The following is a 57,671-nucleotide window of genomic DNA, read 5'->3' as shown; positions in this document are numbered from 1 at the left end:
GCTAGCTTAGTAGTTATACTAACCTGGATTTGTGTAAGTTTGTTGCATTTAGTACCAGAATTGCAGTGGCTTATTGTGGGATTAACGGTTGTGCTGGCTGTGCAAATGTTCCGAATGCTGTTGGCAAAACCAGCCAATTTAGTAATTGAAGATGATACTTATGTACCGCTAGTCTCAATTGTAGTTCCTGCTAAAAACGAAAGTGCAGTCTTATCCGATTTAGTTCACAGTTTATTTGATGTAGACTATCCTCGCGATCGCCTAGATATTTGGATCGTTGATGACGGTAGTACCGATGACACGCCAGATATTTTAAGTAATTTACAAACTAAATTTCCCGATTTACAAGTTTATAGCCGCCAATCAACTAATGGGAAATCAGCGGCGCTGAATGCAGTTTTTCCCGGTACTAAAGGCGAGATGCTGTTAATTTGCGATGCTGATGCACAATTACCTATAAATATTCTCCGGCAAACAGTACCTTTATTCCAAAACAAAGGTATTGGTGCTGTACAAGTGAGAAAATCAATATTTAACGTACACACTAATTTTTTAACTCGCTGCCAACAAATGGAAATGATTTGTGATAGTTTCCTGCAAACCCATCGCATTGCTGTCGGCGGAATGTCTGAGTTGCGGGGAAATGGTATGTTATTACGGCGAGAATTAATAGAAAAGTGTCAGGGTTGGAATGAAGACACTGTTACCGATGATTTAGATTTTTGCTTTAAACTTTATTTGGTAAATAGTGAAATTGAGTTTGTGACTTCTTTAGCTATTCAAGAAGAAGGAGTCACAACCTGGAAACAACTTTGGCATCAACATTGTCGTTGGGCGGAAGGTGGCTATCAGCGTTTCTTAGATTATTTTCCCCAAATCTTAACTCTGGGCTGGAAAAAAGAAATCGACTTATTATTATTTTTCCTTTTACAATTTCTCTTACCAATTGCCTTAATCCCAGATTTACTGTGGACGCTATTTTATAGCGATCGCTCCGTTCTCTGGCCGCTGCAAACAATACTGGGTATTATTTTAACATCAGCTTTTATAGTCGGACTTTACCAATATCAAAATTTACGCGGACTGTCTTTGCTGTGGGCAACTATTCAAGGTTCCCTCTACATGGTGCATTGGGTGCCGATGATGATGGTAGTTACTTTAAGAATGTGCGTGCAAAAACAGCGATCGCGTTGGATTAAAACTAAACATCGGGGTAAAAATATTTACAAAGAGCAAAATATTTGATTAAAAAGGAGATTCAGAGCCTTTTGGAATAATAACAACTAAATTTTTAATTTGGTTGGAAGTTTAAACCCTTGTTCCCTCAGATTACAAGCTCTAGAACTTCCTTCTGCCTGCTGCCTCCTGCCCTCTGCCTTTCTTCAATAATATTTAACTTTTTGCCAATTTTTGGCTGTTTTGGCACTAAAGCCAACGTTGTTGTTTGGCATACATAATACTACCAATGACAATTAAAACCATGATGACAATTACCAAAGGATAAGCCCAAGGTTGATCCAATTCCGGCATATATTTAAAGTTCATACCATAGAATCCAGAAATGAAAGTGAGTGGTAAAAATACTGTCGAAAGGATTGTCAGGCGATTAACTCTTTCGCTGGTTTTACTAGCAGTATTATCCCGTTCAATTTCGAGTAATTCTGACATCCAGATTCTCAAAGCTTGGTATTCTTGTAATAACTTATCGACTTGATGGGATAATTCTTGATTAAAAAGTTCCTTGACTGGCAAACTTAACCATTGGAAGTCTTCGTAATCCATCATCGCTAACAGTGACTTGATGCTTTGAAAATTACGCCGTCCACAGCGAGTAGATTGTCTCATGGTGGCGATTTCTTTGTAAGTTGATTCATCACCAGAATTATCTAAAACTGCATCTTCTAAATCATCAAGTTTTCTAGCAATATAGTCAAATACAGTATAATAATTATTGAGAATATCTTTATAGATAAGATACAACAAATAGTCAATTCCATACTGTTGTATATCTATGATTCGCTTTTGAATATTGTTGCTTAAAATAGTTAAAATTCTAATTTCGGTAGTTTCAAAGGTAATAATAAAATTATTGCCCACTAAAATACTGCCACGTACTATCTCAAACTCGCGATTTTTTATTTGATTAGTCATAATTTCATAGCTATCAAATAAACAATCTTCAATCTCTTCATCAATGCCTATGGGAAAATGGTTAAAAACCATATCAACGCGAGAGGGATTGAGTCCGAAGTGGTTGATAATTTTGGCAATAGCAGTGCGATCGCGGAAACGGATACAACGCAACCAGATATTGTGAGAGTTGCTAATCATTTCCAGAATAGCATTAACATCCTTACTGGTAAATACTTCCAGATGATTCTGGGAAAAAGTGAAGAGAATGAGCATATCGCAATCCAAACTGAGCCGTGAGATCACACGGTTATTGGCAATCATACCTTGAGAATTGTTGCATCTATACCTTGTAATTATGATTAATTAAATTCTCTCACTTCTGGGGATAGTTTTATCAATATAATCAATATTTTTTGAATAATTACTAACCTAAAAATTGCTCTCGCAAGCATCTATTTATTTGTATTTCCAGTATTTTATTTAAAAAAAATCCTCAAGAGATAAATTTTTTACCTTAGATTTAATTTAAATTTAACCTGCTGTTAATTTTTTATTTAGGATTAGGTGTAAATTGGCAACCTATTAGGGGTTTGGTATGACGTGCAGATTACGGTATTCCATTGATCGATACAAGCGATCGCGGTACTTCTTTACAAGATAACGGCTTTAATTTTTTTCTGCGCTATCAACCAATACGGTTCAGTTAAGGATAATTGTAGGTTGGGTTGAACGCAGTGAAACCCAACAAGCGACCGGAAATGTTGGGTTTCGTTCCTCAACCCAACCTACGCCATTTTAAGATTTTTGACGCTAACTGAACCGTATTGCGCTATCAACCGTTTTAGTTTTACACCAATTTGCAAAAAGAATGTAACAAATGGGTAGCTCACATCTTGCACCAACGCTTGGGGCATAGGGCATTGGTAATTTCTTTGCCATGCCCCATTCCCGATGCCCAAAAACTCCATCCCCTTGGGGGTGGAGTTTTTCATGTTTTCTGGTGTACGCAGTTCATGACGGCTACTGAGCAATCCTATTTCAGGTGTAAAAAATATCGATTTTGGCTGTCAACGGTTAACAGTCAACCCTGCTTATAATATTTTACCAATCCAAAAGCGGATTGCGATCGCATCTACCCTGAGGTAGTTTTCTTTAACTATCTTGATGAATAAAGATTTCCCCTTCACTTCTGCGGAAATTACATCCTAGTTTAGATGACTGGCAATATATCTTTTAAATTCTTCAAACCCCAAGCAGAATGTATAACTTAACCTTTATTAAACCTAAATTTAATTATAATTAAAACAAAACCTGTTGTAGCCACGTAGATTTACATATTCAAAATTCAAATATTTACTCTAACTGATTGCAGTGAACTAATGCATGGTATTGTAAATGAAAATACTCTCTTCAACTCATTTTAATTTAGTAAAAATATTATGAGTAAGGTAAAAAAAGCTAGTCAAACTATTAATTTAAATAATTCTCAGTATTATTTAAATCGAGAATTAAGCTGGTTAGAATTTAACCGACGAGTTTTACATGAAGCCTTAGATATTCGCAATCCATTGCTAGAACGACTGAAATTTACGGCTATATTTAGTTCTAATCTAGATGAATTTTTTATGGTGCGTGTTGCACTTCTCAAAGAACAAATTCAAGCACAGGTAAGCCAGCCAACTATTGATGGACTAACCGTAAAAGAACAATTAGAAGCAATTTATCAACGCCTACATCCAATGGTGATTGAACAACATCACAACTTTGAGCAGGTACTACGTCCAGAAATGGCTGCTCATGGCATTCAGCTTTTAAATTACATTGATACTAGCCAAGAACAGCGTAGTTACCTCAAAGAAATATTTCAAAAAAAGATTTTTCCCGTTCTTACGCCCCTAGCTGTAGATCCCAGCCATCCCTTTCCCTTGATGGCAAATCTCAGTCTCAATTTAGCAGTGGTAGTTAAAGCGCCAAACACAGGGGAAGAAAAGTTTGCCAGAGTTAAAGTCCCGAATATTCTCCCTCGGTTTATTTGCCTCCCGCAGGAATTACAACTAAAAAATGGCAAGTCTCAATACTGGACAGGTGTGGCTATAGAGCAGATTATTGCTCACAATTTAGAATTTTTATTTCCAGGGATGATTATTAAGGAATATCATCTATTTCGCATAACTCGTGATGCTGATTTAGAATTAGCAGAAGAAGAATCGGATGATTTATTATTAGCAATTCAACAGGAATTACGTAAGCGTCACATTGATGGCTCTATAGTCCGATTAGAAATTCAACCATCAATGCCTCAAGCAGTAAGACAGATGCTAACGGCAGAAATGGAATTGTCTGAAAGTGATATTTATGAAATTAACGGCTTACTAAATTTAAAAGATTTAATGTCGTTAATGAAATTGCCTTTACCTCATTTAAAAGATCCAAATTGGAAACCAATTATTCCACCTCGGCTGCGCCATTTGCATCAAAAAAATAAAATTGCTAATTTAGACGGACAAGAAAGCAGCATTTTTGCAGTGATTCAACACAAGGATTTGCTCGTACATCATCCCTATGAATCCTTTAGTTGCTCTGTCGAAACGTTTATTACCCAAGCTGCTCGCGATCCTCATGTCTTAGCAATTAAGATGACCCTTTATCGCACCTCTGGAGATTCTGATATTATCAATTCTCTGATTACTGCTGCTGAAAGTGGTAAACAAGTTGCGGTGATTGTTGAACTTAAAGCTCGCTTTGATGAGGAAAATAATATTACTTGGGCGACTCAGTTAGAAAAATCTGGCGTGCATGTAATTTATGGGCTGGTAGGACTGAAAACACACACAAAAATTGTCTTAGTAGTGCGCCAGGAAGGAGAAGAAATCCGGCGATATATGCATATTGGCACGGGAAATTATAATGCTAAAACAGCAAATTTATATACTGATGTTGGGCTATTAAGTTGTCGCGAAGATTTAGGCGCAGATTTAACCGATTTATTTAATTATCTAACAGGGTATTCTTGTCAAGAGTCTTACCGCAAATTGCTGGTATCTCCCGTTAATATGCGCGATCGCATTATTGCCTTAATCCACAGAGAAATCGAACATTGTAAAAATGGCAATAAAGGTCATATTATCGCCAAAATGAATTCTTTGGTTGATGCCGAGATTATTGCGACACTATACGCAGCTTCTCAAGCTGGGGTGAAAATTGACTTGATTATCCGGGGTATTTGTTGCTTGCGTCCGGGAATTCCAGAAGTGAGTGAAAATATTCGCGTTATTAGTATTATCGGTCGTTTCTTAGAACATTCACGGATATTTTACTTTGCTAATAATGAAGAAAATGAAGTATATATCGGCAGTGCTGATTGGATGCCGCGTAATTTAGATCGCCGAGTGGAAGCAGTGACACCAGTGGAAGATGTTGAGATTATCCAAACCTTGCAAAATATCTTAGCTATTATGTGGGCAGATAATCGACAAGCATGGGAGCTACAATCAGATGGTTCTTATATTCAACGTCGTCCTGAGCAAGATGGAGTAGAGCGTAGTTCTCAAAATATTCTCATGGAAAAGACGCAACAATTATCAAGTAATAAATTTTTCACCGCATTATAAACCAATACAGTTTAGTTAGGCTGCGATGCGATACGTCGTAGGGGCACGGCACCGATAAGATTACTGTATACACCAAAAGATTGTGGATGCCGTGCCCCTACTTTGAAAATTATGTTTCTCAAAATAGATGTGGTTTAAATAGAACTTTTTGGTCAGTATATTTAGGGTAGACAATGCCCCCAAAAAATCGGATGTGGTGTCATTGCCCACCCTACTAAATCCTAGATGAGATTTTGGATTAGAGATTCAAAATCTAAAATCTAAAATTCGGTGACGAAATCCCTCGCTGTAATTACATTTGTGGGCACGCCAATTAAGGTTGCCAGTAGCTCATTTGTTTCTGTGACGCGAATGAGGGTATTTTTGGCACTGCTTTGAATTGTCAGTTGACCGAATGTGAGGTCACTTGACAAAGCAATCAAATCTGTACCGTTTTTGAAGTCCCGAATTATATCTGCGCCTGCGCCTGTTGCTAAAATAAAGCGATCGCTTCCTTTACCCCCAACCAGGGTATCATTTCCTTGACCGCCATCTAGCCAATCATCCCCATTACCGCCGTTAAGGATGTCGTTACTTACCTGGCCAAACAACATATCACTGCCGTTACCACCGTTGAGGGTGTCACTGCCATTACCACCACTGAGGGTATCGTTGCCATTGCGACCGTTGAGTTCATCTCTTCCAGAAGTGCCAGTCAGCGCATCTTGACCGTTGTTACCATTAAACACGCTACGGACACTTTTTAATTGCGCGCCGATGAGAACGGGATCGTGATCTGAGGAACGATAAGGTGTTGGCTGATAGAGTCCAGGAGGGTTAAATTCCTGGTTATAATCGAGAATTCTCGGTTCATCAGCATTGATATGCCACTCGGTTGCTCCGGTTATCTGATTACTGAGGCTGGCAGTACTCAAAGCATGATCCAGTCGTCCAGATTGCCCATCAAAGATATAAGAGTAGGGGTTTTGAATATATCTACCCAGTTCATCGACCAACCCACCATTGCGTAACACATCAATGGGATCTTCTTCACCATAAGCATTGAGATCCCCAAGCACTAAAACATCGCTGTCTCCTGTGGAGATTTTCAACTCGTTAACAAAACCCAGCAAAGCTTGCGCCTGTTGCACCCGTGTTAAATTAAAAGCACCTTGCCCGTCACCTTGGTCTGCATCTAACCCTGTACCTGTTCCACCCTTGGATTTGAAATGATTAATTACAGGGGTAAAGGTTTCGCCGTTGGAGTTGAGTACAAAGGTTTGGGCTACTGGTTGGCGATTGTAAATTGGGTCGGAATCGCTGAGGGAATTACCAACTGGGGTTACTGTTCCTGGCTTGTAAATAAAGGCAACTTTAATTTCGTCAGTTCCTACCCCTGTGGCGGGATCGCGAATGTAATCATAGACATTTGCACCTAAAAATGTATTCAGCCGAGTGACCAATTCCGCGATCGCAGATTCTGAATTATCGCCATCATTCTCGACTTCAATTAAACCTACCACATCAGCATCAAGCGCCGCGATCGCGCTGACAATTTTTGCACTTTGGCGCTCAAACTCTACCAAGTTTGTGGCTCCCCGTGAAGTGGGAAAGCCGCCGCCCATGCCATCGCCATTGAAGTAGTTCAGCACGTTAAAGCTGGCAACCTTGACGTTACCGCCCACGGCTGCGGGTGCAGCTGTCCGGGGATTAGCATCGACAAAATTAGGTGTGACAGTAGGTTGCAGCCGATAGCTACTAAACCCGAAACCCAGCACACCTGTAAGAGATGTCACTGTACTGCCTACGCGCAACGTGCCGTCTTGATTTAAAAAGGGAACTGTTGGGGGATTTTGGGTGCTGCTACCATCATCGAGGAGAATTTCCCGCAGATTGTTGGCATTTTGCTGTTGTGTAACTGCGGCAATGTTGTTTTCGTCGTTTTCGGTTTCCGAAGTTGGAATATCGGTAGGATCGAGGAAATTTGTGGGGTTAAATAATCTTCCTGCGGCAGATAGCAACACCTCACCAAACCGCCCTAGGTTAAAGTTTTCGGTTACTGTTAAGGTTTGGGGGAAGGTAACTAACATTCCCTCATAGCGTTCTAAGTCAGTCGTTGCAGTTACAGGTAAATCAATTATTACAGGTGCGATCGCATCTGAACCAACTACAGTCAGTCCGCTAATGTTAGCAATTTGAGTTTGATTAAAATTTTCTCCTACCGTTCCCGTCAACCGCACGGTTTGACCCACACTCACATCTATGCTGTTAGGCGCAAAAACAAAGATACCGTCAGATGTTGCAGCATCGCCATCACCAACAGCTTCCTGGACATAAAAGCCATTCAGCCCACTGCTACCTTGAAAGTCGCCTACCACAACGGCTTCGATTGTCACAGTTTGACCGACTAGCGAACTGGCTGCACCACTACCTTGAATTTCGTAAATCTTTCTCAGGGCAATATCATTATCAGTTATATTCACATTGAGGTTGGGAATCGGCGTGAGCGTGTCAGAGTAGGCGGCATCTAGACTGCTGACAATTGTATGGGTAATTACTCCTGTGTGGGGAGATGCTTCTACCTCTAAATCATTAACTGCTTTGACGGTAATTGTTTGGGGATTAGTATCTGTCAAACTGAGGCTAACAGAGTTAGAGAAATTTGTGCCATCTGTACTGATTTGCGTTTCCCCATCGGCAGCGATCGCAATATTTACAGCACCGCTGGGAGTAGTCTTAAGCGCAATCGTATAAGTATCAGTTGTTTCACCCTGTTCATTTACCTCAGTGCTATTACTAGATTGAGTAATCATTACTCCTGGGCTAGTTCCGGGATTAGCGGCGTAGCTTCCCAAGCCGTCAACAGTATCAGTAGCAAAGCCTTCCCATTCCAAACTTGGATCGAAAGCATCGCTAGGATTGGTATCGCCAGTAGTAATATTAGTTTTCCGCCTTAGGGTGTTGTCTGCGGTACTAGTCAAATTAGTTCCCCACTCCGCACCCGGATCAAAACCAATTTGACCAATTGAATCAATAATCGCCCCATTTGCGCCGCCTTGACGCAACACGATCGCATCATCGCCATTAAACCAGCCAGCACCGTTGGTTTGGTCTGCTTGTGCCAAAATTGTTGCATTAGCACTGCTTTGAGCTAACACAAATACATCACCAGGGGCAATTGTACCTGTTAAATTAATGGTTAATCCTGCGTTAAGGTTGCCATTAAAGTAGAACTGAACCACATAATTTCCAGCAGCTAAATCGATTACCGCACCTGTGCCGTTAAAAATTTCTAGGGCTTTATTGTTGCTGCTACCTTCAATATATTCTGAGAAAAATAATGCCATTGAAATCTCCGTAAAATCTGCAAATTTAGCTCAACTCAATGCCCATTAATATGGGCATCATTGGGGAATTCAAGATAGACACGCCTGCGATCGCTCACACAAACAGAACATGAAAATCTCTTTTCCCAATTAATATTTCGGTTCATTAAATTAATTATCAAAGCCTGTTTAATTAAGGCTTAAGAAGTTAATAAATTTGGATAAAAAAATGAGCGATCGCCTTAATTAAATAGCGATCGCTCTAAATTTTCAGATTGTGGTGCAATATTTACCTTTGATGAATCCAAGCTTGGAGATAATCGCGCAGAGATGTTCCTTGAGTTTTTTCCACTACTTGTTGGGCTTTATCTTGTTGTCCTAAAGCAAAATATAGCTTGACTAAGTGAGTATATTGGTGAGCGCGATCGCTTTCATCGGGTACTTGGATATACTCATTGATGTAAAGTATCCGGCTTTCGGGATCGGCAATTTTTTGCGCTACTTCAAAGGCGCGATTGAGTAATTCTATTGCATCTTCGTGGCGTTGCAGTTGTGCATAGGTTTTAGCGATCGCTATGAGTTTCGGTGCTTGTCTATCTGGTAATGATTCTAACTCTACCATTTGCAAGGCGACATAAAAACCATAGGATGCAACCGCTTGTTGAAAAATGGTATCATAGCTCGATTGCTGCAAGTGCGCCACTGGATTGGCTTGGGCTATGGTGAGAGCAGCTGTATATTGTCGCTGTTTAATTAAATATTCGGTGATTGAATATAGCAGATTTCCGCGAGTATCATCATCTACATGCTGTACTGCTTGAAGAACTTGCTGAAGGTAAAATTGTGTTTGTTGTTCATCCCCGAAACGCAGATATGCTTGAGCGATCGCAGCTAATGCTAGAGCTTTCTGTGCTAAGGGTTCTATAGCTTGAGTAAAAGTAATTGCAGCTGTAATTAAACTAGTAAATTCTTCTGGCGTCGGTGCAATTGCTGCAAGTTCCGCCCTTGTTAATACATGATATGGATTAGAAATAAAAATAGAATTGTCAATTTGTGTTAATACTTCATGAGCGCGATGCCATTGATTGGCGCTACTATAAGCAATGGCAATTTCTTGCAGTAGAGAATTGCGTTCTTCAGGAAAGAATTCACCGGGAATCTGTTGCGCTAATTCTAAGGCTGCGTCAAGATGTTGCTGGCGTAATGGTGCTTGGACAATTTGATAATACCAAGCGGGTTTGGAGATAAAATCTGTGTTATTTTGCACCACATTTAAAATTGTCATCGCCAAATTATATGCTTGTGCATCTACAGCAGCTTGCAATATATTATTGACGTAACCCACAGAATTAACCGCAGTTTCCGATTGAATTAAACCTATAAGCTGTTCGAGAATTTGTTGTACTTGCTGAGATTGGTTGGCTTTGGCATAAGCAACTAAAATCATACCTAATGCTAAAGCTTTTGGTTCATCTTGGGTAAGACGTTGGGCGGCATTTAAAGCAATAGTGAGTTGACCTGATTTTTGGTAAGTTTGAATTAAAGTTGATTGTATAGCTTCTGCAAGCTCATTTTTTGCTACCCGTTTCAAAGCTTCGGCAAACAAGCGATTTCCCCGGCGCACTTGATGATGAATCGCCCAATAAACAGCCATTTCTACTAAAGCATAAGCTTGGTATTCTGCTCCTTGAATTTTATGGGTAACAGATTGAGCTAAATGCAAATCTCCTCGTTTTACTGCATCGCGCACGACTTCTTGACGCACTGCATTTAGATAATAGTCATTGCTAATCTGTTCGCTTAATTTCAAAGCCCGTTGTGGTTCACCAAGTTCCACGTATAGCAATGCTATCGAGAATAGATAATTCCACTGCGCATCAGGATAATCAGTAGGAAGTTTCCCAACCGCTGACAAAGCTTGAATCAGTGCATGTTTGGTTTGGGATTTATTTTGGAATTGCAACCAAATGCGGGCGATTTGCATAAATTCATTAGCGCGATTTGCTGCTTCTGGAATCTGCTGCGCTGCTTGGCTGGCTTGTTGCATTGCGATCGCGGCGAGATTGGTACGTCCCAGAGTTTGGTATGCTTCAGCTACTTGTGCTAAATTTTGAGCGATTGCTAAACTTGAGTCTTTACCTAAATTCAGAACAAACTGCTGCACCTTCCCCAGCCACTCAATCCACTTATCTTGTTCTGGGCGCGGGAGTTGAGTTAAGGGTTGAAATACAGACTGCTCATTTTGAATGAGAGAGAAAAGTAAATAATTGCGTTGTTCGGGATTGGTGAGAAGTACAATATTGTGGAGAATGCGATTGTATGTTTCCAGCAATGGCGCATACTGCTGGGTTTCAATTAATCGCTGCACTTCGTTGCTAGCTTCAATAATTTTGTCGTGCAGAACATTTTGGTAAACTTCCGGGGAGATTTGAACGGTAGATATCATAGTGTGAGGTATTTGTCTCGTTGCTAGAGAATTACTACAACTAGCGCCCACACCTTTCCTTAAAGCTGCTTGTGTTGGCAGTATTGTTTGTAGTGATAGATACTATTGGCTATGGATTATCTGTAATGTGCGATCGCGCTTTTTATCAATTCAGATAATGTTGGTTAATGTTGGCGACACATCCATATATTCTGAATGGCACGGGCATTGCCCACCTGTGTCAACTTAACGTGAAACCCGCTTGGTTGCAAGGTTTCGCCCTCACCCCCAGCCCCTCTCCCTTAGGGAGAGGGGAGCAAGAGATTCAATTCCCCTTCTCCCTGAGGGAGAAGGGGTTAGGGGATGAGGGCGCGAGGGTTTTTCTACAACACGCGCCGTATATAGCTTTTAGCTTAAGTTGACACCAATGATCTGTGAACTCGCCCCTACTGAAGTAGACTCAAGATTTTGAGGATATTTAGTCATCTTGAGATGACTTTGACTATTAGCAAGGAACTTCAGTTCCTTGCGGTAAGCGGGTTTCACATTAAGTTGACGTTTGATATAGCTGTAGTCACATAAGTTAGAATATCTTCAAAGCGTGAATATTAACAATAGCAAGAGTTTTACCTTCTGCCATCTGCCTTCTGCTATAACTGCGCAACCGAACATAATATTATGCGGAAACATCCAAGATGATGCCATCTTTTGCACGCATATAAAGTACTGGTGTCGCAAAGTCGCGTTGATTTAATCCGACTTCTTGAGAGATAGCGTTGCGGGTTGTTTGAATAGCAGTGTCTACAGGATAGCCGAGAGCAAGGGTGCGGTAAAATTCATCAGCAAAAATCTTGGCGGTGGTGTCACGGATAGAATATTGCATCGCCACTACCGCAGGTATTCCCCGTTGTACGAGATTGGGTGCGATTCCGGTAAAGATTTGCTGCTCTGACACTTCTGCGCCTTGACAGCAATTGAGTACAGCTAACCCCAAGCTGCGGTAGCCTAAGAAGAAGTTGGCGAAACTTTCTTCATCCATCAATTTAGCTTGCTTATTGTCATCTTCTAGGGCAATGTAGCCTTTGTTGTCTTTAAAAACACTATGCCCGATGAAGTGGAATATATTATAGGGTTTTTCGCGCAGCTTTTGATTAATGTTGCGGGTGGTAGCTTCTTTGATAATATCTAATTCTATTTGACCTGCTTTTATGTGTTTTTCCAAAGCTGAGTTAATGAGTGTTGCTTCGCCAGTTGCGTCTAATGTAGCTAAGTCAGTAGGAGATGAAATGACGAGTAGCACTTTTAGGGGTAATTTAGCGGTTTTGATATCGCGTTTTTGCAGGGGAACATCAATATAGCGAGAAAGCACTGTTTGGATGTTGTTTCCTAAAAAGGTATTGCTTTCTGCGTCATAAAGGAATTCCCAGGGGAGTGCGGCTAATTGCGGAGATTGAAATATTAAGCGCAAACGAACGCTTTCTTTATTTGCTTCTGCCCCTGCTATTGTGGCATGGAAGCGAGCGTTAATTTGGTTGGGAAAAAGCGCTTGGTAAAGTTGGTTTCCTAATCTTTTGAGTAATTTATCGTTTGTTTTGTTCAACTCTATCAGTTCTAAGGCTAGTTCAATTTCGTTCATGTCTAAGCGTAATTCAGATGAAACATCACCTTGTTCTGAAGAGGCGCGAATTTGGTGATTTTTATCAACTAATATTTGAAAATCTTGGTATTGCATTGTTTTTGATTCTGTTTGAGTAGCATTTTCAATTGATGCAGAATGAAAAATTTCATGGTTATAAAATTTGTAACGCTCTTGAATATTGGAAATAATATTCTTTGCATTGTCTACCCCAGTTAATCGTAACTTCCACATTTCAGAAAGCATTTCAGAGCTACCGATTTCTCCTAATGCTCTTGCGGCACTGCTACGCACATTAGCATCTTGATCATTCAAAGCATGAATCAATGCAGCTAACGCCTGGCTATCTTTGATTTCTCCTAATGCTGATGCGGCATTTCTACGCACCGAATCATCTTGATCATTCAAAGCATGAATCAATGCAGCTAACGCCTGGCTATCTTTGATTTCTCCTAATGCTGATGCGGCATTTCTACGCACCGAATCATCTTGATCATTCAAAGCATGAATCAATGCAGCTAACGCCTGGCTATCTTTGATTTCTCCTAATGCTGATGCGGCATTTCTACGCACCGAATCATCTTGATCATTCAAAACATGAATCAATGCAGCTACCGCCTGGCTATCTTTGATTTTTCCTAATGCTGATGCGGCACTGCTACGCACATTAGCATCTTGATCATTCAAAGCATGAATCAATGCAGCTACCGCCTGGCTATCTTTGATTTTTCCTAATGCTGATGCGGCATTTCTACGCACCGAATCATCTTGATCATTCAAAGCATGAATCAATGCAGCTACCGCCTGGCTATCTTTAATTTCTCCTAATGCATATGCGGCATTTCTACGCACCGAATCATCTTGATCATTCAAAGCATGAATCAATGCAGTTAACGCCTGGCTATCTTTGATTTCTCCTAATGCTTGTGCGGCAGTTCTACGCACATCAGAATCTTGATGATTCAAAGCAGCAATCAATGCAGCTACCGCCTGGCTATCTTTGATTTTTCTTAATGCTTGTTCGGCAGTTATACGCACCCAATCATCAAGATGATTCAAAGCATGAATCAATGCAGCTACCGCCTGGCTATCTTTGATTTCTCCTAATGCTTGTGCGGCAGTTCTACGCACATCAGAATCTGGATCGTGCAAAGCATGAATCAATGCAGCTACCGCCTGGCTATCTTTGATTTTTCCTAATGCATATGCGGCAGAACTACGCACATCAGAATCTGGATCGTGCAAAGCATGAATCAATGCAGCTACCGCCTGGCTATCTTTGATTTCTCCTAATGCATATGCAGCATATCTACGCACATCAGAATCTTGATGATTTAAAGCATGAATCAATGGTGCTACTGCTTGGCTATCTTTGATTTTTCTTAATGCATATGTGGCAGTGCTACGCACCACAGAATCTTTATGTTGTAGTCGATTAGTTAAAAATGCAATTCCATGCCTAGAGCGTGTACTCTCTAAAAACTCTATCTTGAGCGATTCAGAAACTTCTAACTCTAGAATTAAATCAACAGTTTTTTTCTGAAACTCTGGCTTTACCTCTCCTGCTAACCTTGCCCCTAACTCCAAATCCACCTCTAGCGCTAACTTCACCACACCTACTGCTGACGCTTCTTTCTCCACTAAAGCCAACATCAACGCTAAAGGTTCTGTCCACTTTAAATAATTGAGATAATCCCGTTGCAACTTTTCATTACTAATATGGGGAAGCTTCTGAAGTAGGCATTCCGCAGCGTAGTATTCCTGAAGCAGCTGGTGGCGAAACTCTATTTTTTCATTGCTACTAATTTGAATTAAATGATGCTTGAGTAAATCTTTCAGCAATTTTTGGGCTTGAGTAGGCGGATTATTAACTTTCCCTTCCAGAAACTTCGTCAAAATTTCTTCCGCCTCAAGCCTATCAATGATGACTCGCAATTCTGTTGGCGATTCTCCTTGCATCATGGTGAAAGCCAATGCTTCCAATGACTGCTTCCACCAGCCGCGCAACTCTTCATCTACTGGAACATCATCTTTAATTTTGTCGCCATAAAATTGCGTAAACTGTCGAAACACCAAACCTAAATTCGGCGGTATATCGTTTGTTAGTTTAAATAACTCACACAGCATCCACAGCAGCAAAGGCGTTTCCCCAAAGGAACGCAATCTTTCACCTAAGCGCTGTAGCATTTCCTCACCTGTTTCCGGCAAATAGGCGCGGATAAACTGCTGCATCTGTTCTGCCGTTAGGGGTTGCATTTCCAGCTTTTGCTCAATTCCCAAATCGCCACCTACCCCCAAATCTCGCGTAGTGAAAATCATTGGCGTTTTGGGGTGATTTTCCCGAAAAGTTTTTAACTCTCGCCTTGCTTCTTCATTGGGTAACTCGTTTACCCCATCCACAAGCAGCAAAAATTGCCGGTTACGCAACAAGGTTTTTATTTCTACATCTATATATAATCCATGCCGATGCAAAAAATTTTGTATCAAATCCAGCACGGAAGTTGTGTATTGCCGCAACTCCACTAGCACGGGTATGCACCCCAAATCGCCTAGGGATTTTGCTTTTTCTGCTTCTTCCAACAATAGCCGCGCTAAGGCTGTTGATTTGCCTGAACCTGGTTTGCCTACAAGTAATACATGATTATCTGCATATTTACGTAACCCTTCCTGCACTGGTAAGCGTTCTGTTTTCTCCTGGGTGTCACCTCGGTTGTCTTGCTTTGGCGACACTGTTGCTACCATCAAGCCCTCAAACGGTGAGTTTTGTCTACGCCCTTCTACATCTGTAATGGTGTACTTTTCCCACCAATGTTGGTAAGTATGGCAGACTGATTCTAGATAATGTTGAAAATCAGCGTTCATGCAGGAAGTTGACCGAGCAAGGGCTAAAATTGTTGCTTAAGCTGTATGAATAATTAGTATAAGCTCAAATTCTAGGTTTACTTATTAATACAACGGGGCATTGGGCATTGGGCATGGGAAGAGAGATTTTATACAGCAGATTGCTAGTTGGTGAGGTAGAAGCGATCGCTAATTGTAGGGGCAATGGCACTGTTCACCTGTGTCAATTTAACGTGAAACCCGCTTGGCGACAATGTTCTGCCCTCACCCCCAGCCCCTCTCCCTCAGGGAGAGGGGTGCAAGAGATTTAATTCCCCTTCTCCTGGGGGAGAAGGGGTTAGGGGATGAGGGCGAGGGTTTTTGTACTACACGCGCCGTGTATAGCTTTTAGCTTGAGTTGACACCAATGAGCCAGAGATTACCCATAAACAAGAGAATTTTGAGTGCATCGCCTTACATTGTTAATGCATCGGCTGGCATTGTTAATGCATCGTTTGGCATTGTTAATGCATCGCTTGGCATTGTTAATGCATCGCTTGGCATTGTTAATGCATCGCTTGGCATTGTTAATGCATCGGCTGGCATTGTTAATGCATCGGCTGGCCTTGTTAATGCATCGGCTGGTATTGTTAATGCATGGCAGAAAAAAGCAGTTTACCGTTAATTTAGCCTTGGTTTATCCAAAAACATCGCCTTACTGCTATTTTTTGAGGCGTTAATGGGCATATTAAATACATACCATTACTACGTGTTTTCTATGGCTATCCAAAACACAAGACGCCGTTTAAGGCCTCAAGTTCTTAGTCAAGATCTAAACTCTTTGCGTGGATTGCAAACTGTTACTACCTATGATACAGTCCGTGCTGATGCTTCCATTGCAAATATCCAGAACGCTTATCAGGCAATGTTGGCGCAGCAACAAGCGGAAACTGAAAGATTAGCTCTATACCGTGCGGCTTCGGATGCTGCGAGATTAGCAGAATGGGAATTCCATAATGCAATATTAGCAATGAAAGAAGCTGTACGGGGGCAATATGGTTCAGATAGCGATCAAGCGCAAGCTGTAGGGTTGAAGAAAAAATCTGCTCGCAAACGTCCTAGCCGCAAAAAGTCGGTTTTGGTTACGAGTTGATAATACAACCCTTTTAATATTTTAGGTAAATGAGTACGCGCTTTGGGGCATGGCAGTGCCAGTGCCCCTACAATCAACGATAATTTGTATCTCACCAACTTGTAATCTGCTGTAATGTAGGGTGTGTTGTCGCGCAGCGCAACGCACCGAAGTATGATCAATAATTAAAGGTGCGTTAGCCTACGGCATAACACACCCTACAAATTATTACTTGTAATTGTTCTGATTTAATATCTTTGACAAAGAATTAAGCCAAACCATTGCTGAGGATCTGTCCAAGTTTTTAATGTCTTCATTCCTTGGACTTTTAGCTGCTGTTGCATATTTGCTAAATCAAATTTGCGAGAAATCTCTGTCAGGATGCTTTCGCCTGCTGCAAAACCAACATTTAAATTCAGGGTATCTAAGGTAACACTATGACTTTCTTGACAATGGAGATACATTTCAATTTGAGTATCTACCACATTGTAAATTGCTTGATGCTTAAATAAATTAAGGTCAAAATTACCTTGAAACCGCCAATTTAAATGAGATAGCATATTTAAATTAAAAGCTGCTGTTACTCCTTGACTGTCGTTATAAGCAGCTTCTAAAATGTCTTTGGGTTTTTGTAAATCAATCCCCAGTAAAAAGTAATCTCCTGGTTTTAAAGCCAGGGCAATTTGGCTCAAAAATTTCTCAGCTTCTTGTGGTGTAAAGTTTCCTAGAGAACTTCCGAGGAAAAAAATCATCCGCGATCGCAAGGAATTAGCTGCAAGATGAGCTAAAGCTTGTTCATAAGTTCCCAGCAATCCCTGAATGAAAAACTCAGGATATTTTGCTTGTAATTCCAGAACGCTGGTTTTAAGAATTCCACCGCTAATATCAATGGGGAGATATCGCCAATCATCTGCTATTTTTTGATAAGCATCCAACAACAGGCGCGTTTTTGTAGAACTCCCACTACCCAATTCTACTAGTTCACAATTGCCGATAATTTGGGCAATTTCGCCAGCATATTGGCTCAAAATTGCCGCTTCTGTGCGGGTAGGATAATATTCTGGTAACTGACAAATTTGCTCAAATAATTGAGAACCGCGATCGTCATAAAAATATTTCGGCGGTAAACTTTTGGGAGTCTTGCTTAATCCTTGGATGATATCTTCACCATCATTATTTAAATCCTGATAGTGATTATCCAGAATCAGTAACGGATCTATTACCATGTTCTCATCTCTGCTATTTTCTATGTGGTGCTATAAAATTTTGGGATGACTGGATTAAACAATGCTGAAAGCAAGATATGTAAATCCCATGAAAAAACTGAGAAATCTCAAGGGGAAAAATCTTGAGCAATTCTAAAACCAGCGTGTTGATAGAAGTAAGGGCGGAACCAGTTACGATAGGTTGGTAAGGCCATTGAACCATTCGTAGCCCAAGAACCACCAAGCAGGATTTGATGTTTGTGATCAAAAAATGGTGCTGCTTGATCTAAATAAAGAGAATGGGGTTGAAATCCTGGTAGGGGGTTGAAGGTATCGCCTAGCCATTCCCAAACATTTCCGCGTAAATCATCAAGACCAGTATGATTGTTAGTCGGTGCAAACATTCCTACTGGACTAGGGGAGATGTATTTTAAGTTAAGATTGTGTTCGGTTGAATTGCTGACACCGGAAACATCGCCTTGAGAATAAATTAAAGCTTGATTCCATTCCGCTTCACTCATCAAGCGAATATTTTCACCTTTCCAACGACAAAATGCGATCGCTTCGTAGTAGTTAACTTCTACAGGCCAATCTAGGGGTAAGTCGATTTCCTCAAATATAGTACGATAGCGATAGCCATCTGTGCTAGATATCCAGAATTTAGGATGTTGGACGTTGTAGAGTTGCTGCCAATTCCTAGATTCACTATCCCAATAGTCTGAATTTTCATACCCCCCATCTTGGACAAACTGGAGAAATTCGCTGTTAGTGATGAGATACTTACTAGCTAAAAATGCTTTCACTTCCACAGTGCGATCGCCATATTCGCTATCCCAACCGAAAGTTACATCATCTTGTGGTTTTCCTAACTTAACCACACCACCAGCAATCAAGCGCATTTCATTCTCTGGAATTTCGCCATTGCTGGGTGCGTAATCCCATTCTGAAGGACGTTTGAGACAATTAACCGGTAATTGACGCAACAACATCGAAGAAGTTTCAAAGTGAATTCGGCTATGTTCTATCCCCATTAACAACGCCCAAAAAGGATGCTGTTGATGAATTGGTAGATCTAATGGCGTATTGACAATTACATTGGCGATCGCTTCTTTAGCCTGTTCTCGATATTGCCAAACTTTTGCAACCTCAGGCCAGCTCATCTTTTGCATAACTGCATTTAATTCTGCTGGTGTTTCTGGATCGACTCCTACTTCAAATAAAGTTTCATAATGTGAATTAATCCGCTTCTTGATTAAGCCAACGCAGATTAATTTATTGATATAAAAAACAGGCGAGTGACCAAGATAAAAAATCAGACAATTTCTTAAAGGATCGGGATTGAGGTAAAAACTGTCTTCGCTAACCAAAGACTTCATTAATTTTTCCTCAAGTTCCCAAGCATTTTCAAAATACTTGAGCAGACTTTGGGAACTGCAATCATTGAGTGTTGGTACTCGATTGGATATCTGCTTCTTTATCGTAGGAACTCTACTCATGGTGTTTGGATAGAAAATTCACGGCTGAAATTGTACCAATTACAATGTTTTTCGGAAAAAACAGTGTTTTTGAGTAAATTTTTCTGATGTGGTTATGATCGGGCAATTTGTTACATTTGTAAACTATCTTTAAGCAGAAGAAATAGGGAAAGACAAATGATTTTTACCTAAGGGACTTCCAACTAAAAAAATATGCGATCGCTCTGTAGACAGGAGGCTCATTAGTGTCAACTTAACGCGAAAGCCGACTACCGCAAGGAACTGAAGTTCCTTGCTAATAGTCAAAGTCATCTCAAGATGACTAAATATTCTCAAAATCTTGAGTCTACTTCAGTAGGGGCGGGTTCACAGATCATTGGTGTCAACTTTAAGCTAAAAGCTATATACAGCGAGTGTTGTGCAAAAACCCTCGCCCTCATCCCCTAACCCCTTCTCCCTCAGGGAGAAGGGGAATTGAATCTCTTGCTCCCCTCTCCTGGTGGGAGAGGGGCTGGGGGTGAGGGCAAAACCTTGGCACAAAGCGAGTTTCACGTTAAGTTGACACCAATGGGCTAGGAAGCTTATACCAATATCGCTACAAATGTAGCGACTGTCGCATTCTTTTTTTAAATTGGTATTACTCTTGCGGTCAATCAATTAAAAAATTGTATTGACAGTTGATACCATGTTTGCTAAAATTCTACTCGATACAGAACAGCTATGCTAAACATGCTTATACCGAAACAATAAACCGCTTGCAGTTAAGCAAGCGGTTTTTATACTTTCGTAGCAACTCAATCTAATTAAACAAGCTTCAAGTCGGGATACTCAGCCAACAAATCATCAGAAGTGAGAGTATCACCTTCAGCTTGCGGAGTCCACAGGACTTCTAACGCTAGAATTTGCTCGCTAGGAATACCACCAATTTGACGCAAAGCTTGACGCAAATCATCACTACTGTTGATTTGTGGAATTGCATACTTGCCTAAAGTCGCTACCAGCAAGGTAACGATAATGTATTCACCAGGGCCAGAAGTAATGAGATCGGTAGGATTTTCTGGATTTACAGTACCAGGTAAAGCTTCTTTCGCCAGGGCGGCTTTAAGTTGGTTGTTAACGTTAGATAGGGTTTCTTCGCTAAATTTGCTGCGTTCCGCTAAAGAGAGACGGTTAAATTGAGCTTCGGCGGAATTTAATTTAGCTTGCTGTGTACCACCACCGACATATACCCAGTACTCTGGATGGCGCAGCAAAGCTAGACTGGTTTCTTGCAAAATTTCTGCTCTTCCCTGTGGTGAATTGGTGTCAGCAGTTTCCGCAATGCGATCGAGTTCGGGTTGTAAATCGCGTGCTTGAGCTAATAAACCCACTTGTAAACGAGTTACAGACACAGCGGGGTTGCTGCTATAGCCTGTTTCGCTCACAGTTTCACCGCCAGTAACACGGCGGAAGCTTTGGAATAAGAAATTAGCGATCGCAATAAAAATCAAGATGCTAAACAACCCGCCAAATCCGCCACCAATTCCCCAAAAAGGAATTAGAAAAGGAAATCCAAAACCACCGCCCCCAGGATAATATCCACCACCAGGAGGTGCGTAAGTGCGAGGTGTGTAAGTGCGGCTAGAAGGTACTCTAAAGGAACCGCCACCGATGCGTCCGCCGCTACGAGCAGCTAATGCTCCATCAGCGTGACCAAGTGCCAAAGTTAACACCAGGCTGAGGACAAAGAAAGTTTTTAACAGCGGTTTGATGGCTAGTTTTAGTTTTTTATGCATAATACAGTTGCTTGAAAAACGGTATTGGTGATGATTTCTCCCAACGCTGTGCTTGAGAGTTATGCTTGGTCACTAACGCCAGCCCGTAGCAAGCAAGCGAATTTTTGATTAGCAGTAGCTCTGTGTGACTACTATCGGAGTCGGCTACATATTCAATGTACCGCTTCTGATTTGGTCTAGACAGCACGCTTAGGGGGGATTTCTTGAGTAGATAACCGTACCTGAAATCTTTTAGCGATCGCCAGAATTTTGGGATCAATTAATGATTCAGTTGACGGTTGACTGTTGACGGTTGTACGGGCGGGTTCACAGATATCCTCGTGGATCAACAATGATCTAAATAAATCCGCCCCTACAGACGGTTAACCAATGCCCAATACCCAATGCCCAATACCCCATTTTGGCATTTTGGCATTATTTTAAGTTTTTTCAGGATAGGCTATTGATAGAAACCCAATTTAGCAATGACCACAGTCGTCTATGAACAATTGATTTAGCTGGCAGTACTAGATTTTCATGCTTGTTAATCAGGTAGACAAATTTTATGTGGTGAGAAATTGCCCAAAAACATAAATTAACAATATTTAAAACAAAATTTTGCCAAATACTGTTTTCAAATCTGGCTGAAATTTTTATACTCCAATCGCTAAGACAAGGATTGTGAATTATGGTGCTAAAGCCTATGTATTACAAAATGATATTTTTCGGTATAAATCTTATTGATAAGCCTGAGATAAATACGGATACTTAAACTTAAGGATAAAAACAATCTGTAAATTCCAGGATTCTACAGGCTAGTTGTTGGCGCGGATGACAAAACAGTAGAAAATTATATACAGTTTTGATCGCTCCCCAATGGAAATTACAGCAAGAAATTTTTGGTCAAAATTCAGTGTAAGTATCTCTCTGTGGCGGATGCCCAGGCTACTGGTGACTACCCAGAGGGGTAGCCTGCTAGGCAATTACGCCCAATAGCGAAGTTACTGCTTTTCTCGGAAAAATTGTGGAGAGTAACATATGGTTAAATTCCAGAAATTATCAAAAAAGGCAGAGGGTAGAAGGCACAGAGAAGTCCAAGCGGAGGCTTCCTCTGATCGGAACTTCAAAGAGGTAGAAGGGAATACTGTTTCCTGACGGCAGTTGCTTTATCAATTTTTTTCTATTCTTACTTCACTAACAATTCCAGAACAGCAGAAAATTGGCGTTTCTTGCTTCACCAAAATTAATCCTATAAAGAATTAATAATTCTTAGCACTATAGTTAGAAAATATATTATGGAACATATTTCGCAACTTGGGGCAAATGTTAGAGATAAAACTGCGTTGCCTGACATTTTAGTAATATCTCGTAGTTTCCTACCAAAAGAGGCTGTAATTAGCGAATATATTTATAGTCGCTGCATTCAAGACCCAGAACGGGTAATTGTTCTAGCTGCTAGTTGCTCAGGCGATCGCGTATTTGACCAAGCACAAAAATTTCCGGTATATCGTTGGCCAAGTCCAAAAAATTGGAGTTTTTTACATCCTTTCTTCAACCTCATCTATTCATTTGTATTAGCGATAAAGCTATATTTTCGCTATCATTACCGCTACATTGAATGGGGTCACGGCTACGAATTTCCATCAGTTTTACTTTTAAGCTATTTCCTACCTATTCGCTTTTTTATCTATCTTCACGGTAATGATATTCTGTGTGGGTTACGTAATCCTTTATGGCGATCGCTATTTAAATTGACACTGAAACGGGCTGAAGGTATTGTTTGCAACAGCTCTTTTACCAAGGATTACTTAAATAATCGATTGCGATTAAAGACTCCTACCCACGTTATTAACCCCAGCATCAGACCAGAAAAATTTAGTCAACTCACTAATCCAGATAACTTGAGTGAGTTAGGCGCAGATGTGCGGCAAATGTATAACATCCCAGAGACAGCAATAGTTATTCTGTCGGTGGGACAGCTTGTCAAGCATAAAAGCTTTAACCGCGTGATTGATAACTTACCCCTACTGTTAACTATTGGGGTGGATGTACATTATATAATCTGCGGTCAAGGCCCTTGTGAATCGGAACTGAAATCTCTCGCCCAGCGCTTACGAGTAGACCAAAGAGTACATTTTGCACCAAATGTGAGCGATCGCGAATTAGTCGGTTATTATGCTGCCTGCGACATATTTGCTATGCTGAATTTATTGGATGCTCCAGCTAGGAATATAGAAGGTTTTGGCATTGTTTACCTAGAGGCGAGTTACTTTGGCAAACCTGTAATCGCCTCCCGTTTAGGTAGCGTTATCGATGCAATTCAGCATGAAGAAAATGGTATCCTTGTTAACCCGAAATCTGGCTATGAAGTTTTTCAGGCCTTCACTCGTTTGTGTCAAGACCGAGCGCTACGGGAAAAACTCGGTCGAAAAGGTAAAGAACTAGCCCAACGTAAAACCTTTCACCGTTCGTTATATCGGTTGGAATGATTGACTTTTTACCCCCCACCGACAATGGTGACAACTTCTAAGCGATCGCCTTGTTGTACTTTTGTTTGAGTCCAAAACTGGCGATGTAAAATCTCACCGTTATACTCTACTGCTACTAAACGCGGATTAAAGCCTAGTTGTTGCAGGAGTTCGGGTAACGGCGTTTGGGATGAACATCTGTGATTCTCCCCATTTACTTGCAGTGTAATTTCATTAGACATCAGCTTTCACAAGTTGATTAAATAGCAATTAAGAAAGTTGAGAAAATTCTGAGTAGCAAAGGCTACTACTCAGAAATTTTGAATTTTGAATTTTGAATTTTTCACCGCTCTGGCTGGATACGATGCAATTGGGAAAGCAAATATTGTGTTACTAAAGTTGGTTGTTCTGCTTGCATGAGCGATCGCACTACAGCTACCCGTTCTGCACCTGCATCAATTACGTCATTGATATTATTTGCGTCTATTCCCCCAATTGCAAACCAAGGAATAGAACAATTTTTGGCAGCATAACTGACATATTCTAAGCCCGCAGCTGGTTTACCTGCTTTTGTTGGTGTTTCATACACTGGCCCCACACCAATATAATCAGCACCTTCAGCTATTGCCCCTTGCATTTCTTCAAAATTTGTGGTAGAACGACCTATGATCCTTTGAGAACCGAGTAATTGTCTGGCAGTATCAATGGGCATATCTTGCTGTCCTAGATGCACCCCATCTGCATCTACGGCCAAAGCCAAATCTACACGGTCATTGATAATAAATAGCGCACCGTAGAGATGACATAGCTGTCGGAGTTTTTTAGCTTGTTCGAGACGAATAGTATCATCAGCAGTTTTGTCACGGTATTGTAACAAAGTCAAGCCACCTTTGAGAGCAGCTTCCACTGTTGTCAATAAATTTTCTGCCGGTGAGGTAACCAAATACAGACGCGATCGCCACAGCAGTTGATGGCGTTGATGACCTAATAAATTACTTTCTAGGGTATACATTTGATACCGCATCTGCTTAAAGGTTTTACCCATTTGCGAATGATGCAGCTTACCGTATTCCTCCAGCACCCGCATTGCTTCTTGCACGCGACAAAAGTTAGCTTGCAATAAAGCTTTGATACTAGTACGTTGTTCCTCTTGGGGATGGCTTAACTCGGTTCCCGTGTCACCTGGGGTATCGCGCGCCGCCCGGAGTTCCGCCGTATGCCAATGGGCAATCTCTTGCCGCAGACGCTTGCATTCACCAGTAAACTGAGAATTGTTTAACCCAAAGCGACACCATTCTTCAATAATTCGCAAACCCTCACGAGCGCGATCTAAATTAGCATCTAAAATGCGGTAAACAACTTGCTGCGTCTGCTGTGTTTGGCTGTATGGCTCGACCATTTCAACAACCCCATTTCTGCTGTCATCAAAAGATGGAAAATCAACTATTCTAGTAACTGTCATTTATTAAATTGGTATTTTTACTAGAAATTTACTATGCACTCAAAAACATAAGAGTAGCAAGGATTCTATCAAATTAGCAGATATACGTGTCCGTTCAGATAAAAGTAGTTTAAGATTACAGCCCATTGAACGAAGGCAGTCTCGTTGACAATTTTTTTCATTGACAAAGCACAGATGAAGCGGAGACTCTCATCTTGCACCAAAGTATTTATACTGAGTTAATTAATTTTCAATAAACATTCTAATTTGTCAATAAAACGAAAAACTACGTTTATTACCCTGCGTAGACAGACTTCGTTTGTATAGCTCCACCTTTATAGGGTGTAGGTGCAAGATATCTTTCTCGTCAAAATAGTTAAGTTGTCAATGAAACTGGTACAATCACCATATTCTCGATAGGAATATGTAGTTTTCCTCTTGCTTTTGATCGGGAATACCTGCGATTATCTTATATATCATCGCGTATACGGTATTTCTATAGAATAACCGTAGATATTAATTATAGAGGAGGATCGGTAATGAATCTGTGGACACGCCAGCTAAAGCGATCGCAACTAAAAATTGGGCGAATCATCACCCGGTTGCGGTTAAATTCCCTCAAAGGCTTTGTATCCATGTTTTTGGTAGGGACATTCCTGAGTGTAGCCCTTGCTGCTTGTGCTGGTGGAAATGGTGGTAATTCTGCCAGTGAAAACCCAGCAGCTAGCCCTGTTGCTGCTAAAAAACAAAATCTTGAGGTAACTTTGGTTTCCTTTGCTGTTACCAAAGCAGCTCACGAAGCTATTATTCCTAAATTTGTCGAAAAATGGAAGCAAGAACATAATCAAACTGTTAGCTTCAAACAAAGCTATGGGGGTTCTGGTTCGCAAACTCGTGCAGTGATTGATGGCTTACCAGCAGACATTGTTCATTTAGCGCTGGCTGGAGATACAGAGAAAATTCAAAAAGCCGGACTAATTGAGCCGGGATGGGAAAAAGAAGCGCCCAATAATGCCATTGTCTCTAAATCGGTAGCTGCATTAGTAACTCGTCCAGATAATCCTAAAGGTATTAAAACTTGGGCTGATTTAGCAAAAGATGATGTCAAACTAATTACCGCAGATCCAAAAACTTCAGGGGTAGCGCGTTGGAATTTCTTGGCTCTGTGGAATTCTGTGATTAAAACTGGTGGTGATGACGCTAAAGCACTTGATTATGTGACGAAAGTTTATAATAATGTGCCCATTCTAGCTAGAGATGCTCGTGAAGCTACTGATGCTTTCTTTAAACAAGGTCAAGGTGATGTCTTAATAAATTACGAAAACGAAATTATTTTAGCATCACAAAAGGGTGAGAAAGTCACCGCCATAATTCCTGATGTGAATATTTCTATTGATAATCCCATCGCTGTAGTTGATAAAAACGTTGATAAAAACGGTACTCGTGAAGTTGCAGAAGCTTTTGTGAAATATCTGTATACTCCCGAAGCACAACAAGAGTTTGCCAAATTAGGATTCCGTCCTGTAGATGAGACAGTAGCCAAGACTAAAGAAATTGCCGATAAATTCCCTAAAGTGAAAACCTTAGGTACAGTCCAAGACTTTGGCGGTTGGGGAGAAATTGATAAGAAATTTTTCGCTGATGGTGGGATTTTCGATAAGATTCAAGCCGCGAAGAAATAGATAATTAGTCAATGGTCAATGGTCAATGGTTGACTGTTGACTGTTGACTGTTGACTGTTGACCGTTGACTTTTGACTTTTGACTCTTGACTATGACTTTATCTCCTTCTGTAGAAGCTGACAGTAAAACTCCCGTTTGGAAGGGATTGCTGGAAAAATTGCGTCGGATTCCCTGGACTTGGCGCATTACTTTGGTATATCTCACCGTAATGTTATTCATCCCCATCACGGCGATGTTTCTCAAAGCGAGTACGGAACCGCCAGCGAAATTTTGGGCGATCGCTACTAGTGAGATTGCTTTAGCAACATATAATGTCACATTCGTTACTTCACTATCTGCTGCTTTGCTCAATGGGGTATTTGGTACGCTGATTGCTTGGGTATTGGTACGCTACGATTTCCCCTTCAAGCGGATTATTGATGCCACAGTAGATTTACCATTTGCTTTACCTACATCGGTAGCAGGTTTAACGCTGGCAACAGTGTACAGTAATAATGGCTGGATTGGTTCACTATTAGCACCCTTGGGAATTAAGGTATCTTTCACTCGTTTGGGTGTTTGGGTAGCGATGATTTTCATTTCCCTTCCGTTTGTCGTGCGGACAGTGCAACCGGTACTGCAAGAAATGGAACAGGAAACAGAAGAAGCAGCTTGGTCTTTAGGCGCTTCTCAATGGCAGACTTTTTGGAAAGTGATTTTACCGCCTTTATTCCCGACAATTCTCACTGGTGTAGCTTTGGGTTTTTCTCGTGCAGTTGGGGAATATGGCTCTACCGTCATTATCTCGTCTAATACACCTTTCCAAGATTTAATTGCACCTGTATTAATTTTTCAACGCCTAGAACAATATGACTACTCTGGTGCAACTGTAATTGGCGTAGTGTTATTAGCAATTTCCTTAGTACTACTTCTAGCAATTAATTTCTTACAAGCCTGGTCAAGAAGATATGACAGTAAATGAGCCAAAGTTTCACTCATCTAAGTCAGAGAAACCTACAATCAAGCCGAAACAGACTAATAGTTGGGTACCAGCACTGTTAATTGGGATTGCGATCGCTTATTTAGCTTTGGTTCAATATATTCCAGCAATCAATGTATTTGTCCAAGCTTTCGCTAAAGGGGTAGGCCCCTTCTTCGCCAACCTAGCCAAACCAGCGTTTCTCCATGCAGCTTGGCTGACATTATTACTAGCACTGATATCTGTCCCCATCAATGCAGTTTTTGGACTTTGTGCAGCTTGGGCGATCGCGCGTCATAATTTCCCAGGTAAAGCTATAGTCTTAAGTATTATTGACCTCCCCTTCTCCATCTCCCCAGTAGTCGCAGGATTAATGATTGTCCTCCTCTATGGGCGAAATGGCTGGTTTGGGCCTTGGCTACAAGCAAATGATATCCAGATTATTTTCGCCTTTCCGGGAATGGTACTGGCTACAGCCTTCATTAGTATGCCCTTTGTCGCCAGAGAAGTAATACCCGTCTTAGAAGAATTTGGCAAGGATCAAGAAGAAGCCGCCAGAACACTCGGCGCAAATGAATGGCAAACCTTTTGGCGCGTCACCCTACCCAGTATTCGCTGGGGTTTACTCTACGGCTTAATTTTAACCAACGCCAGAGCAATGGGTGAATTTGGTGCAGTTTCCGTTGTATCTGGCAATATTGCCGATAAAACCCAGAGTTTACCACTGTTTGTGGAAGATGCTTACAAACAGTATGAAACTGAAGCTGCCTTTTCTGCTGCTGTATTGTTAGCGCTGCTAGCAGTCGTCACCTTGGTATTGAAAGAAATTTTAGAACGCAAAACCCGCATTAAAGATGTGGAGTGAGTTGGTTGGAATTGGGGTTGAAGAAAGAGAAGGGAAGGAGGACAAAAAAGCAGAGGAACCAGCGCCTCGGCTGTGCGAAAGTTGAATCTCGACTTCCCTCGATTACCGCGTAGTCGAAACTCGGCGACTAAAAGCAGGGGAGCCAGTGCATTGCGCGGGTTCCCCGCTTACTGCTCACTATTCACCCAATGCCCAATGCCCAATGCCCCATGCCCAAGAATTAATTCATGACATAAAAACAAAGAATTTCTGTAACTTCGCCTTTTGTAATTGTAAAATTTAAACCTGCGGGGCTGGGGGTTTCTATTGGGTAACTTAAACGAGTAATATCTCCTTCTGGGGAAGCATCTATGTTTCCATAGGTTTTAATTACTTGTGATTGTTTGTCGCCTACTTTAACGCCATCTATAGTGGCATATTTAGCACTGGTGGCTTTGATTTGGTAAACAGTAAATTGATTTTCTGGGGAATTTTCAGCTAAATCGACTGAAATACCTGGATATTCTAGAGTACGTACTTTACCAATCGCAGGCATAAATTCATTTTTTACTTTTACAGGGTTACCTAAAATTTTTATTACTTCTACTTCAGACATATCAAGTTTTATGCCACCTATTCCCAAGCGTTCGATAGTTATTGCTGGTGGCTGATTATTATTTGGAGAAGTCTGAGAATTGCCAGAATTATTAGCATCTACAGCATCTACATTATTTGTTGCTGTTGACTGATTATTATTTGGGGAAATTTGAGAATTGGCAGGATTGTTAGCATCTACATTGTTAGAAGTGACAGGAGATTGGGTACAGCCGCTTAAGGGGATAATCAAAGTAGCGATCGCTAAGGAAATGGCTTTTAACATAATTCAAAATATCCGGTAAATATAAGTTTTGTCATGATTAACCTATAACGTTTTACTCATTTTAGAGACTGGAACAATTATCCCTTTACTTAAGTAATGGGATGCTCTGGCGATCAGACTAAAACCAAGTCGTGAATAAAATCCTTCAGCATAAAGGCTCGCGGTCGTCATCACTCGATCGATACCTTGTTCCATTGCTTGCTCGCAAAAATGCTGGACTAAAATTCGCCCGATTCCTCTTCCTTGGTATTTGGGATGCACATATAAAGCTATCAGTTCATCAGCAATATAACTAGCAAAGCCCGTAACTACATCATCAACAACTGCAACCCGGAAATTGTCTGCTTGAATAATCTTAAAGAGATTAGCATCATCAGGGCGATCGCGGTAGTTGCGCCAAGCTAACAGTTCTTTTTGCGAATAGTAAGTTGCTGGTAGGGCTTTAATTGCAGCAATATGAATTGCACTCAGATCCCTTGCATCTGTTGGTTGTGCAGGTCTAAGATATATTTCGTTAGCCTTCATATTTTTATGGCTGGCATCGAGATTATATGCCTTTTTGACTGGATTTTAACAAAGGTATCAAGTTGTTTATAAGTTATTTAACTGGCGATCGCAATATGTAAAAAAGCTCACTTGTGCAAGACCAGAACGTCGGCTTGTTCCAGAAGCCAGGGTTCTGCACTCCGGTATTTTTACTGGCAATATTTTTTATTTACTCTGGACTCAATACTCAAATTTGGTTAGTAAATACACTTACCTTATGGAGAATTAGCTGTTAATTGTGGCGATCGCAATTTTTGTTAAAGTAATTGCATGTATGTTAACTGCACAATTCGCCGACAAAAATGGGCGCTCTTCAGCAATGATTACTACCCCGATTAATCCCTGTGGTGTAATAAGTTAACTATCCTCAAAATAGGTTTATAGCCAGGAGTAATTACCCCGACTTTATTTACTATCATGTTTATTAGGGCAATCGCCACAACATTGATGGCATCGCCACGATTTCCCTTTTTATTGCTAGGTACAAGTTACAAAAAATCTCCTGCGTAGATACAAGATTGCTGTCTGGGATTAGCATTGCTAAACTGCACAATCCTGGGTTAATAATTACGAATTATAAATTACGAATTATAAACGTTCAATTATTGCTGAAGTATTAAATTTAACACCCTTAATTGATAGTTATTTATTCAGTATTGTAACAACAATTAACATCTTAACCTGGCACGATTGGACTTGAGATGTGTATAAAAAGGTTGACATTTTCTAGTGATTTAAAGAATCATCTTAGGGAAACCGGATAGTCATTGTCGAGGAAACTATGCACACAGTAATACTCGTTTTGTTTGAGGTGCTGATTGTTATTGGACTGTCACGGTTAGTAGGACTGGCATTTAAGTCAGTTAAGCAACCGCTGGTAATTGGTGAGATTGTCGCCGGGATTATGCTTGGCCCTTCTCTATTTGGTCTAATTGCACCATCAGTAGCAGCTAACGTATTTCCACCTGAGACAATTCCTTTTTTAAATGTTTTGTCACAAGTGGGACTGATATTTTTCATGTTTCTCATTGGGTTAGAACTTAATCCCAAATACCTCAGCGGTCAGTTAGAAACAGCAATTTTGACTTCTCATGTGAGTATTTTAGTACCATTTTCTTTAGGCACCATACTATCAGTATTGCTTTATCCTCTGGTTTCCAATGCGAGTGTTTCCTTTACCGCCTTTGCCTTATTTTTGGGTGCGGCGATGTCAATTACAGCTTTTCCTGTATTAGCTAGGATTATTACCGAGAACAATTTGCAAGGTACCCGCTTAGGCACATTAGCCTTAACTTGCGCCGCTGTGGATGATGTGACGGCTTGGTGCTTGTTAGCAGTAGCGATCGCCGTCGCCAGAGAAGGTAGCATTGTAAGTGCATTCCCCACAATTATTGAAAGCATACTCTACATCGCTTTCATGGTCACAGTTGGGCGTTGGTTTTTGCAACGTCTCGCTACCTACTACCAGCGCACAGGACGCTTAAGCCAATTGGTAGTAGCCTTAATTTATATGGCTGTTGTTGCATCGGCTTTGATTACCGAGTTAATTGGCATTCACTTAATTTTTGGAGCCTTTTTACTCGGTGCAGCTATGCCCAAAAATGCAGATTTAGTCAGGGAATTAGCGGAAAAAACCGAAGATTTTGTCTTAGTATTTTTGCTCCCGGTGTTCTTTGCTTTTAGCGGCTTGCGGACGCAAATCGGCTTACTCAATCGTCCAGAATTGTGGTTAATGTGTGCATTAGTTTTAGGAGTAGCGATCGCAGGCAAGTATATTGGTACTTATGTTGCGGCGCGTGTTAGTGGAATTAATCAGCGAGAAGCCTCGGCTTTGGGCTGGTTAATGAATACTCGCGGCTTGACTGAGTTAATCGTACTCAACATTGGTTTAGATTTAGGCGTCATTTCCCCCGTACTCTTTACCATGTTGGTGATTATGGCATTAGTCACCACATTTATGACCTCACCATTACTGGAATGGACATATCCGAAACAGCTGATCCGCTTAGATCGCTTAGAACCAGAATTAACAGCAAATCAAGGGGAAACTACTGTTGTTAATAACGATTACCGCATTTTAGTGCCAGTAGCTAATCCTAGCACCCAAAAAGGCTTAGTGCAGTTAGCGGTGGCGATTGCTCTCAACCATCATCAAGCGGCTGTCGTTCATCCCCTCAGTCTCATTGAATTTGAAGAAGACTATGCCTTTGAGAATACACCTGTTGAGGCTAACCGTTTAATTGAACAACGCCAGCAGCAGCTAGAAGATTTAATCAATACACTAGAACCGCCAACAATTCGTTCTTCTGTCCAACCAATCGTTCGCTTATCGAGTAACGTTGCCAGAGAAACCGCAGAAATTGCTAGAATTGAGCAACCTAACTTGATTTTAGTAGGTTGGCACCGTCCTGCTTTTAGTAATAATCGCCTAGGTGGTAGAGTTGGTCAAATTCTCACCTCAGCACCCGTAGATGTAGCAGTTTTTATTGACCGAGGTGGAGAGCGGTTAGAAAGCTTGTTAGTGCCCTACTCGGCAAATATTCATGATGATTTAGCCCTGATACTAGCCTTGAGATTATTGATCAATCGTGACACTTGTATGTTACAAATTTTACAGTTAGTGTCAGAAAATCAAACCAACGATGAATTAAGTTATGAACTGCACATGATGATGGAGCGCTTACCCAATAGTGTACGCGATCGCATTGAAATCAAACCGATAAAAGCCCAAGAGCCAATTCAAGCCGTGATCACAGCTTCCGAAGTCGTAGATTTGACAATTGCTGGTACTAGCCGCGCTTGGGGTATCGAACGCCAAACCCTAGGAAGATATACAGATCAGCTAGCAATTCAATGTCGTTCTTCTTTGCTGATTACCCGGCGCTATAGTCAAGTCACCTCTCATTTATCATCGATGCTATCGGAAGTCAGCACTCAAGAATCGATTGCTAGGAGTTGAAATCATGAATCATTTCAATTTAAAATCCTTAACCTTTTATGGAGTTGCGATCGGTTCAGTTCTCCTATTATTTAAAACTGTCAGCGTCTATGGAGAAACTAATTTAAAAGCACCCCCAGCCATGAGCGATCGCTATCGGCTGGTTTTAGCAGAAGATATACCAAACTGCATGAAACCAGAAGCATTAATCCTCAACATTCAGCAATCAGGTATTTACTTAAATGCCTCTTTTTACCCAGCATATCTTGATGCTGAATCCGCCAATATGCAGACAAGCAATAATTCTCTTTCTGGAATCTTCAGCAATCCACAGTTGAGTTTATCTGGCAAACTTGACAGAGCCATTCTCTGCAATCCTACTGCTCAAGAAAATACACGCATTCATTCAGCTAAAATGCAAATGCAATTGAGCAATCAAGGCAATTTAATTGGGCAATTATTCTTGAGTGGTAGCACGAGGAACTTTAAATTTACTGCTGTACCAATTCAAAAGCGAGTAAAATCTCAGCCCAAAAAAGGTCATTAAAGTACAAAAATGCCAGATAGCTCAAGAGATCAAAGATAAAAATTATGGAAAAAAGTTTAAAGACTAAACAATTTTGCCAACTTTGCACGCAGCTATTTGGTATTAGCTGGTTTGGCGTATATACAGTAGTTTCTCTGCAAGCTGGTAGCGCGATCGCTTTACCATTAACAAAGCAGCTACCAGCCCCTTATTCTCCAAATTTACCACCGCCAATTGGTGGCAGAAATCTTAACACACCCTTAGCCACACTTGATAATTGGCGCTTTTCTCCAGAGGCTCTACAATTAGAGTTTTCTCTTTCATCAAGTACCACACCTAATTATTTTTATCTCGCCCAACCTCCCCGAATTGTTGTAGATTTACCTAATACTAAATTGGGCTATGTTCCGACACAACAAAATTATTCGGGAGCTATCCAAAGAGTCCGTGTTTCTCAATTAAACGCAGCTGTAACCAGAATTGTTTTAGATTTAGCACCAGGAACTTATGTAGATCCAAATCAGGTAAAATTGCAACCTGCATCTTTGAAAAATCCCACCCGTTGGGTGTTGCGAGGTTTCAATTCTGGTTACAGAAATCCTGTACAACCGAGAAACTATCCTCAACAACCTAATGCTTTACCGCCAATTCCATCTAACTATCCTCAACAGCCTAATAACCTACCTGTAATTCCCTATAACTATCCCCAACAAACTATTAGTCAACCAACAACTAATAATCAACAAGTACCCTTTTTGACATTACCGCCACCATCTAACGCTTTACCAGCAATACCTACTAACCAACAGCAACCACTTGTTGTGGTTCCACCGCTTACATCCCATAACCAATCTCAATTACCAAATCCTACACTTCCACCACCAATTGTGGTAAATCAACCTAGTAATTTTGGTAACCCTACACCAATTACTCAACCTAATTTTCCCGTTCCCACATTACCTCAATCTCCACCTAATTTTACCGAAGCACCAGTGATTGAATTTGGTCAACCTATTCCGAAAATGCGAAATTAAATGAGAAAAGACTGATGTTATTGGCTGACGTAGAAAATTTTAATTATCAGCGATCCCCTTGTTAACTGTTGATTGTTGACGGAGAAGAAGGATTTTCTCATGATTAACTGACTAACAAAAAACATCTACATCATTAATTTAGTATTTTCTCTTCCCTGAGACGGGCGTAATACTCAATAATATTTTTGAATAAATAACTACTGAGGTAATTACTCATGTCTCGTTCTGCACCCTATCAGCCTTTGTTGTTAAAGATTATTCACGCTGTGAGTGGAATTTTAGCGATCGCTGCCATCATCACAGGTTTTTTAGTTTACAATACCTTCGATGGCAGGTTTGGGAAAATACCCATCCCGCGTATTGGGCCAATTATAGATATTCACGGGACATTTGCAGTATTTTTCTTTTTTGTTTTCCCTGTCTTAGCAATTTATAGCTTTCATGCAGGTAATAAACGGTTATTACAAAAAGATTCCTTACAAAACTTAACTCAACTTGGCAGACCGATTTGGTGGGTGAGTTTGCAAAGAATTGCTAATACATTAATGCTAATTGCGGCGCTTTTAGCTGTATTTTCTGGCAGAATGATGCAAGAAGAATGGTTGCCTACAGGAGATTTAAATCAAGGTTGGTACTACCTACATCTTATTGCTTGGGCAATCCTAGTTTGCTGTTTAGCAATTCATATCTTGATGTCTACAAAAGTAGGTGGTGCGCCTTTATTATTATCTATATTTTCGCCAAATGTTCGTTCGGAAGATAGCCCCACACAATGGAATAGACGGTTACGTAATTGGTTGAGTAATTTCTCAGCTAATTTTGCCGGAGAATTTAATAATCTGCGGCAGAATAATTTCCCTCTCAGCATTATTGAAATCATTGTGCTCATTGGCATTTTTGCAGCGCTGATTTTACCTTTGTTGTTCTCTGGTGGTGATTAAATCAACAAATTTTGCTGCGCTCATGACTGCGTCTAAAATTAGCTAAAAAGCGGAGTGGCTTCAACTCCGCTCAGTTTCATACAGGATAATATTCCCTATGGAAAATATCTGCAAATTCGACTGCAAATTTGCATGTTGAATGAGCGAATTTTAAATTAGAATCTATCCGTTTCTTGTGATGGCGCAACTGCTCCTGGTTGAGACATAAAGAAGTTTTGCGCAGCTTCATTTTGATAAATACATCTAATATCAGGTTTATCGGTATCTAAGTTACCTGTGAAGCCAAAAGTATTCAGACGATTTTTACATTCTCTTACCTGATCTGATGTTACTAGCTTACGCTGTTCTAAGAGCGCCCAGTTATTTTGACGGAGAACGCATCCAGGGCGCATACTAGGTTGAGCAACGTAGACATTAAATGGGTTAAGAGTGACAAAAAGTCTCGCATCCATTACCATTGCGCTGGCTCCGTATTGCACGCAAATCTCAGGGTTTGGTGCTTTGGTATCGATAAATTCACGAGAAGCCACATTAGATGGGGATAAAGTGGTTGTCGAGCTAAAAGCAATACCAATTCCAATTCCTAACACAAACACACCCCCCAAAATTGCTATGGTGGTGAAGTTAAATATTGAAGATTGGAATGAAGATGATCGAGAACTATTAGCCGATGATCTATTAGTGGTTGTACGTCTCATTGTCGCTGGTTTACCTTCACGCCTCAGATAGCAGAGAGTTGTTTAGAGTGATCTCTCTCTTTAAGTATGCCGATTATTGGCAAGAATTGCCTGCAACTGCTCAAGTAAATTATCAAGAAAGGCAGAGGGCAGCTTTACTGGAGGCCTTCGGGAATACTGTTTCCTGACGGCAGTTGACACCAGGTGCTTCAAGTCTGGCGACCGACCGCACGCCCCCCTCTGAGAGCGACCAAAGGGAGCAAGGGTTTTAAACCCCGGCGGTTAACGGCGCTTGTAATTGGAAGGAGATTTTAACTTCTCTCAATTACTCCTTCTGCCTGGTCACTGCGCCTGTCGAAGTGCTGCCTTCTGCCTCCTGCCTTCTTCAACCCCGCTTAACTTCGTTCCCTGCTTAAGCAAAAATGTCTTGCTCAAGTCGTATTAGAAACTCATTAGCAATGTTCTGCAACATTGCCAGTGTTAAATCAATATATGCGGTATCACAAAACAACCCAAAGCGGGCGATCGTGATGCCATTGATCGTCATCAGGGAGAAAGCCCCACTCACCCAATCATCGGGAGAGGAAGCCGTAAGTATGAGGTTTCCCTCGTGACATTGAATGCTGACTCCACAATCTTCATCAAAAATAACCTGGGGTGTCCAACCTGCCCTGCACAGGGCGGAAAAGACGTAACAGGTTTGGCTGCTTGCTGATGATTTTAAGTAGTTGTGAAGTTCCTGGGTTCCGATGTGCATTTCTTGTGCCTCAGTAGCATTACTAGTGCATGATGTATACTCAGAATTTATTTGCGTAGATAGGGAGCTTCAATTAATTGACAGTAAATTCTTTTTTACTGTCAATAAGGAACGGATCTCAAAATTTCATAAGTTATACAAATCTTGCTATGCAAGAATTTCAGCCAATTTTACACAAGTAAACGAGAATCAGGAGATCGCGGCTCCTTAAATAGTTTGTTTTCTCCCACTAAAAAAAGCTTAGTATTTTTGGAAACATGATACTAAGCTAGATTTTGTCTAGATATATTTATACCCGAATATATGATTTTATGTCTATCTAATTAAATTAATATTTAATTATGCGCAGCTATCTATACCTTTATAAGTACTTATGCTCAGCTTTTACTACCAGTGTGAGCAAAATAAAACCACCTTGGTGGGCGGTCAATCAATTTTAGATTTTGGATTTACGATAGTGCAGCGTCATTTTCAGATCGTCCCACCCCTTGAAGGATTAGGCAAGCGCCGACTTTCTGTCAATATTTTATTTAACCAAAGCGATCGCAGTTACTTCTGGTGGACAATACCAACGTCCGGGGGGGAAAGTTCCTAAACCACGATTCACATAAAGCTGGTTTTTTCCTACCCAATGTAAACCTTGACCCCATTGCCAATTTTTCACAACTTTCGGCCATTTTCCCTGTAAAAAAGGTATCCAAGGCCAAAGGAATTCGGGAATATTTTGCCGAAATGAAGAAATCCAGTAAGGTACCGAACCAATTCCAGGAATCACTATTTGTCCACCGTGAGTATGTCCTGAAAGTTGCAAATCTACGCGCCATTTTTGCAGTACTTCGGCGCTATCGGGGTTATGAGATAAGACAATTCGCGGCGTATTTACCTCCAATTGTTCCATTACCAAAGCAGGATTAAAATCCGGCGACCAATAATCAGGAAGTCCTACCAAAGCTAATTCAGAACCTAAAGGATAGGCTACTTGATTCCATAAAACTTGAATACCCACAGCAGTCAAAGCATTAGTTATTTCGGATTTGGAATTAGGAAAATATAAATCATGATTTCCTAAAACTGCATAAATACCAGCCCGACTTTTTAAATTTTGCAATCGCTTTGCTAATTGATATATGGGGTAGGGAAGGTTTGTAACAAAATCACCTGTTAATACTATTAAATCGGGTTGAATTTGATTGCTGATCTTAATTGCTTGGGTCAGCAATTCTTCCGATAACAGCAACCCATCATAGTGAAAATCAGACATTTGGACTATCTTCGTATTGCGTAATAATGGAGATAGTCCGGTAATTTGAATGTTTAAATATTCGGTGCTTAAAGGTTCAGAAATTAAGTCCATATTATTTAGTCAGTCAGCACAAATAAAACTTAACCTTTAAAGTTACTATTTGCCATTTGCCGTTGGTAATAACTATAGGTAGTGATTTTCTCTATGTAAAATCGCTTGGCTCTCTAGGTTGAAAAAATAAAAAAAATGCGGAATATTACATTCCGCATCCAGAGCAGCATCTTAACTAAGATATAGATATTCTTCACTCATACTCATGCAACGCACCTAACTTCCGCATCTGTGGCCAAATCAGCGCCGTTGCAATAACTACAAGAATCATGCCAATTCCACCACCAACGACCGATACTATGGTTAAGGAGCTTTTTTAATTTCTGTTTGCTCGAAGACATTTTTTAATAAAGTCAAGCCTTCTTCAAGATTTGATACTTGCTCTGGCGTCAAACTATCAAGAATATCGGCAATATGAGCGCGAGTAGTTGCTTGGGATTGCTTTAACAGCATTGTTCCCGCTTCCGTTAAATTCAGCACTATTCGCCGCCGTTCTTGGGGGTGATCGTTACGTTCTACCAGATTGCGTTGAACTAAGCGTTCAATTGTAGTTGATGCTGTAGCACAGGTAACGCCTAAATGCTCTGCTACCTCAGATAATGATGCACCAGGATTGCGATTGAGAAAAGCGAGCGATCGCAACTGAGGTATCGATAAAGATTCAGCATTATGACTGCGCATGTCTGCTCGGATAAACCGCATTAGTAAAGGAACTGTTTCCATTACTCTCGCAGCACATTCTTCCGTTGGTTTTCCGAGCTTGGCCATCTTTTTCTCCTAATTACATTGCCACCCGTGGGTAAAGTCGTCCACAGATCACAGTTAAGCCTATTAATGTTAACAAGAGAATTGTACAGTCCATACCAAACCCATAAACACTAGAGCCATTGGCGATCATTGTGCCCCGTAATGCATCAACTTCATAAGTTAAGGGATTGATGCTAGAAATCAAATGCAGCCAAGCTGGCATCAATGTTAAGGGATAGATAGCATTACTGGCAAAAAATAACGGCATTGTAATCAGTTGTCCTATCCCTGTAAACCTTTCTCGGCTTCTGACTAAGCAGCCAATAATTAAGGAAAAAACACAAAAACAAGCTGCACCTAACAGAACAATCACCACTACTTGCAATAAAGCTAAGGGGTGAAGGTTGAGCTTCACACCTAATAACAGTGCCAATCCATAGATGATGACTATTTGCGATAAGCTTCTCACGCCACAAGCTACAGCTTTACCCAACACCATCGCCGCACGAGGTATGGGAGTAGCTAAGAATTTATGCACAATTCCTAAATCTCGTTCCCAAATCAACGTCATTCCACCAGTGAAAATGGCAACAAATAGCACACTCTGAGCCAAAATCCCTGGAGCCATAAACTCTAAATAAGATAAGTTACCTGTAGGGATAGCGCGAGTGCGAGTAAAAACTTGCCCAAAAACTAACAGCCACAATGCAGGTTGTACGCCACGAATGAGTAAATCATAGGGATCGTGGCGGAGTTTACGTATTTCTAGTTCTGCGATCACAAGAGTTTTCTGAAATAGCTCTTTAATTGCAGAGATAAAATTGCCTTTATCTGTAGGTTTTGGTTTAACCCAACCGTTGAGCATTACGTCTGGTTCTTTTGATGTCATGATAACTAACTCCTGATGCTAATTCGTCCCCTGTGTAGTGAATAAACACATCATCTAAGGTGGCGTTTGGTTTATCTAAACCAGCCTTTAAATCTGTGGGTGAACCTGTGGTAATTACTTTACCCCGATTCATAATTGCTACTCGATTACACAAACTGTCGGCTTCTTCTAAAAAGTGAGTTGTTAAAAAGATAGTTGTGCCGTAATTTTCTCGGAGTTCCTGCACCAAATTCCAGACTTGGTTACGCGCTACCGGATCTAACCCCACTGTTGGCTCATCGAGAAACATAATTTGCGGTCGATGCAAGATAGATTGAGCGATTTCTAGCTTGCGAATCATTCCCCCCGAATAATTTCTCACCAAGCGATGAGCTACTTCCACCAAACCCATAAATTCCAAGACATCACGGATACGCTGTTGGCGTTGTTTGGGGGGAATGTCATATAATTTGGCAAAAATTAAGAGATTTTCATAACCTGTCAGCGTCCCATCAGCAGACAGCGCTTGCGGTACATAACCGATCGCTCTTCTCACAGCCTGGGATTGATGGGTGACATCATAGCCGGCGATGCTTGCTCTACCCGCACTTGCTGGGAGTAGGGTTGTCAACATCTTAATTACTGTACTTTTCCCGGCTCCATTGGGGCCAAGCAAGCCAAACACCTCACCAGCGGCAACAGTAATATTTAGCCCATCCACCGCTATAAAGTTGTCAAAACGGCGCGTCAGTTCTTGTGTTTCTAATAAGACCGATTCCGGATAATGTATAGGAATTTCTAATCGGTCGGCTTTTCTCGTCAGTTTTGTCACGATTTCGATGCACTTCCTTATAAGAATAATTAGACTCCCTAATTATTAGCTTCCCATATATTTACAGTAAGTCAAGTACTTAGCTCAAAAATAGGGGCTAGAAGAGAGAGATTCTGAATAAGAGGAAAAGGGCAAGAAGAAGACCGGGGCGAAGCTTATACCCATGTTCTACTCCTGTTCTACTCCGCTCCATGCATGGAAAAGCGCTTGCTTGCCTCTTCCGATAACAGGATTTTAGTTCAATATTTGATAGCAATAAAACAGATGAATACAGATAAAATCTCAAAATTTTTTCTTTCAACACAATTAATAAATCTTAAAAAGATAATTATTGTTTGAGATTTGATAGCAGTATTTTCTAATACTTAATCGGGAGGCTGTTTGATTTTTAAAGATTAGATAAAGTTGGGAATATCATGGAAAATTTATGTTAAATAAATAATCAGTTTATCAATTGTTTAAGAACCTCGGACTCACCCCAAATTATTTGTAAGTGTGTAGCCAATGAAAGAGAGCCAACACCGTAACATGAGAGCGATCGCTCTCTTTAAACCTCAGTATGTAAAACTTGGAACACACCTCTAGTTAGCATTTCTTGCCAATATTTAGATTCATTCTCCCTGATTTGTGGATGCTTTCAATAATCATCCGCTAGCCACTTCATGTGGAATTTCATGTATAAAACTTTTCCAATGAGCAATTATTAAGAGGATTTACTATGGCAATAATTAATGTTTCTGCGGGTCAGTCTATTCAACAAGCCATCAATGCAGCCAAAAATGGAGACACCATTATCGTTGCTCCGGGGGTTTATCGCGAAACACTAACTATATCTGGAAAGGCCATTACACTGGCTTCCGAGTTTTTAACTACCGGCGATTCCAATGCCATTATGACAACTATCATCGATGGTGGTGGATCGTTAGTAGATTCCGACCCTGATGTGGTGCGATTTACAGATACAGTTCCTGCTGGTGCAAAATTAATTGGTTTTACCGTTCGCAATGGTGGTGATGGAATCAAAGTAGAGGGAACGAAAGTAGATATTCTTAACAACTACATTACTAACACCATAGATGGTATTAACTATAAGTTGGTTTCTAGCGGTGTAAGTGGTGGTACCGCGCGTAATAACCTCATCGAAAACAATAAAGATGATGGTGTTGATATTAATCAAGTTGCAGATGTAGTTGTTGAAGATAACATCATCCGTAAGAACGGTAACGATGGTATCGAAGTAAGAATGAACAGCTATACAGGTACTACAGTCCTTAACAATATCATTCGCAGAAATATTATCTCCGCTAATAATGGCGATGGTATTCAGCTGATTGATTATCCAGAGTTTTCTCAACGTTATTACCGGATAGAAAACAATCTGATTGAAGGAAATAGAGATGCCGGTTTAGGCTTAATGGATAACGGAGACTCATCGGAAGACTATCGAGCTGCTAGTATCCCGGAACCTATAGATGTCATTGGTAACACTTTTAAAAATAACAATCATGGACTAACTGGTGGAGACAATCTAGTTGCCATCAATAATATCTTCATCAATCACACCAGAATTGCAATGAAGGGTGTAGATGGAAATTCTATTGCTGCTTATAATCTATTTTGGAACAATGGTACAAACATTCAAGGTAGTAATGTCGATACTAGTACCACTATATTTGCCGATCCTCTGTTAAGTACGTCCTCGGAATTACAAACAGTTAGTCCAGCAATTGATAAGGGAACTGCATTTTTCCAATGGCGAGGTAGAACAGTACTTGACCTAACCAGCAGTTCATACAACGGTTCTGCACCAGATTTAGGAGCTTTTGAAAGTGGGACTACATCTCCCCAACCCCAAGGTTCAATTGGTAATCGCATCTGGAATGACACCGATGGCGATGGTATCCAAGATGCTGAGGAAACTGGGATTGCCAATGTTAGCGTCAAACTGCTGAACTTAGCGCAACAAATTCTTGCAACTAAATTAACTAACACTAATGGTCACTATACATTTAATAATCTATCGGCAGGTACTTACACTGTTCAGGTAGATAGCAGTACCTTGCCTAGTGGAGCGCAAATAACTAGCGATCCTGATGCTACTAAGGACGGTCAATCAGTAGTTAGCTTGGCGACAGATGAGACAAAGGTCAATATAGACTTTGGTTATAAGTTTCTGCCGCAACCACCGCAACCAAAGGTAATTGAAGTTCGGGTTAATTCCAGTTCCGATGATGCTGAACAGCGTCGGACTACTGGATCAATGAATTTGACAAGTACAGATTTAGAACTGATTAATGATAGTGTCGATCAGCTTGTAGGTTTGCGCTTTGTAGGTGTGAATATTCCTCAAGGGTCAAAAATTACCAATGCTTATATCCAATTCAAGGTTGATGAAATCGGTTCAACTGCAACCAACTTGACCATACGAGGGGAAGATGTGGATAATGCCCTCAATTTTACTACTTCTAAAAACAATATTTCTAGTAGAGTAACTACAGATGCCTCTGTGGTTTGGAATCCTGTTGCTTGGACTACTGTAGGTGCAGCAGGTATTAACCAACGAACTGCCAATATTGCATCTGTGATTCAAGAAATTGTCAATCGTCAAGGTTGGAGTAGTGGTAATTCTATCGCCACTATTATCAGTGGGACTGGTAAGCGCACAGCCGAGTCATACGACGGCGATGCGCTAGGTGCTCCATTGTTGCATGTGGAATTTACTCCTCCTGAATCGTCTATTATCTAGGCGGTTAAAAGCCAGTCCTAAATTGCGATCGCATTTGCATCTACATCACCAAACCTGTGCAATTGTAGCAGAATGTAATTATGCAAGATTTTGTGGCTATGAGCATAGGCGATCGCTATTACAAACAAGACCTCGCATTTATTCATGATGTCGGATTTCGGGGTTATGCATTGAAATCTGCTCCTGGAATATTGGCAATTCTCGCTCAACACAACATCCACAAAGGACTGATTGTAGATTTAGGTTGTGGTAGCGGCTTATCAGCGCAAGAGTTCGCCAAAGCTGGCTATGATGTTTTGGGAATTGATATTTCTGAGGCGATGATTGCGATCGCTCGCGCCAGAGTACCAAATGCGGAGTTTCGCCTTGATTCTCTATTTCAGGCTGAGATCCCCCCTTGCAATGCTGTGACCTCAATTGGCGAATGTCTCAACTATCAGTTTGATGCAAAAAGCGATCGCCAAACCTTAACCAATCTTTTCCATCGCATCTATCACGCCTTAACTTCTGGGGGTATCTTCATTTTCGACATTGCAGAACCAGGACAGCTAACACCAGGAATTACCAAAGGATTCACAGAAGGTGACGATTGGGTAATACTCGTTGAAAAAGAAGAAAATCAAGAACACAGTATCTTAACCCGTCGTATTATCACCTTTCGCAAAGTTGGAGAATACTACAGACGGGATGATGAACTACATCACCAACGTTTATATCAAGCGACAGATATTGTTAATCAACTCCATCAAGCTGGCTTCCAAGTTCAGACAATGGGTAGTTATGGTCAATATTCTCTACCACCAGTCCATACAGCCTTCGTAGCACATAAATTATGACTTGTGTCAGTTGTGTCAGTGGTCATTTGTCTCTCATCAAAAGCCTCAAAAACTTTGCCCTTGACTTTTGGTTGGCGTTATAGAATTTTGCGATTATAACTGAATAGTGAATTCACTGCTGTCTATAAACTACGCTCACGAACAGGGACAGATCATCTACCTAATGCTACGGGTTGGTCAAACTCTTCACCCGTTACAACGTTCCATCCCATCTAGGCGTGTCACCAAACATTTCGGTAGGTAACTTTTGTCTACCTATCTAGAAACAATAGTCTCTTATTGATCGGAGTACGGTAGCAATTGGACAGTAGATAACTTTTCACAACATTACTTATCTCAGTAAACAAGGCTAGAGTTCATCTATGATAAATCTTGTAAAGGCTTGTTTATCAAGCCTTAGCACGTCTATAAGTATCTAAATTACAAGCATTTTTTTCATTCATCTTGTATTTATAAATACTTTAATATAGGATGAATCAACCCTGTACAATGTGTACTTTTTTTCATGTGTGAGGAATTAACTTGTGATTAAACAAAATTTAATAGGTATACTACTACTCAAAAATGGGCAGTATATTTTCTCTGGGTTAGGAAAAATCTTCATTACTAGTTTGTTGCTGACTACAGCTATATCTACATACGCCGCTGCTGCTGAAGATAAATTGATAGTTGATAATGTCATCAATAAATTCAGTTCTGACAATCAAGCACAAGCAGATTCTGCCAATGATGAAACTATGGCAGAACAGAAAATCAATTTTAGCCAAGTAACTATAGAACAAGACAATCCTAGTTGGGAATTCACGCCTGTTCCCACATCAGAAGCATCTGCTTCCAAGCCCAATGCAGACTTTAAGCACAAACTACCTCAGGTAATTGCGCAAACAGATTCTTCTGGTACTGTGGGCGATACCTTAGGAGAAGCCAATAGATTACGTCAAGAGCTGTTTATTGAACCCATACTCACCGAAATCCCCAGACCGCGCAAGGGCGGTGCACCTGGTTCTAGTGCGGGAACACCCACTGCTTATGGTGCTAGTTGGGGTCAAGCTTTTATTGGTGGTGGAGGATTCATACCTTTTGAGACCGGAAAAGTAGATGGTTCTTTATCTGCTGGTTTTGGTTTAGGAGATGCAGTTAAATCAGTAGGGCTAGAAGTGGCCTTCAATATCTACAGTGTCGGTGGTCAAAAGGAATTGTTTGGAGACTTTGGCGATAGTGGTGGTATTGGTTTCAAATTACATAAATTCTTTGCAGACGGTACAGCAGTAGCGGTTGGCTGGTCAAACCCAATTACATGGGGACAAGGAAATAAGTCTCAAGATACAATCTATGGTGTAGTTACCAGAGCATTTTACTTACAGCCTGATAGCCCGACTAATAAATTACCTTTAACTGTTTCTGTGGGTGTTGGTAGTGGTGCTTTTCGCTCTGTAGGGGCCCTCAGATCTCGCTCAGGTGATAATCCACCAAATTTCTTCGGGAGTTTAGGTTTACGAGTTATACCTGAAGCATCCTTGGTAGCTAGTTGGACTGGAAGTGCTTTGAATTTAGGTGCATCTTTTGCTCCTTTCCGAGATACCCCTATAGTTATCAACACTATTTTCACGGACGTAACTGGTAACTCAACTAATGCTACTGGCTTTAGTTTGAGTGCTGGGTATAGTTTCCAGTTCTAATTGTTAGGTTTTTTGCTACTTAAATTTGAGATAAAAACATGAACAAGCAAAAATTATCTTTAGGCTTGAGTTTGGTGTTAGTTTTATCAAGTTCTCTGGTGGTTACTTCTAATAGAGCAAATGCTGGTACTGCTGGTGCTTCAGGCATTCCTGCTGATTCATCTGGTATCTCTGGTGATAGTTTTGTTCCTACCAATGTGGAAACACCAGGACAATTAAATCAGCTATTACCAGGCGTGAATTTAGAAATTAGCTCAAGTGGACAAATTGTTGTTCCGCAAGAAGTTCAAAATAACCTCAATAACATTGCCATTAATATAACTAGCCAAACACCTGAACCTAATACTTTTGCAGCAGCAATTTACATAGTTTTGGTAGGGGGAGTTGGTGCAGAAGAAGGAAAAGCTCAAATTCAATCTGCTTTGACAAGTTATGCGGTTAGTCCACAATTAGCACAAGCATTTATCAGTTCAATCACGGGTTTGTTAGCCAATGGAAATGTGAATATTACGCAATTGGCTGTGGCTATTAATAACTGGAATGAGATAGTGAAACAACTTAGCCCTAACGATCTACCAAAGGTTGCAAATAACCCAGGTTTAGGAAAACTAGCACGCGATCTCAAACAATTAAGAAATGCTTTAAGGAAAGCCCGATGAATTAGGAAAGGCGATCGCGCTAGTTTAAGTATGAGCTACTTAGTGCGATCGCTCTTGTTTTTGGTTATTTATTTAGGGTGCTAAATATTTGTCAGCTAAAAATATTTGGTGAGATTTACTGAACTATATTTTCTAGACTCTGAGATACCATAGTTGCTCATCGGTTCATGCCAAAACAATGATTTATATTTTCCTTGCTCTTGCATCCGGGTTAGCTTGGTGGCTAATTTCACTGATTATCCCTATGCCCATAGCTTTAATAGCAATACCATTGTTACTTTGTTTACTTGTCATTACAAGTAGCGCTGTAGAGCCAGACTAGGAAAAGAGTATTTAAGGCATTTTTCAAGGATAATCGAGGAATGAGAAGCGCGATTGCCCTTGGTTTATTTAAGTAAAATTACTAGAGATACTAGTAACATTTTTTTAAAATATATACCTTTGGACAGATATACATCCGAGGAAAATCATCGAAACTACTAAAATAATGATGCTTTTTGCCCTACAAGTACGATCCTATATACCTGTAGGGTTTTTTCTTAACGCTCTCTAAGCACTTAGCGACTACGATAATCATTGATTGAGCTTTTCAGAAAGGCGATCGCTCTTTTTAGGTATTTTAAGCATAACTTTTTATGTCTTCTCGTGAAAGGTTTCTTATTGGTCATACTTGCGACCCTTATAATATTTGCATTCCAGCCCATGAAATATAGTTGCATAGTTATTTTACGAAAAAAATTAGGCAGATTGGGGAATATTTTCAAGGGGCAAACGGGCGAGCGGATGATTAGCAGATTTTCCACAATGCGATCGCACTTCAGCCTGTGAACATTTCTCAAAAAGCTTAATACCGGAATTTAGATACACAAAATCCACTTAAGCAGGAAGCGTAATTTTCTGCATTGATATACTGCTCTTATACCAATGACAGACTGACTGAGTTGAAAAGTTGCGACTAGAGAATGTTTCTGGGAAAAAACTATTTGTATATGAAAATAGTCAATGTTGTCCTGATAACTAATACGGAGGTATGAGGGCAGAGGGCTATTAATTGAGTCACTCTATTTATATCGCTGACGATTTTACCATTTCCAGTAACCAGTACCGTATTGCGTAGATGCGATCGCTTTCGCCGTTGCCGCTACTTATAAAATGTAAAGTACTACAGGATAATTCGCTCATGGCTATCAGTTTAAAAACTAATTCCATTACCGAAGCTTGGAGGTTACTGGACAAATCTCTTATTTTTTATAACAATCGTCCCATTGGCACAGTAGCAGCTTGTGACTCTCAAAGAGTAGCCCTCAACTACGACCAATGCTTTATCCGTGACTTTGTAATTTCCGGATTGGTTTTTCTCACCCAAGGAAAAGCCGAGATTGTACGCAACTTTTTAATCGAGACTTTAGCCTTGCAAAGTCACGAAAAGCAAATGGATTTTTTTAAACCAGGCCCGGGATTAATGCCTGCTAGTTTCAAAGTCGATATTGTTGACGAAAAGCAAATTTTGACCGCTGATTTTGGGGAACACGCTATTGGCAGAGTTCCGCCAGTGGATTCTTGTCTGTGGTGGGTTATCTTATTACGAGCTTATGTAAAAGCCACAAAAGATATTTCTTTAGCTTATCAACCAGAATTTCAACAAGGTATCAAGCTAATTCTAGATTTCTGCCTAGTGCATCGGTTTGCCATGTACCCAACCATGTTAGTTCCAGACGGTGCTTTTATGATTGACCGTCGCATGGGAGTTTATGGCAATCCTTTAGAAATTCAGGTACTATTTTATGCAGCTTTATTAGCAGCCAGTGAGTTACTTTTACCAAATGATAGTGGTGTTCAATATCTGCAAATAGTTAACCGACGCTTAGCAGCACTTGAATACCATGTCAAAGAATATTATTGGGTAGATATCAATCGCGTCAACGAAATTTACCGCTATAAAGGCGAAGAATTTGGTAAAGAAGTTGCCAATAAATTTAACATTTATCCTGAATCTATTCCTGATTGGTTAACCGAATGGCTACCAGAAACTGGAGGGTATTTGGCAGGGAATTTAGGGCCTTCACAACTAGATTTTCGCTTCTTTGTCTTGGGAAACTTAATGGCCATTCTTGTTGGTTTAACAAGTAAGCCAGAATCTCAAATGATTATGAATCTTATTGAACAACGCTGGCATGATTTAATTGGTTCAATGCCGATGAAAATTTGTTTTCCAGCTTTAGACGGTTTGGAATGGAAAATCGTTACCGGCTCAGATCCAAAAAATAGAGCTTGGTCTTACCATAATGGCGGTAATTGGCCTGTTTTACTTTGGTTGCTGGTAGCTGCGGCTATTAAAACAGAGCGAATAGAACTTGCTAACAAAGCTATTGATGTAGCTCAAAGCCGCCTTAGCCATGACCAATGGCCAGAATACTATGATGGTAAAAATGGGCGATTAATTGGCAAAGAAGCCAGGAATTTTCAAACTTGGACTATCTGTGGGTTCTTAATGGCTAAAGAACTAGTAGCCAATCCAGCGCATTTGCAGTTAATTAGTTTTGAGAAAGACCCTGAGATAATTAGCTGTGTCAAGTAAAAATTTTAATTTCTCTTTGCTCGACGTTATCCATTTTTGAGAATATAAGGGTACAAAAGAAAGAAACATGAGCATAGGCTAATAGGAATTAGCATCAATGACAATGTCCATATCACTGTAGTAAAGCTGATATTCTTTACCCAAAGATTATTTAGGATACTATCCTTGCAAGTCCTGTTAGATGAGATAAACACATGCATTATTGGAAAGTGCGACCCTATAAAGTGCGATCGCATTTTTTTATTTTTATTATCTGGACTAAGTTTTGGGTTTTGGGTGAATTTACTGTATGCAGTGCGATCCGATTGTACTGTTGCGCTCTGCTAGTGTTGCATTCACAGAAAATTCAAATTAATAAAATTGCCCTTCTCGACTAAAATTGTGTATTACTATAAAGCACTACCTTTATGTGGTCATGCAACTCATCAAAACCGTATTATCGACTGCTTTTTAGAAGAGAGATGATTTTCTGAATCTACGTAATAAACGTAATGTCAATTACAAAGTTGCTGAATACACTAAGTAGAGAGCCGTTTTTGTGGAAGCGACTCTGAAGTTGCATATAAACTAATTTTATGGACTTTTCAAGAATTAGACAAGCGCTAATCAGTCTTCCTAATGGAGCCTCTGAGCCGATAGTTAGTAGCATATTTATCACAGAATTATTAAAAATAATTGGTTTTGATGTAACTGAAACTATCCCAGGATTTAGTACAGGTAATGGTGGTAATGCAGTTGATTATGCTGTTCGTAAAAACTATGACAGCGATATTTTCGTCCAAACTAAATTAAACCCTTACTTATTGGTAGAGGTAAAAGGCAGGAATATAAATTTACACCCAAAAGCTGCACAATATAAGTCAACAGTTAATCAACTCAAACATTATTTACTTGCTCCAAATTGCAAAACTACTCAATGGGGATTAATAGCTAATGGTGACTATATCCAGTTATTTAGAAAACATAATAAAGTTATATACCCAGCAACACCTTGTACAGAAATTACAACAGATAACCTAGATAAAGTTATCTCGCTAATTAAGCAGAAAATAGACAATCCACCAAAAGCACTTACTGTGGCAGTTTATAACAACAAAGGTGGCGTAGGTAAGACTACAACTACACTCAATTTAGCGGCTATGTTGACGATGTTAGGAAAGCGAACGTTGATTATTGACTTTGACCCTAATCAACAGGACTTGACAAACTCGCTAGGTCAAAAGCCCAAAGAAGATAGTTTATATTCTTGGTTAGTAAATGATAAGAACCAACAAATACCAAAGGGTTTAATAAACTCATTTAAAGTTTCACCAAAATCAGGTTCTGTATGGCAATTTGATATTATTGCAAGTGATGCAAAGCTGCAAAATCTTCCAGAAGAAAACCTGCGTCAACTTATAAATTATGCCAGACTACGACAAGCACTAGAATCTTTAAAATGGCAATATGACTATATTTTGATAGATTCTCCCCCCAACTGGAGATTTTATAGTCAGAGTGCGATTTACGCGGCTGATGTGGTTTTAATCCCCACTAAGCACAACAGCATATATTCTTTAGAAAATGCAGCTACCGTTATTGAGCGCTTTATTCCTGAAATTCAAAACGTAAGGCGAGATGGAGGGCCAATTCCCTTGCCCATCTTTTACAATGGTGAGTCTATCACCGCTCCAGCAAAACTTACAGCAGAAGAAGCAATAGACAAAATTATAGAACGAGCCAAAAGTAACAAACCTAATCCTATTGACCTAACACCGTACTTTTTCCCTAAAACAACTTCGACGAGGAAAGATCTCCACATTTTTGGCATACCCAGTTACGCACATATTGCAGGTGCTGCATTTAGTAATATTCCTGCTGTTTATAAGAATAAAATAGCCTGTGAGCATTATTTGGGATTAGTAAGAGAATATTTTTTACAATAAGAGGTTTATATCTATGAGCGTAAGCAACATTGGAAATTTGATGTGCCTTTCTCTAGATAAAATTCATCCAGAGAAAAGAATTGATGCTCCAGAGTTTTTAGTTAAAGCATCTGCAAAAAAATTAATTGAGTCAGGTGGGCGCAATTGGGTTCCAGTAATTGTTAAAGAAATTGACGAAGACAAGTATGAAGTTATCGGTAATTCATTTGTTTATGCAATTGCTGAAGAGGCTCAACTAGAAAGAGTCTGGTGCATTGTTACGGATTCGACTGATACAACATTTGAGTTAACCAAGATTTTGACTGGTGAGTTAACACCTAAAGTGAATCTCTCTACTGCTAGCAGAGATGAAATTCAGGCAGCTTTGCAGTACCTTATTGAAAAACCTAATAGTGAAATGACAGGTGTAAAGTTGTCAATTGCTACTAATCGCATTGAAGAAGCTCCACGAAAATCTTGGACAACTTTAGAGCCAATTATAAAGCTAAAGTGTGGCATAACCAAAGGAAAAAAACTAGATGCGCTCAATGAGGTTTTTTATCTGAGTCCTAAATTAACAGCAGAAGTTGTTGCACCAGAAGTGGCTAAACCTGAAGCTACTACATATATTAATCTGAATAAATTAACAATTACACAACTCAAAGATATGGCTAAAAAACAAGGACTTTCTGGGTTTGCTAAGAAAAAGAAGCAAGAGTTAGTTGCTCTGCTAACGACTAATTAATCTAATGATGAGTTAACTAATTCACCTCAATCTCAGCGCTTTCATTTACAGAAATTATTCTACTTTTAGATACTTACACGGAAGTGAAATGGCTGGGCAAAAACACAGACCTATAGCAAATTTCTGTGTTGGGTTAATTATGAGGCAATTGAGAAACTCTAAAAATAAAGACTAAGGTTGGAAAAGTGGTACAAAATTGGTGTGATTTTGGTATGAGCTTAAACCCCTAGAAATGGGAAAGCCTGCCGAATCCTGTAAAAGGAAGGCAGGCTAGGGATTTTAATAATCGGAGCGGCGGGATTCGAACCCACGACCTCCACTACCCCAAAGTGGCGCGCTACCAAGCTGCGCTACGCCCCGGTCAGAATTATTATAGTAGCAAGAAGTTTGAGGATAATCAAGAGATTTCTTCAAAAAACTTTGAGCATCTCAGCTGCTTGCAACAAACCAGGGACGGCAGAATTATCCCATTGACCTTCTGCACAGCGTCCTGTATTCAGGATGAAGCGCAGACTGTAGCTGTGGGGATAGCCTTCTACCTCCATCCATAATAAATCGCTTTCGGCCTCGCAAGCAATTTTCTCTTCATCCATCAATTCGCTTGCTATTTGTTTGATGGTGTCGGCTAGTTGTACCAGCAGACGACAAAAATCGTTCAATTCGGCTTCGGTTAATTCAACTGCCCAATCATCTGTACCCAATAAACCTTTAAACTCAGGTGCATGAGGGTTCCAACCAATACGCCAACCAGGGCCGCTTTTAACTAAACGTTCCATAGACTAATTATGGTTGGGGTGTTGCTGAATAACTAGAACTAAAGATGTTAGTTAAGACTTGCACTAGGGCATTTCGCTGGGTGTGGGTAAGCTTGGCAATAGCAGCGCGATCGCTTTCTATCGGATTTTCCCGTAATGTATCATGCCCTGGATAAGTAATATCATACATAGTTTCATTGGCATTCAGGTAATCAGCCAATGTCAGCTTCCAATCTAAACGATAAGCTGGAGAACGCTCTTTGACATAAATGTGATATCTAATCAAACGAGCGGCTAAGGTATTATTTTCGGCAACTTTGCCAGTTTCCTTGCTGATATACTGGTTTTCTTTAGGAAAATCTGGCAATTGCTGGTACACTTGCTGCCATACATCACCAGGGCTGATTCTTTGAGCTAATGCAGGTCGGACAGTAAGAAAAGCTGTATATTTTGATTCGCCTATTCCTAAACTCAAAATAATTCCAGTCCCCACGCACAAAAGCACTGCTAAGTGTAGAGTTTTGGGTATGAAGCGCGACTGCAAAACAAAAAAATATTTTTTATTCATAAGCAAAATATTCTGAGTTAAAAGTGCAACAAGAATACATACAGTACTCATAAATCAACACTTTCAACTCAGGACTATATTTTATACTTCGCCAATAATTTCTGGCTGAGTCAGTTCATCAGACATTTCGATAATTGCCCTGAGTACAGGTTTCATCATTGCATCTTCTGCACTTTCAAAGTCTTCATAACGGCGACGCTTGGCACGATTTGCCACTTGAACTGTAATGCGGTAGCGATTTGAGGCTGCACTAATCAGATCCTCAGCACGGTGCATAATCTGAGACTGAGTTGTCTCGAACTTAGAACGCTTTAGCATAGTCAGTGGTTCTTATGGTGATCTGGAGGATGAAGCTTTAATTATGAAGTATGAAACACAACATTTTCATGCTTAATCTTTGATTCTTCATCCGTTCTGTGTCATTCCCCAGTTTAGCAGCACTGAGAAATTTACTGCTGTGTTCTTGCTCCTAACCTTTCTCTTGATAGAGGTTAAGAAACTTTTGTCCTTTTATAAGTATGTTGTAACAGCAAGTTAATAAAGTAACCTAAGTGCATGGCTGATCTTGTAGAAACTGCTATTAATGCAGGAAATTTCACTACCTTGCTAAAGGCTGTAGAAGTTGTGGGACTAACGGAAGTTCTCAAGCGTCCTGGTTCTTTGACAATTTTTGCACCTACTGACGATGCTTTTGCTCAGTTACCAGAAGGAACTTTAGATAAGCTACTGCAAGATATTCCCAAGTTAAAGAAAATTGTGGCATATCACGTAGCCTCTGGGGATGTTCGGTCTGATGATTTGGTGCAAATTAATGAAGCAGAAACACTTGAGGGGTCAATTTTAGCTATAGAGTCTACTCATGGTGCAGTCAAGATCAATGATGCCAATGTCCTGCAAACTGATATTTTAGCTGATAATGGCGTAATCCATGTGATTGATGCAGTGTTAATCCCTGCATTAATTGCTGGGGGAACGAGTTCGTCTGTAGCGTGATTTGTTGCTGATGAACAAAAAAGTGGCTCTGAAAATCAGAACCACTAGCTCAATAAGTATTTAACCTGGCTACCCCATTACAAGATGGAGTTGATTATTTCTTAGCTTCAGTAATGGGAACCCATTCAGTGTGGAAGCTTCCAGGCTTATCGGTACGCAGGTAGGTGTGTGCGCCGAAGTAGTCGCGTTGTGCTTGAGTCAGGTTTTGTGGCAAGCGTGCGCTGCGGTAGCTGTCAAAGTAATCTAAAGATGCGCTAAATGCTGGAACAGGAATTCCCAGTTTGGCAGCTGTGATAATTACTTCCCGCCAAGCTGCTTGTCTGTCAAGAATTGTTTGCTTAAATTCTGGAGCTAAAAGCAAGTTGGGCAATGCTGGATTTTCGTTAAAAGCCTTCTTAATCTTATTCAAGAAGCCAGCGCGAATAATACAGCCACCTTTCCAAATCCGCGCCATTTCGCTCAAATTTAAACCCCAATTATATGTTTTTGAGGCTGTGGATAGCAATGCCATTCCTTGAGCGTAAGAACAGATTTTTGAGCAATACAGAGCATCACGCACTTTGTTAACAAAGTCTTTAACTTGGCCATCATACTTACCGCTAGGCCCTGTCAAAACTTTGGATGCGGCTACCCGTTCATCTTTAATGGAAGAGATGATCCGCGCATTCACTGCGGCGGTAATTGTGGGGATGGAAACACCCAATTCTAATGCAGTTTGTACAGTCCAACGTCCAGTACCCTTTTGACCTGCTGCGTCCACAATCAAATCTACGAGCGGTAAATTTGTTTCAGGGTCGATGTAGGGGAAAATATTCTTCGTAATCTCAATCAAAAATGAATCGAGTTCATCAGTGGTGTTCCATTGAGCGAAGACTTCGTGTAACTGATTGTGATCGAGTCCACCGGCATTTTTCAGCAAATCGTAGGCTTCAGCAATTAGCTGCATATCACCATACTCAATGCCGTTGTGAACCATTTTTACGTAGTGACCAGAACCACCGGGGCCAATATATGTTACACAAGGGCCATCATCGACTTGCGCCGCGATTTTGTTAAAAATTGGTGACAAATACTCGTAAGAGCTTTTTGTCCCACCAGGCATGAGTGAAGGGCCATTGAGTGCGCCTTCTTCACCACCACTCACGCCCATCCCAATGTAGCGAAGTCCAGTGGGTTCTAATTCCTGGGTGCGGCGTTCTGTGTCTTCAAACCAAGAGTTGCCACCGTCAATAATGATATCGCCTTCATCCAGCAAGGGTCTTAATTGAGCAATTACCGCATCAACTGGCTTACCAGCTTGCACCATCACTAAAATTTTGCGGGGACGTTCTAGTGCAGCAACGAATTCTTCCAAGGTGAAGGCGGCTTTGACGTTCCGTCCTGGCGCGCGTTGAGCCATGAAGGCGTCGGTTTTTTCTCTGGAGCGGTTATAAACTGCAATTGGGAAGCCATTACGCTCGACGTTCAGAGCGATATTCTCGCCCATAACGGCTAAACCAATCACACCAAAGCTTTGTAGGGTCATAAACTATGTTTGGCTAACTCTTGCAGATCCTTTTATCTTTAGGGTAGTCCGATATTTTCGCTTCTCTCCTAAAGAAGACATTAAGAAAGAATTTATTTTGGCTGCAAAAATACACAGCTAACATAGATATTTAGTTTTAATTTGTATCTAAATCAACAATTAACTTGTAAAATTTGCAAAATTGAAATATCCGATCAAAGGGGCTAGGAGCTAGACATTAGGGACTAGGGACTTGAGTATTTTTTGACCCTGAACCCTTAACCTCTAACTCTTAATCCCCAGTAAAAAGGACACAGTAAGGAGTTACCAAATAATGCTGGCATATGTCCTAGCTTTAGCGGTGGGTCTTGGGAGCTTAGCCATTTACTTAGCAGCTTTCTTTTTTCCAGAAATCCATCGCAAGAATGATTTTATTTGGAGTGGTGTAGGGCTGTTTTACGCACTGATATTATGGGTTTTTGCACAACGCATTAATGGCGGTCTTTTGCTGGGTCATGTAGCTAGTGTTGCTCTTTTGGGTTGGTTTGGTTGGCAAACTTTATCATTACGTCGCCAAGTGACACCAAAGCTACAACAGACACCAGTACCCAGTTCGGAAGCGGTGAAAACTTCAATTCAGCAACAGGTGACTAAGCTGTCTTTAACAGATAGATTAGGCCAGTTGCAAAAGGGTGTTAGTAACACCTTGACTGGAGTCAAAGATAAACTTCAAAAAACTCCGCCAAAAGTACCGCCAAAATCAACAACTACAGCAACATCTGCTGCTAGCAAAGTTTTACCGACTGTAGAGATTATCGACAATACTACTGCTGTCACACAAAATGCAGTAGAAGAAGTAGCTACTACTACCAAGCTGGAAACTACCATATCAGAAATACCAACTGAAGAGGTAGTTACTACTACAGAAGCAGCTACGACAACTGAGACTCTACCAGAAGTGATTCCACCAAATCCCCCATCGCCGGAATTAGTGGAAGCAGCACAAGCACATTCGGAAATTGAGCATAAAGAACCGATTCCTGTGGAAGAAATTGCACCGGATGCGGTACTTGCTCCCCCAGCAGAAGCACCACCAGAACAATTACCACCCCATAATACCGCTAGTTAATTTGAATGAAACCCAGCATTTACCTAATATTATGTTGGGTTTTACTCAATCAGGACAAAAGCGGGGGGTGAGATGGAACCAACAACAGAAAAGTTAAAAACTTTTTACCGCAGATGTATGTGTGAGAGCAAGTAATACCAATTCTCTAAAATCTGGCAACAGATAGAGCCTCAAGAATGTGCTTTCGTCCGGCAATTGATGCAATGATAGATTTGGTTAAATTTCCAAGTTGGAAGTAAAGTGCAGAACGCAATACGCAATTCGTCAAGAGTTCTTGGCATTAACCAACGAAGACGGCGTTTCAGGTATTGCCAAGGAAATTGGCAAAGGTATTGCACTATACAAACGTTGCGAAGTCATGGCTCAAACTTTCCGAACGAAGGTTGCATGTAATCAATTGTCAGAATATGAGGCTATCTTATCAGCTTCAGATAAACAAAAAGCCTTTCTAAAATTAATTAGAAAGGCTTTATGAGTGGAAGAATAAACCTGGCATCGAGCTATTGTGGCAGGAGGCTACCCTCAAACTATCGTCGCCGCAGCAGCGTTTCACCTCTGAGTTCGGGATGGGGTCAGAGTGGTTCCA

General features: G+C 40.5%; 47 protein-coding genes and 1 tRNA gene (2 of these 48 only partly in view). 24 read left to right on the top strand and 24 right to left on the bottom strand.

Annotation, left to right across the window (positions count from 1 at the left end):
* On the top strand, window positions 1-10 hold the end of the coding sequence (locus H6G41_RS22335; RefSeq protein WP_190748733.1) for a hypothetical protein. The gene continues 203 nt to the left of window position 1, outside the view; only the last 10 of its 213 coding nucleotides appear in the window; its start codon lies beyond the left edge, outside the window; it ends in the stop codon at window positions 8-10.
* Window positions 1-1,245, top strand: the 3' portion of a protein-coding gene (locus tag H6G41_RS22330; protein ID WP_190748731.1) for a glycosyltransferase family 2 protein. The gene continues 63 nt to the left of window position 1, outside the view; only the last 1,245 of its 1,308 coding nucleotides appear in the window; the start codon falls outside the window, past its left edge; it ends in the stop codon at window positions 1,243-1,245. Before H6G41_RS22335 ends, H6G41_RS22330 begins: the two co-directional genes overlap by 73 nt.
* Before the next feature lie 180 nt (window positions 1,246-1,425).
* Here the strand turns inward: H6G41_RS22330 and H6G41_RS22325 are convergent, their stop codons facing one another.
* Window positions 1,426-2,406 carry a magnesium transporter CorA family protein gene (locus H6G41_RS22325; RefSeq protein ID WP_190748729.1) on the bottom strand — a complete coding sequence of 327 codons (981 nt, stop codon included), beginning with the start codon at window positions 2,404-2,406 and terminating at the stop codon, window positions 1,426-1,428.
* A gap of 512 nt (window positions 2,407-2,918) precedes the next feature.
* Window positions 2,919-3,125 carry a hypothetical protein gene (locus H6G41_RS22320; protein ID WP_206756948.1) on the bottom strand — a complete coding sequence of 69 codons (207 nt, stop codon included), beginning with the start codon at window positions 3,123-3,125 and terminating at the stop codon, window positions 2,919-2,921.
* A gap of 447 nt (window positions 3,126-3,572) precedes the next feature.
* On the opposite strand from H6G41_RS22320, the gene ppk1 reads away from it, so the two are divergent.
* Window positions 3,573-5,744, top strand: a complete 2,172-nt coding sequence (gene ppk1 / locus H6G41_RS22315; RefSeq protein WP_190748726.1) for a polyphosphate kinase 1 — start codon at window positions 3,573-3,575, stop codon at window positions 5,742-5,744.
* A gap of 260 nt (window positions 5,745-6,004) precedes the next feature.
* Here the strand turns inward: ppk1 and H6G41_RS22310 are convergent, their stop codons facing one another.
* The 3 genes from H6G41_RS22310 to H6G41_RS22300 all read right to left on the bottom strand — a co-directional run bounded on the left by H6G41_RS22310 (window position 6,005) and on the right by H6G41_RS22300 (window position 15,972).
* A complete protein-coding gene (locus tag H6G41_RS22310) occupies window positions 6,005-9,070 on the bottom strand; it encodes an ExeM/NucH family extracellular endonuclease (RefSeq protein ID WP_190748724.1) in 3,066 nt (1,021 codons plus the stop codon).
* 268 nt (window positions 9,071-9,338) lie between these two features.
* Window positions 9,339-11,495, bottom strand: a complete 2,157-nt coding sequence (locus H6G41_RS22305; RefSeq protein WP_190748721.1) for a hypothetical protein — start codon at window positions 11,493-11,495, stop codon at window positions 9,339-9,341.
* Between the two features lie 655 nt (window positions 11,496-12,150).
* The gene (locus H6G41_RS22300) at window positions 12,151-15,972 is read right to left on the bottom strand and encodes a HEAT repeat domain-containing protein (protein WP_190748719.1); all 3,822 of its coding nucleotides are present in this window, start codon (window positions 15,970-15,972) and stop codon (window positions 12,151-12,153) included.
* Window positions 15,973-16,085: 113 nt separating this feature from the next.
* Here H6G41_RS22300 and H6G41_RS22295 point away from each other — a divergent pair, with 113 nt between their 5' ends.
* The 3 genes from H6G41_RS22295 to H6G41_RS22285 all read left to right on the top strand — a co-directional run bounded on the left by H6G41_RS22295 (window position 16,086) and on the right by H6G41_RS22285 (window position 17,083).
* The gene (locus H6G41_RS22295; RefSeq protein ID WP_190748717.1) at window positions 16,086-16,262 is read left to right on the top strand and encodes a hypothetical protein; all 177 of its coding nucleotides are present in this window, start codon (window positions 16,086-16,088) and stop codon (window positions 16,260-16,262) included.
* A gap of 95 nt (window positions 16,263-16,357) precedes the next feature.
* The gene (locus tag H6G41_RS22290; protein ID WP_190748715.1) at window positions 16,358-16,615 is read left to right on the top strand and encodes a hypothetical protein; all 258 of its coding nucleotides are present in this window, start codon (window positions 16,358-16,360) and stop codon (window positions 16,613-16,615) included.
* Between the two features lie 93 nt (window positions 16,616-16,708).
* Window positions 16,709-17,083: a hypothetical protein gene (locus H6G41_RS22285; protein ID WP_190748713.1), complete on the top strand. Its 375-nt coding sequence runs from the start codon at window positions 16,709-16,711 to the stop codon at window positions 17,081-17,083.
* A gap of 227 nt (window positions 17,084-17,310) precedes the next feature.
* On the opposite strand, the gene egtD is transcribed toward H6G41_RS22285, so the two are convergent.
* The 4 genes from egtD to H6G41_RS22265 all read right to left on the bottom strand — a co-directional run bounded on the left by egtD (window position 17,311) and on the right by H6G41_RS22265 (window position 21,849).
* Complete coding sequence (egtD, locus tag H6G41_RS22280) at window positions 17,311-18,288, bottom strand: L-histidine N(alpha)-methyltransferase (RefSeq protein WP_190748711.1); 978 nt, start codon at window positions 18,286-18,288, stop codon at window positions 17,311-17,313.
* A 107-nt stretch (window positions 18,289-18,395) separates the two neighbouring features.
* Window positions 18,396-19,763, bottom strand: coding sequence for a 5-histidylcysteine sulfoxide synthase (ovoA, locus tag H6G41_RS22275; RefSeq protein ID WP_190748709.1), 1,368 nt, complete (start codon window positions 19,761-19,763; stop codon window positions 18,396-18,398).
* A 782-nt stretch (window positions 19,764-20,545) separates the two neighbouring features.
* Entirely contained in the window at window positions 20,546-21,517 is a 972-nt protein-coding gene (locus H6G41_RS22270; RefSeq protein WP_190748707.1) for a DUF1517 domain-containing protein, read from the bottom strand.
* A gap of 176 nt (window positions 21,518-21,693) precedes the next feature.
* Entirely contained in the window at window positions 21,694-21,849 is a 156-nt protein-coding gene (locus H6G41_RS22265) for a hypothetical protein (protein WP_190748705.1), read from the bottom strand.
* A 942-nt stretch (window positions 21,850-22,791) separates the two neighbouring features.
* Between H6G41_RS22265 and H6G41_RS22260 the strand changes: the two genes are divergently transcribed.
* Window positions 22,792-23,985 (top strand): glycosyltransferase family 4 protein, encoded by a 1,194-nt coding sequence (locus H6G41_RS22260; protein ID WP_190748703.1) that lies wholly within the window; start codon window positions 22,792-22,794, stop codon window positions 23,983-23,985.
* Window positions 23,986-23,993: 8 nt separating this feature from the next.
* Here the strand turns inward: H6G41_RS22260 and thiS are convergent, their stop codons facing one another.
* Together thiS and H6G41_RS22250 are read right to left on the bottom strand one after the other, a co-directional pair.
* Window positions 23,994-24,206, bottom strand: a complete 213-nt coding sequence (thiS, locus tag H6G41_RS22255) for a sulfur carrier protein ThiS (protein WP_190748701.1) — start codon at window positions 24,204-24,206, stop codon at window positions 23,994-23,996.
* 101 nt (window positions 24,207-24,307) lie between these two features.
* On the bottom strand, window positions 24,308-25,363 hold the full coding sequence (locus H6G41_RS22250; RefSeq protein WP_190748773.1) for a thiamine phosphate synthase: 1,056 nt from the start codon (window positions 25,361-25,363) through the stop codon (window positions 24,308-24,310).
* A 581-nt stretch (window positions 25,364-25,944) separates the two neighbouring features.
* On the opposite strand from H6G41_RS22250, the gene H6G41_RS22245 reads away from it, so the two are divergent.
* From H6G41_RS22245 to cysW, 3 genes are all read left to right on the top strand, one after another.
* A complete protein-coding gene (locus tag H6G41_RS22245) occupies window positions 25,945-27,087 on the top strand; it encodes a sulfate ABC transporter substrate-binding protein (RefSeq protein ID WP_190748699.1) in 1,143 nt (380 codons plus the stop codon).
* Window positions 27,088-27,178: 91 nt separating this feature from the next.
* On the top strand, window positions 27,179-28,048 hold the full coding sequence (cysT, locus tag H6G41_RS22240) for a sulfate ABC transporter permease subunit CysT (protein WP_190748697.1): 870 nt from the start codon (window positions 27,179-27,181) through the stop codon (window positions 28,046-28,048).
* Complete coding sequence (gene cysW / locus H6G41_RS22235; RefSeq protein ID WP_190748695.1) at window positions 28,035-28,910, top strand: sulfate ABC transporter permease subunit CysW; 876 nt, start codon at window positions 28,035-28,037, stop codon at window positions 28,908-28,910. Before cysT ends, cysW begins: the two co-directional genes overlap by 14 nt.
* A 220-nt stretch (window positions 28,911-29,130) precedes the next feature.
* Here the strand turns inward: cysW and H6G41_RS22230 are convergent, their stop codons facing one another.
* Together H6G41_RS22230 and H6G41_RS22225 are read right to left on the bottom strand one after the other, a co-directional pair.
* Window positions 29,131-29,769 carry a hypothetical protein gene (locus H6G41_RS22230; RefSeq protein WP_190748693.1) on the bottom strand — a complete coding sequence of 213 codons (639 nt, stop codon included), beginning with the start codon at window positions 29,767-29,769 and terminating at the stop codon, window positions 29,131-29,133.
* Window positions 29,770-29,811: 42 nt separating this feature from the next.
* Window positions 29,812-30,294 carry a GNAT family N-acetyltransferase gene (locus H6G41_RS22225; protein ID WP_190748691.1) on the bottom strand — a complete coding sequence of 161 codons (483 nt, stop codon included), beginning with the start codon at window positions 30,292-30,294 and terminating at the stop codon, window positions 29,812-29,814.
* Between the two features lie 802 nt (window positions 30,295-31,096).
* Here H6G41_RS22225 and H6G41_RS22220 point away from each other — a divergent pair.
* The 4 genes from H6G41_RS22220 (at window position 31,097) to H6G41_RS22205 (ending at window position 35,754) form a co-directional block, all read left to right on the top strand.
* Entirely contained in the window at window positions 31,097-33,274 is a 2,178-nt protein-coding gene (locus H6G41_RS22220; protein ID WP_190748689.1) for a cation:proton antiporter, read from the top strand.
* Window positions 33,275-33,278: 4 nt separating this feature from the next.
* Window positions 33,279-33,800, top strand: a complete 522-nt coding sequence (locus H6G41_RS22215; protein WP_190748687.1) for a hypothetical protein — start codon at window positions 33,279-33,281, stop codon at window positions 33,798-33,800.
* 44 nt (window positions 33,801-33,844) lie between these two features.
* Complete coding sequence (locus H6G41_RS22210; protein WP_190748685.1) at window positions 33,845-34,813, top strand: AMIN domain-containing protein; 969 nt, start codon at window positions 33,845-33,847, stop codon at window positions 34,811-34,813.
* A 215-nt stretch (window positions 34,814-35,028) separates the two neighbouring features.
* Window positions 35,029-35,754, top strand: coding sequence for a cytochrome b/b6 domain-containing protein (locus tag H6G41_RS22205; protein ID WP_190748683.1), 726 nt, complete (start codon window positions 35,029-35,031; stop codon window positions 35,752-35,754).
* 155 nt (window positions 35,755-35,909) lie between these two features.
* Here the strand turns inward: H6G41_RS22205 and H6G41_RS22200 are convergent, their stop codons facing one another.
* From H6G41_RS22200 to H6G41_RS22175, 6 genes are all read right to left on the bottom strand, one after another.
* The gene (locus H6G41_RS22200) at window positions 35,910-36,368 is read right to left on the bottom strand and encodes a DUF3172 domain-containing protein (RefSeq protein ID WP_308796269.1); all 459 of its coding nucleotides are present in this window, start codon (window positions 36,366-36,368) and stop codon (window positions 35,910-35,912) included.
* A gap of 475 nt (window positions 36,369-36,843) precedes the next feature.
* On the bottom strand, window positions 36,844-37,188 hold the full coding sequence (locus tag H6G41_RS22195; protein ID WP_190748679.1) for a hypothetical protein: 345 nt from the start codon (window positions 37,186-37,188) through the stop codon (window positions 36,844-36,846).
* Between the two features lie 526 nt (window positions 37,189-37,714).
* Entirely contained in the window at window positions 37,715-38,542 is an 828-nt protein-coding gene (locus H6G41_RS22190; protein ID WP_190748677.1) for a metallophosphoesterase, read from the bottom strand.
* A gap of 303 nt (window positions 38,543-38,845) precedes the next feature.
* Window positions 38,846-39,310: a MarR family winged helix-turn-helix transcriptional regulator gene (locus H6G41_RS22185; protein ID WP_190635485.1), complete on the bottom strand. Its 465-nt coding sequence runs from the start codon at window positions 39,308-39,310 to the stop codon at window positions 38,846-38,848.
* Between the two features lie 13 nt (window positions 39,311-39,323).
* Window positions 39,324-40,178: an ABC transporter permease gene (locus H6G41_RS22180; protein ID WP_190748675.1), complete on the bottom strand. Its 855-nt coding sequence runs from the start codon at window positions 40,176-40,178 to the stop codon at window positions 39,324-39,326.
* The gene (locus tag H6G41_RS22175) at window positions 40,135-40,989 is read right to left on the bottom strand and encodes an ABC transporter ATP-binding protein (RefSeq protein ID WP_190748673.1); all 855 of its coding nucleotides are present in this window, start codon (window positions 40,987-40,989) and stop codon (window positions 40,135-40,137) included. The genes H6G41_RS22180 and H6G41_RS22175 overlap by 44 nt, the downstream gene beginning before the upstream one ends.
* Before the next feature lie 718 nt (window positions 40,990-41,707).
* Here H6G41_RS22175 and H6G41_RS22170 point away from each other — a divergent pair.
* The 7 genes from H6G41_RS22170 to H6G41_RS22140 all read left to right on the top strand — a co-directional run bounded on the left by H6G41_RS22170 (window position 41,708) and on the right by H6G41_RS22140 (window position 52,136).
* Complete coding sequence (locus H6G41_RS22170) at window positions 41,708-43,735, top strand: SdrD B-like domain-containing protein (protein WP_190748671.1); 2,028 nt, start codon at window positions 41,708-41,710, stop codon at window positions 43,733-43,735.
* Between the two features lie 80 nt (window positions 43,736-43,815).
* Complete coding sequence (locus H6G41_RS22165) at window positions 43,816-44,571, top strand: class I SAM-dependent methyltransferase (RefSeq protein ID WP_242038008.1); 756 nt, start codon at window positions 43,816-43,818, stop codon at window positions 44,569-44,571.
* Window positions 44,572-45,095: 524 nt separating this feature from the next.
* A complete protein-coding gene (locus H6G41_RS22160) occupies window positions 45,096-46,250 on the top strand; it encodes a hypothetical protein (RefSeq protein ID WP_190748669.1) in 1,155 nt (384 codons plus the stop codon).
* A gap of 38 nt (window positions 46,251-46,288) precedes the next feature.
* Window positions 46,289-46,909, top strand: a complete 621-nt coding sequence (locus tag H6G41_RS22155; protein WP_190748666.1) for a hypothetical protein — start codon at window positions 46,289-46,291, stop codon at window positions 46,907-46,909.
* A 1,180-nt stretch (window positions 46,910-48,089) separates the two neighbouring features.
* Complete coding sequence (locus H6G41_RS22150; protein WP_190748664.1) at window positions 48,090-49,487, top strand: glycoside hydrolase 100 family protein; 1,398 nt, start codon at window positions 48,090-48,092, stop codon at window positions 49,485-49,487.
* 575 nt (window positions 49,488-50,062) lie between these two features.
* Entirely contained in the window at window positions 50,063-51,412 is a 1,350-nt protein-coding gene (locus H6G41_RS22145) for an AAA family ATPase (RefSeq protein ID WP_190748662.1), read from the top strand.
* A gap of 13 nt (window positions 51,413-51,425) precedes the next feature.
* Window positions 51,426-52,136, top strand: coding sequence for a Rho termination factor N-terminal domain-containing protein (locus H6G41_RS22140; RefSeq protein ID WP_190748660.1), 711 nt, complete (start codon window positions 51,426-51,428; stop codon window positions 52,134-52,136).
* A 286-nt stretch (window positions 52,137-52,422) separates the two neighbouring features.
* Here the strand turns inward: H6G41_RS22140 and H6G41_RS22135 are convergent.
* The 4 genes from H6G41_RS22135 to H6G41_RS22120 all read right to left on the bottom strand — a co-directional run bounded on the left by H6G41_RS22135 (window position 52,423) and on the right by H6G41_RS22120 (window position 53,777).
* Window positions 52,423-52,496 (bottom strand) — tRNA-Pro (locus tag H6G41_RS22135).
* Window positions 52,497-52,546: 50 nt separating this feature from the next.
* Window positions 52,547-52,912: a DUF1818 family protein gene (locus tag H6G41_RS22130; RefSeq protein WP_190748658.1), complete on the bottom strand. Its 366-nt coding sequence runs from the start codon at window positions 52,910-52,912 to the stop codon at window positions 52,547-52,549.
* Window positions 52,913-52,919: 7 nt separating this feature from the next.
* A complete protein-coding gene (locus H6G41_RS22125; RefSeq protein ID WP_190748656.1) occupies window positions 52,920-53,459 on the bottom strand; it encodes a hypothetical protein in 540 nt (179 codons plus the stop codon).
* 81 nt (window positions 53,460-53,540) lie between these two features.
* Window positions 53,541-53,777, bottom strand: coding sequence for a DNA-directed RNA polymerase subunit omega (locus H6G41_RS22120; protein WP_096593431.1), 237 nt, complete (start codon window positions 53,775-53,777; stop codon window positions 53,541-53,543).
* Window positions 53,778-54,014: 237 nt separating this feature from the next.
* Between H6G41_RS22120 and H6G41_RS22115 the strand changes: the two genes are divergently transcribed.
* Window positions 54,015-54,452 (top strand): fasciclin domain-containing protein, encoded by a 438-nt coding sequence (locus H6G41_RS22115; protein ID WP_190748654.1) that lies wholly within the window; start codon window positions 54,015-54,017, stop codon window positions 54,450-54,452.
* Window positions 54,453-54,546: 94 nt separating this feature from the next.
* Here the strand turns inward: H6G41_RS22115 and gndA are convergent, their stop codons facing one another.
* Window positions 54,547-55,977 carry an NADP-dependent phosphogluconate dehydrogenase gene (gndA, locus tag H6G41_RS22110; RefSeq protein ID WP_096647240.1) on the bottom strand — a complete coding sequence of 477 codons (1,431 nt, stop codon included), beginning with the start codon at window positions 55,975-55,977 and terminating at the stop codon, window positions 54,547-54,549.
* A 313-nt stretch (window positions 55,978-56,290) separates the two neighbouring features.
* Between gndA and H6G41_RS22105 the strand changes: the two genes are divergently transcribed.
* Window positions 56,291-57,085 carry a Ycf66 family protein gene (locus H6G41_RS22105; protein WP_190748652.1) on the top strand — a complete coding sequence of 265 codons (795 nt, stop codon included), beginning with the start codon at window positions 56,291-56,293 and terminating at the stop codon, window positions 57,083-57,085.
* Window positions 57,086-57,359: 274 nt separating this feature from the next.
* Complete coding sequence (locus H6G41_RS22100) at window positions 57,360-57,560, top strand: hypothetical protein (protein ID WP_190748650.1); 201 nt, start codon at window positions 57,360-57,362, stop codon at window positions 57,558-57,560.
* Window positions 57,561-57,671 lie beyond the last annotated feature (111 nt).

It is taken from the genome of Tolypothrix sp. FACHB-123, assembly GCF_014697075.1.
In the GTDB taxonomy this organism is placed as follows: Bacteria; Cyanobacteriota; Cyanobacteriia; order Cyanobacteriales; family Nostocaceae; genus Aulosira.
This window is presented reverse-complemented; position numbering and strand designations above follow the sequence as displayed.

Excerpts from the sequence above, each read along its gene's own strand:
- H6G41_RS22205 (WP_190748683.1), top strand. The coding sequence starts at position 35,029 with ATGTCTCGTTCTGCACCCTATCAGCCTTTGTTGTTAAAGATTATTCAC.
- H6G41_RS22320 (WP_206756948.1), bottom strand. The coding sequence starts at position 3,125 with ATGAAAAACTCCACCCCCAAGGGGATGGAGTTTTTGGGCATCGGGAAT.
- H6G41_RS22120 (WP_096593431.1), bottom strand. The coding sequence starts at position 53,777 with ATGCTAAAGCGTTCTAAGTTCGAGACAACTCAGTCTCAGATTATGCAC.
- ovoA (WP_190748709.1), bottom strand. The coding sequence starts at position 19,763 with ATGAGTAGAGTTCCTACGATAAAGAAGCAGATATCCAATCGAGTACCA.
- H6G41_RS22190 (WP_190748677.1), bottom strand. The coding sequence starts at position 38,542 with ATGGACTTAATTTCTGAACCTTTAAGCACCGAATATTTAAACATTCAA.
- H6G41_RS22250 (WP_190748773.1), bottom strand. The coding sequence starts at position 25,363 with ATGGTCGAGCCATACAGCCAAACACAGCAGACGCAGCAAGTTGTTTAC.
- H6G41_RS22155 (WP_190748666.1), top strand. The coding sequence starts at position 46,289 with ATGAACAAGCAAAAATTATCTTTAGGCTTGAGTTTGGTGTTAGTTTTA.
- H6G41_RS22150 (WP_190748664.1), top strand. The coding sequence starts at position 48,090 with ATGGCTATCAGTTTAAAAACTAATTCCATTACCGAAGCTTGGAGGTTA.
- cysW (WP_190748695.1), top strand. The coding sequence starts at position 28,035 with ATGACAGTAAATGAGCCAAAGTTTCACTCATCTAAGTCAGAGAAACCT.
- egtD (WP_190748711.1), bottom strand. The coding sequence starts at position 18,288 with ATGGTAATAGATCCGTTACTGATTCTGGATAATCACTATCAGGATTTA.
- H6G41_RS22245 (WP_190748699.1), top strand. The coding sequence starts at position 25,945 with ATGAATCTGTGGACACGCCAGCTAAAGCGATCGCAACTAAAAATTGGG.
- H6G41_RS22220 (WP_190748689.1), top strand. The coding sequence starts at position 31,097 with ATGCACACAGTAATACTCGTTTTGTTTGAGGTGCTGATTGTTATTGGA.
- H6G41_RS22300 (WP_190748719.1), bottom strand. The coding sequence starts at position 15,972 with ATGAACGCTGATTTTCAACATTATCTAGAATCAGTCTGCCATACTTAC.
- H6G41_RS22295 (WP_190748717.1), top strand. The coding sequence starts at position 16,086 with ATGGGAAGAGAGATTTTATACAGCAGATTGCTAGTTGGTGAGGTAGAA.
- H6G41_RS22170 (WP_190748671.1), top strand. The coding sequence starts at position 41,708 with ATGGCAATAATTAATGTTTCTGCGGGTCAGTCTATTCAACAAGCCATC.
- H6G41_RS22140 (WP_190748660.1), top strand. The coding sequence starts at position 51,426 with ATGAGCGTAAGCAACATTGGAAATTTGATGTGCCTTTCTCTAGATAAA.
- H6G41_RS22270 (WP_190748707.1), bottom strand. The coding sequence starts at position 21,517 with ATGCATAAAAAACTAAAACTAGCCATCAAACCGCTGTTAAAAACTTTC.
- H6G41_RS22125 (WP_190748656.1), bottom strand. The coding sequence starts at position 53,459 with ATGAATAAAAAATATTTTTTTGTTTTGCAGTCGCGCTTCATACCCAAA.
- H6G41_RS22195 (WP_190748679.1), bottom strand. The coding sequence starts at position 37,188 with ATGCACATCGGAACCCAGGAACTTCACAACTACTTAAAATCATCAGCA.
- H6G41_RS22285 (WP_190748713.1), top strand. The coding sequence starts at position 16,709 with ATGGCTATCCAAAACACAAGACGCCGTTTAAGGCCTCAAGTTCTTAGT.
- H6G41_RS22130 (WP_190748658.1), bottom strand. The coding sequence starts at position 52,912 with ATGGAACGTTTAGTTAAAAGCGGCCCTGGTTGGCGTATTGGTTGGAAC.
- cysT (WP_190748697.1), top strand. The coding sequence starts at position 27,179 with ATGACTTTATCTCCTTCTGTAGAAGCTGACAGTAAAACTCCCGTTTGG.
- H6G41_RS22325 (WP_190748729.1), bottom strand. The coding sequence starts at position 2,406 with ATGCTCATTCTCTTCACTTTTTCCCAGAATCATCTGGAAGTATTTACC.
- thiS (WP_190748701.1), bottom strand. The coding sequence starts at position 24,206 with ATGTCTAATGAAATTACACTGCAAGTAAATGGGGAGAATCACAGATGT.
- H6G41_RS22260 (WP_190748703.1), top strand. The coding sequence starts at position 22,792 with ATGGAACATATTTCGCAACTTGGGGCAAATGTTAGAGATAAAACTGCG.
- ppk1 (WP_190748726.1), top strand. The coding sequence starts at position 3,573 with ATGAGTAAGGTAAAAAAAGCTAGTCAAACTATTAATTTAAATAATTCT.
- H6G41_RS22210 (WP_190748685.1), top strand. The coding sequence starts at position 33,845 with ATGGAAAAAAGTTTAAAGACTAAACAATTTTGCCAACTTTGCACGCAG.
- H6G41_RS22145 (WP_190748662.1), top strand. The coding sequence starts at position 50,063 with ATGGACTTTTCAAGAATTAGACAAGCGCTAATCAGTCTTCCTAATGGA.
- H6G41_RS22165 (WP_242038008.1), top strand. The coding sequence starts at position 43,816 with ATGCAAGATTTTGTGGCTATGAGCATAGGCGATCGCTATTACAAACAA.
- H6G41_RS22105 (WP_190748652.1), top strand. The coding sequence starts at position 56,291 with ATGCTGGCATATGTCCTAGCTTTAGCGGTGGGTCTTGGGAGCTTAGCC.
- H6G41_RS22230 (WP_190748693.1), bottom strand. The coding sequence starts at position 29,769 with ATGTTAAAAGCCATTTCCTTAGCGATCGCTACTTTGATTATCCCCTTA.
- H6G41_RS22310 (WP_190748724.1), bottom strand. The coding sequence starts at position 9,070 with ATGGCATTATTTTTCTCAGAATATATTGAAGGTAGCAGCAACAATAAA.
- gndA (WP_096647240.1), bottom strand. The coding sequence starts at position 55,977 with ATGACCCTACAAAGCTTTGGTGTGATTGGTTTAGCCGTTATGGGCGAG.
- H6G41_RS22185 (WP_190635485.1), bottom strand. The coding sequence starts at position 39,310 with ATGGCCAAGCTCGGAAAACCAACGGAAGAATGTGCTGCGAGAGTAATG.
- H6G41_RS22115 (WP_190748654.1), top strand. The coding sequence starts at position 54,015 with ATGGCTGATCTTGTAGAAACTGCTATTAATGCAGGAAATTTCACTACC.
- H6G41_RS22305 (WP_190748721.1), bottom strand. The coding sequence starts at position 11,495 with ATGATATCTACCGTTCAAATCTCCCCGGAAGTTTACCAAAATGTTCTG.
- H6G41_RS22290 (WP_190748715.1), top strand. The coding sequence starts at position 16,358 with ATGAGCCAGAGATTACCCATAAACAAGAGAATTTTGAGTGCATCGCCT.
- H6G41_RS22215 (WP_190748687.1), top strand. The coding sequence starts at position 33,279 with ATGAATCATTTCAATTTAAAATCCTTAACCTTTTATGGAGTTGCGATC.
- H6G41_RS22180 (WP_190748675.1), bottom strand. The coding sequence starts at position 40,178 with ATGACATCAAAAGAACCAGACGTAATGCTCAACGGTTGGGTTAAACCA.
- H6G41_RS22225 (WP_190748691.1), bottom strand. The coding sequence starts at position 30,294 with ATGAAGGCTAACGAAATATATCTTAGACCTGCACAACCAACAGATGCA.